General features: G+C 63.3%; 50 protein-coding genes, 1 tRNA gene and 1 pseudogene (1 of these 52 running past the window's edge). 23 read left to right on the top strand and 29 right to left on the bottom strand.

Going from position 1 to position 57,244, the window contains the following annotated elements; genetic code table 11:
• A protein-coding gene (locus LFL96_RS16140) for a M48 family metalloprotease (RefSeq protein WP_280996195.1) crosses the window boundary here: on the bottom strand, positions 1 to 1,483 show its 5' portion. Its footprint begins 350 nt before the window's first position; the window shows 1,483 of its 1,833 coding nt (coding positions 1–1,483); the start codon lies at positions 1,481 to 1,483; its stop codon lies off the left edge, out of view.
• Positions 1,484 to 1,671: 188 nt separating this feature from the next.
• Here LFL96_RS16140 and moaC point away from each other — a divergent pair, with 188 nt between their 5' ends.
• Positions 1,672 to 2,151: a cyclic pyranopterin monophosphate synthase MoaC gene (gene moaC, locus LFL96_RS16145; protein ID WP_280996196.1), complete on the top strand. Its 480-nt coding sequence runs from the start codon at positions 1,672 to 1,674 to the stop codon at positions 2,149 to 2,151.
• A gap of 108 nt (positions 2,152 to 2,259) precedes the next feature.
• Here moaC and LFL96_RS16150 read toward each other — a convergent pair whose 3' ends face one another.
• The 10 genes from LFL96_RS16150 to recA all read right to left on the bottom strand — a co-directional run bounded on the left by LFL96_RS16150 (position 2,260) and on the right by recA (position 12,406).
• The gene (locus tag LFL96_RS16150) at positions 2,260 to 2,868 is read right to left on the bottom strand and encodes an SHOCT domain-containing protein (protein WP_280996197.1); all 609 of its coding nucleotides are present in this window, start codon (positions 2,866 to 2,868) and stop codon (positions 2,260 to 2,262) included.
• Positions 2,869 to 3,211: 343 nt separating this feature from the next.
• A complete protein-coding gene (locus LFL96_RS16155) occupies positions 3,212 to 3,604 on the bottom strand; it encodes a lysozyme inhibitor LprI family protein (RefSeq protein WP_280996198.1) in 393 nt (130 codons plus the stop codon).
• Positions 3,605 to 3,752: 148 nt separating this feature from the next.
• Positions 3,753 to 5,537: a Wzy polymerase domain-containing protein gene (locus LFL96_RS16160; protein ID WP_280996199.1), complete on the bottom strand. Its 1,785-nt coding sequence runs from the start codon at positions 5,535 to 5,537 to the stop codon at positions 3,753 to 3,755.
• Positions 5,538 to 5,694: 157 nt separating this feature from the next.
• Positions 5,695 to 6,324, bottom strand: coding sequence for a pilin (locus LFL96_RS16165; protein WP_280996200.1), 630 nt, complete (start codon positions 6,322 to 6,324; stop codon positions 5,695 to 5,697).
• Positions 6,325 to 6,492: 168 nt separating this feature from the next.
• On the bottom strand, positions 6,493 to 7,197 hold the full coding sequence (locus tag LFL96_RS16170) for a TerC family protein (protein WP_280996201.1): 705 nt from the start codon (positions 7,195 to 7,197) through the stop codon (positions 6,493 to 6,495).
• Between the two features lie 144 nt (positions 7,198 to 7,341).
• Positions 7,342 to 8,223: a succinate--CoA ligase subunit alpha gene (gene sucD, locus LFL96_RS16175; RefSeq protein ID WP_042321144.1), complete on the bottom strand. Its 882-nt coding sequence runs from the start codon at positions 8,221 to 8,223 to the stop codon at positions 7,342 to 7,344.
• A 169-nt stretch (positions 8,224 to 8,392) separates the two neighbouring features.
• The gene (sucC, locus tag LFL96_RS16180; RefSeq protein ID WP_280996202.1) at positions 8,393 to 9,562 is read right to left on the bottom strand and encodes an ADP-forming succinate--CoA ligase subunit beta; all 1,170 of its coding nucleotides are present in this window, start codon (positions 9,560 to 9,562) and stop codon (positions 8,393 to 8,395) included.
• Positions 9,559 to 10,299, bottom strand: coding sequence for a DUF2889 domain-containing protein (locus tag LFL96_RS16185; protein ID WP_280996203.1), 741 nt, complete (start codon positions 10,297 to 10,299; stop codon positions 9,559 to 9,561). The genes sucC and LFL96_RS16185 overlap by 4 nt, the downstream gene beginning before the upstream one ends.
• 267 nt (positions 10,300 to 10,566) lie before the next feature.
• A complete protein-coding gene (gene recX / locus LFL96_RS16190) occupies positions 10,567 to 11,319 on the bottom strand; it encodes a recombination regulator RecX (protein WP_280996204.1) in 753 nt (250 codons plus the stop codon).
• A 7-nt stretch (positions 11,320 to 11,326) separates the two neighbouring features.
• Positions 11,327 to 12,406 (bottom strand): recombinase RecA, encoded by a 1,080-nt coding sequence (recA, locus tag LFL96_RS16195; RefSeq protein ID WP_280996205.1) that lies wholly within the window; start codon positions 12,404 to 12,406, stop codon positions 11,327 to 11,329.
• A gap of 229 nt (positions 12,407 to 12,635) precedes the next feature.
• Here recA and LFL96_RS16200 point away from each other — a divergent pair, with 229 nt between their 5' ends.
• The 6 genes and pseudogenes from LFL96_RS16200 (at position 12,636) to LFL96_RS16220 (ending at position 17,853) form a co-directional block, all read left to right on the top strand.
• Positions 12,636 to 13,436 carry a response regulator transcription factor gene (locus tag LFL96_RS16200; protein WP_280996206.1) on the top strand — a complete coding sequence of 267 codons (801 nt, stop codon included), beginning with the start codon at positions 12,636 to 12,638 and terminating at the stop codon, positions 13,434 to 13,436.
• Between the two features lie 9 nt (positions 13,437 to 13,445).
• Positions 13,446 to 14,984: a sensor histidine kinase gene (locus LFL96_RS16205; protein WP_280996207.1), complete on the top strand. Its 1,539-nt coding sequence runs from the start codon at positions 13,446 to 13,448 to the stop codon at positions 14,982 to 14,984.
• A 226-nt stretch (positions 14,985 to 15,210) separates the two neighbouring features.
• Positions 15,211 to 16,869, top strand: coding sequence for an MFS transporter (locus tag LFL96_RS16210; RefSeq protein ID WP_280996208.1), 1,659 nt, complete (start codon positions 15,211 to 15,213; stop codon positions 16,867 to 16,869).
• A gap of 104 nt (positions 16,870 to 16,973) precedes the next feature.
• Positions 16,974 to 17,050, top strand: a tRNA-Met gene (locus LFL96_RS16215).
• Positions 17,051 to 17,135: 85 nt separating this feature from the next.
• Positions 17,136 to 17,243, top strand: a pseudogene (locus LFL96_RS37075) (integrase); the annotation flags it as partial.
• A 172-nt stretch (positions 17,244 to 17,415) separates the two neighbouring features.
• On the top strand, positions 17,416 to 17,853 hold the full coding sequence (locus tag LFL96_RS16220) for a hypothetical protein (RefSeq protein WP_280996209.1): 438 nt from the start codon (positions 17,416 to 17,418) through the stop codon (positions 17,851 to 17,853).
• A gap of 286 nt (positions 17,854 to 18,139) precedes the next feature.
• Here LFL96_RS16220 and LFL96_RS16225 read toward each other — a convergent pair whose 3' ends face one another.
• The 3 genes from LFL96_RS16225 to LFL96_RS16235 are packed head-to-tail and all read right to left on the bottom strand — an operon-like array spanning position 18,140 to position 22,298.
• Entirely contained in the window at positions 18,140 to 20,356 is a 2,217-nt protein-coding gene (locus LFL96_RS16225; RefSeq protein ID WP_280996210.1) for an alpha-ketoglutarate-dependent dioxygenase AlkB, read from the bottom strand.
• 5 nt (positions 20,357 to 20,361) lie between these two features.
• On the bottom strand, positions 20,362 to 21,468 hold the full coding sequence (locus LFL96_RS16230) for an AAA family ATPase (protein WP_280996211.1): 1,107 nt from the start codon (positions 21,466 to 21,468) through the stop codon (positions 20,362 to 20,364).
• Complete coding sequence (locus LFL96_RS16235) at positions 21,465 to 22,298, bottom strand: hypothetical protein (RefSeq protein WP_280996212.1); 834 nt, start codon at positions 22,296 to 22,298, stop codon at positions 21,465 to 21,467. Before LFL96_RS16235 ends, LFL96_RS16230 begins: the two co-directional genes overlap by 4 nt.
• A 435-nt stretch (positions 22,299 to 22,733) precedes the next feature.
• Between LFL96_RS16235 and LFL96_RS16240 the strand changes: the two genes are divergently transcribed.
• From LFL96_RS16240 to LFL96_RS16255, 4 genes are all read left to right on the top strand, one after another.
• A complete protein-coding gene (locus LFL96_RS16240) occupies positions 22,734 to 23,282 on the top strand; it encodes a PAAR domain-containing protein (protein ID WP_280996213.1) in 549 nt (182 codons plus the stop codon).
• Between the two features lie 221 nt (positions 23,283 to 23,503).
• On the top strand, positions 23,504 to 24,013 hold the full coding sequence (locus LFL96_RS16245; protein ID WP_280996214.1) for a VRR-NUC domain-containing protein: 510 nt from the start codon (positions 23,504 to 23,506) through the stop codon (positions 24,011 to 24,013).
• Between the two features lie 44 nt (positions 24,014 to 24,057).
• On the top strand, positions 24,058 to 25,143 hold the full coding sequence (locus LFL96_RS16250) for a type VI immunity family protein (protein WP_281000796.1): 1,086 nt from the start codon (positions 24,058 to 24,060) through the stop codon (positions 25,141 to 25,143).
• 150 nt (positions 25,144 to 25,293) lie between these two features.
• Complete coding sequence (locus LFL96_RS16255) at positions 25,294 to 26,376, top strand: type VI immunity family protein (RefSeq protein ID WP_280996215.1); 1,083 nt, start codon at positions 25,294 to 25,296, stop codon at positions 26,374 to 26,376.
• Positions 26,377 to 26,484: 108 nt separating this feature from the next.
• On the opposite strand, the gene LFL96_RS16260 is transcribed toward LFL96_RS16255, so the two are convergent.
• Together LFL96_RS16260 and LFL96_RS16265 are read right to left on the bottom strand one after the other, a co-directional pair.
• Positions 26,485 to 27,567: a type VI immunity family protein gene (locus tag LFL96_RS16260; RefSeq protein ID WP_280996216.1), complete on the bottom strand. Its 1,083-nt coding sequence runs from the start codon at positions 27,565 to 27,567 to the stop codon at positions 26,485 to 26,487.
• Positions 27,568 to 27,582: 15 nt separating this feature from the next.
• The gene (locus LFL96_RS16265) at positions 27,583 to 28,323 is read right to left on the bottom strand and encodes a VRR-NUC domain-containing protein (protein WP_280996217.1); all 741 of its coding nucleotides are present in this window, start codon (positions 28,321 to 28,323) and stop codon (positions 27,583 to 27,585) included.
• 405 nt (positions 28,324 to 28,728) lie between these two features.
• Here LFL96_RS16265 and LFL96_RS16270 point away from each other — a divergent pair, with 405 nt between their 5' ends.
• Positions 28,729 to 29,100: a hypothetical protein gene (locus LFL96_RS16270; RefSeq protein WP_280996218.1), complete on the top strand. Its 372-nt coding sequence runs from the start codon at positions 28,729 to 28,731 to the stop codon at positions 29,098 to 29,100.
• A 14-nt stretch (positions 29,101 to 29,114) separates the two neighbouring features.
• Here the strand turns inward: LFL96_RS16270 and LFL96_RS16275 are convergent, their stop codons facing one another.
• From LFL96_RS16275 to LFL96_RS16300, 6 genes are all read right to left on the bottom strand, one after another.
• Positions 29,115 to 30,695, bottom strand: a complete 1,581-nt coding sequence (locus LFL96_RS16275; protein ID WP_280996219.1) for a methyl-accepting chemotaxis protein — start codon at positions 30,693 to 30,695, stop codon at positions 29,115 to 29,117.
• Between the two features lie 401 nt (positions 30,696 to 31,096).
• Positions 31,097 to 33,235: a phospholipase C, phosphocholine-specific gene (locus tag LFL96_RS16280; RefSeq protein WP_280996220.1), complete on the bottom strand. Its 2,139-nt coding sequence runs from the start codon at positions 33,233 to 33,235 to the stop codon at positions 31,097 to 31,099.
• Positions 33,236 to 33,278: 43 nt separating this feature from the next.
• Entirely contained in the window at positions 33,279 to 33,683 is a 405-nt protein-coding gene (locus LFL96_RS16285; RefSeq protein ID WP_280996221.1) for a hypothetical protein, read from the bottom strand.
• Positions 33,684 to 33,696: 13 nt separating this feature from the next.
• Positions 33,697 to 35,820 carry a LamG-like jellyroll fold domain-containing protein gene (locus tag LFL96_RS16290; protein ID WP_280996222.1) on the bottom strand — a complete coding sequence of 708 codons (2,124 nt, stop codon included), beginning with the start codon at positions 35,818 to 35,820 and terminating at the stop codon, positions 33,697 to 33,699.
• A 128-nt stretch (positions 35,821 to 35,948) separates the two neighbouring features.
• Entirely contained in the window at positions 35,949 to 36,830 is an 882-nt protein-coding gene (locus tag LFL96_RS16295; RefSeq protein WP_280996223.1) for a LysR substrate-binding domain-containing protein, read from the bottom strand.
• Positions 36,831 to 36,987: 157 nt separating this feature from the next.
• Positions 36,988 to 37,434 (bottom strand): MarR family transcriptional regulator, encoded by a 447-nt coding sequence (locus LFL96_RS16300; RefSeq protein WP_280996224.1) that lies wholly within the window; start codon positions 37,432 to 37,434, stop codon positions 36,988 to 36,990.
• Positions 37,435 to 37,569: 135 nt separating this feature from the next.
• Between LFL96_RS16300 and LFL96_RS16305 the strand changes: the two genes are divergently transcribed.
• Complete coding sequence (locus LFL96_RS16305; protein ID WP_280996225.1) at positions 37,570 to 39,108, top strand: MDR family MFS transporter; 1,539 nt, start codon at positions 37,570 to 37,572, stop codon at positions 39,106 to 39,108.
• Positions 39,109 to 39,255: 147 nt separating this feature from the next.
• Positions 39,256 to 40,479, top strand: a complete 1,224-nt coding sequence (locus LFL96_RS16310) for an NADH:flavin oxidoreductase (RefSeq protein ID WP_280996226.1) — start codon at positions 39,256 to 39,258, stop codon at positions 40,477 to 40,479.
• Positions 40,480 to 40,550: 71 nt separating this feature from the next.
• On the opposite strand, the gene LFL96_RS16315 is transcribed toward LFL96_RS16310, so the two are convergent.
• The gene (locus LFL96_RS16315; protein ID WP_281000798.1) at positions 40,551 to 41,228 is read right to left on the bottom strand and encodes a FadR/GntR family transcriptional regulator; all 678 of its coding nucleotides are present in this window, start codon (positions 41,226 to 41,228) and stop codon (positions 40,551 to 40,553) included.
• Positions 41,229 to 41,402: 174 nt separating this feature from the next.
• Here LFL96_RS16315 and dgoD point away from each other — a divergent pair, with 174 nt between their 5' ends.
• Together dgoD and LFL96_RS16325 are read left to right on the top strand one after the other, a co-directional pair.
• The gene (dgoD, locus tag LFL96_RS16320; protein WP_280996227.1) at positions 41,403 to 42,551 is read left to right on the top strand and encodes a galactonate dehydratase; all 1,149 of its coding nucleotides are present in this window, start codon (positions 41,403 to 41,405) and stop codon (positions 42,549 to 42,551) included.
• 246 nt (positions 42,552 to 42,797) lie between these two features.
• Positions 42,798 to 43,100, top strand: a complete 303-nt coding sequence (locus LFL96_RS16325) for a hypothetical protein (RefSeq protein ID WP_280996228.1) — start codon at positions 42,798 to 42,800, stop codon at positions 43,098 to 43,100.
• Between the two features lie 275 nt (positions 43,101 to 43,375).
• On the opposite strand, the gene LFL96_RS16330 is transcribed toward LFL96_RS16325, so the two are convergent.
• On the bottom strand, positions 43,376 to 44,305 hold the full coding sequence (locus tag LFL96_RS16330) for a CopD family protein (protein WP_280996229.1): 930 nt from the start codon (positions 44,303 to 44,305) through the stop codon (positions 43,376 to 43,378).
• Positions 44,302 to 44,718, bottom strand: a complete 417-nt coding sequence (gene copC / locus LFL96_RS16335) for a copper homeostasis periplasmic binding protein CopC (RefSeq protein ID WP_280996230.1) — start codon at positions 44,716 to 44,718, stop codon at positions 44,302 to 44,304. The genes LFL96_RS16330 and copC overlap by 4 nt, the downstream gene beginning before the upstream one ends.
• A gap of 433 nt (positions 44,719 to 45,151) precedes the next feature.
• On the opposite strand from copC, the gene LFL96_RS16340 reads away from it, so the two are divergent.
• From LFL96_RS16340 to LFL96_RS16355, 4 genes are all read left to right on the top strand, one after another.
• Positions 45,152 to 45,883, top strand: a complete 732-nt coding sequence (locus tag LFL96_RS16340; protein WP_280996231.1) for a c-type cytochrome — start codon at positions 45,152 to 45,154, stop codon at positions 45,881 to 45,883.
• Between the two features lie 20 nt (positions 45,884 to 45,903).
• On the top strand, positions 45,904 to 47,202 hold the full coding sequence (locus LFL96_RS16345; protein ID WP_280996232.1) for a cytochrome c: 1,299 nt from the start codon (positions 45,904 to 45,906) through the stop codon (positions 47,200 to 47,202).
• Positions 47,203 to 47,322: 120 nt separating this feature from the next.
• A complete protein-coding gene (locus LFL96_RS16350; protein WP_280996233.1) occupies positions 47,323 to 47,943 on the top strand; it encodes a hemolysin III family protein in 621 nt (206 codons plus the stop codon).
• A gap of 211 nt (positions 47,944 to 48,154) precedes the next feature.
• Positions 48,155 to 49,723, top strand: a complete 1,569-nt coding sequence (locus LFL96_RS16355; protein ID WP_280996234.1) for a DEAD/DEAH box helicase — start codon at positions 48,155 to 48,157, stop codon at positions 49,721 to 49,723.
• Positions 49,724 to 49,807: 84 nt separating this feature from the next.
• Here LFL96_RS16355 and LFL96_RS16360 read toward each other — a convergent pair whose 3' ends face one another.
• The 4 genes from LFL96_RS16360 to LFL96_RS16375 all read right to left on the bottom strand — a co-directional run bounded on the left by LFL96_RS16360 (position 49,808) and on the right by LFL96_RS16375 (position 54,763).
• The gene (locus LFL96_RS16360; protein WP_280996235.1) at positions 49,808 to 50,329 is read right to left on the bottom strand and encodes a hypothetical protein; all 522 of its coding nucleotides are present in this window, start codon (positions 50,327 to 50,329) and stop codon (positions 49,808 to 49,810) included.
• A 123-nt stretch (positions 50,330 to 50,452) separates the two neighbouring features.
• Positions 50,453 to 51,280: a ferritin-like domain-containing protein gene (locus LFL96_RS16365; protein ID WP_280996236.1), complete on the bottom strand. Its 828-nt coding sequence runs from the start codon at positions 51,278 to 51,280 to the stop codon at positions 50,453 to 50,455.
• A 327-nt stretch (positions 51,281 to 51,607) separates the two neighbouring features.
• Positions 51,608 to 53,020 (bottom strand): MFS transporter, encoded by a 1,413-nt coding sequence (locus LFL96_RS16370; protein ID WP_280996237.1) that lies wholly within the window; start codon positions 53,018 to 53,020, stop codon positions 51,608 to 51,610.
• A gap of 105 nt (positions 53,021 to 53,125) precedes the next feature.
• Positions 53,126 to 54,763 carry a gamma-glutamyltransferase family protein gene (locus LFL96_RS16375; protein WP_280996238.1) on the bottom strand — a complete coding sequence of 546 codons (1,638 nt, stop codon included), beginning with the start codon at positions 54,761 to 54,763 and terminating at the stop codon, positions 53,126 to 53,128.
• Positions 54,764 to 55,129: 366 nt separating this feature from the next.
• Between LFL96_RS16375 and LFL96_RS16380 the strand changes: the two genes are divergently transcribed.
• The 3 genes from LFL96_RS16380 to LFL96_RS16390 all read left to right on the top strand — a co-directional run bounded on the left by LFL96_RS16380 (position 55,130) and on the right by LFL96_RS16390 (position 57,235).
• Entirely contained in the window at positions 55,130 to 55,909 is a 780-nt protein-coding gene (locus LFL96_RS16380; protein ID WP_280996239.1) for a DeoR/GlpR family DNA-binding transcription regulator, read from the top strand.
• Positions 55,910 to 56,258: 349 nt separating this feature from the next.
• Positions 56,259 to 56,456, top strand: a complete 198-nt coding sequence (locus LFL96_RS16385; RefSeq protein ID WP_280996240.1) for a hypothetical protein — start codon at positions 56,259 to 56,261, stop codon at positions 56,454 to 56,456.
• A 143-nt stretch (positions 56,457 to 56,599) separates the two neighbouring features.
• Positions 56,600 to 57,235 (top strand): TetR/AcrR family transcriptional regulator, encoded by a 636-nt coding sequence (locus LFL96_RS16390; protein ID WP_280996241.1) that lies wholly within the window; start codon positions 56,600 to 56,602, stop codon positions 57,233 to 57,235.
• Positions 57,236 to 57,244 lie beyond the last annotated feature (9 nt).

The following is a 57,244-nucleotide window of genomic DNA, read 5'->3' on the forward strand; positions in this document are numbered from 1 at the left end:
AGCGCTGCTGCGCGAACGCCGCAAGCCGCAGCGCTTCGTCGTCGCGGCCGGCGCGACGGGCGATGTCGGCGGCCAGCACGTCGAGGCTCGGCGAACTGCGCGCCGCTTCACCCTCGCGCTGCTCGCCCGCGACGAAGGCTGCGAGACACTGCGCCAGCGAAGCCGACGCATCGTCATAGCGCTCCAGCAGCATCTGCCCGTAGGCGATGCCATACCAGTTCGCCGCGACGTTGACGGCGGTGCGGTCCTCGATTTCGGAACGCAGCCGCGACACTTCGTCGGTGTACTCGCTGCTCGAACGTTCCTGCAACAGACGCGCACGCGCGCGCACGAAGCCGTACTCGGGCGCTTGATGCGGCTGCCGGTACGGCGCGCGGCGCGCGCGGTCCTCCATGTCGGCGATCCGCTCGCCCGTCAGCGGGTGCGTGCGCGCGTACGCGGGAATGCCGGTGTCGCTCATCGACGCGCGGTCGAGCCGGCCGAAGAACGTGGTCATCGCATACGGGTCGTAGCCGGCGCCGGCCAGCAGCAGAAAGCCGACGCGGTCCGCTTCGTGTTCGGCGGAGCGCGAGAAGCGCAACTGGTTGTCGACCGCATACGCCTGGCCGCCGATCGCGATCGCGCTGCCGAGGTCGCCGCTATGCGCGAGCACGCCCGCCAGCACGCCGAACAGCACCCCGGCGAGCGCGGCGTAGCTGCTGTGCTCGCCGGTCGTGATCATCCGCGAGATGTGGCGTTGCAGGACGTGGCCCATCTCGTGGCCGAGCACCGACGCGAGTTCTGACTCGGTCTGCGTCGTCACGATCAGGCCAGTGTTCACGCCGATGAAACCACCGGGCAACGAGAACGCATTGATCTGCGGGTCACGCACCGCGAACAGATCGAAGTCGGGGCGATAGCCGCCGAGGTAGAGCGCGTTGGCCGCCGCGGCGAGCTTCGCAGCGACCGAATTGAGGTAGTCGCGTACCAGCCAGTCGTCGAGATAATCGGGATCGCGGCGCAGTTCGCGCATCACGCGCTCGCCGAGTTTGCGCTCGGCTTGCGGCGTCAACGAACTCGACCCGCCGTTGCCGAGATCGGGCAACTGCTGCGTGACGAGCGGCGCGCGCCACCCGGTGGCGACGCCGGACTGCCCGGAAAAGCGGCTCTGCGCGCCGCCATACACGCCGAATACGCCTTGCACGATGTCGGGCGGGATGATCGGGTCGGCGTAGATGTCGGTTGCGCCGCTGACGAGAGGCGGCTCGGCGGGCTGCGTGTTGAGCGCGGACAGATTGGCGGCGCCGGCGGACGTGCCGAGTGAAATGCCGGTAGATGCGTTGGAAGAAGCGTTGGAAGAAGCGCCGGATGAAACGGCAGACGGAGCGTTGGCTAGCATGTCGGCCGACGCGCCGGATGAACTGCCGCGCGATTGCGCGAACGCCCCCGGCTGCACGACCAGCGCGACGGATAACAACGCAGCAGGAAACCGTTTCGAACGCATCGCGAGATGGGCAGGAGAGCGGGCGAAAAACGAAGAACGAAACACGGGCGAAACACGGAGGCGGCACGCGCCGCACGGAATAAGATAGCGGGCAGCACAGGGCAATTGTAATCATTCGACGCGCACCGGCGGGCATTCTTGTGCATCCGCGCCGCTGCTATGATAGGCGCCCTCTGAAGGAGCCCAACATGCCAGAACTCACACATTTCGACGCAGCCGGTCAGGCGCATATGGTGGACGTCGGCGGCAAGCAGGAGACAAAGCGCATCGCGCTCGCGCGCGGTTCGATCCGCATGCTGCCGGACACATTCGCGCTGATCCGCGACGGCAACGCCAAAAAGGGCGACGTGATCGGCATCGCACGAATCGCCGCGATCCAGGGCGCGAAACGTACCGCCGATCTGATCCCGCTATGTCATCCGCTCGCACTGACCCGCGTGAAGGTGGATTTCGAACTCGACGAGGTGCTGCCCGGCGTGCATTGCTCGGTCCAGGTCGAAACGCTCGGACGCACGGGCGTGGAGATGGAAGCGCTGACCGCCGTGCAGGTGGGTCTGCTGACCGTGTACGACATGTGCAAGGCGGTGGATCGCGGCATGACCATCACCGATGTGAAGGTGATGGAGAAGCATGGCGGGAAGTCGGGGGATTGGGTGGCGCAGGGTTAAGTCGCTGCTTTGTAAAAGCGAATCTGGCGATTTGACGAGTTTCCTCGCGGCACCAGTTCGCAACTTAACCACTACAAAGCTGCACCTCACCGAATCACATGAAACGCATCAAAACTGGCTAATTACTCGGGCTTTGATCGTTTCGAATTCGGAGTCACTTATCAGTCCCGCGTCGAGCATCGACTTTGCTTTTTTCAGGCGCTCAGTCGGGTCTTCGTTCGCCGTTGAAGACGCCCCGTCCGCGCCAACCGAGCCCTGAAATCCGCCAGACTTTGCCCTTAGTTCTTCCAGTTCACGAAGGCGTCTTTTTTCGCGCCAAGCTTGTTCCTGCGTCTGGCAAATACGATAGACAGCTTGCGCTTCTGCTTTACGGAGACCGGTAAACTCGAAGGGACGAACCGAGCCATTAATGGCGAGGTCTGGCATCGTCAGAGCCGTTACCCGCAGTGTGCTACCAAAAATACCCGCCTTGATGTGCGCAGACTTGATGTCCTGCCACCGAAGATCAACCGGGGTAAATCCACCGATCAGACCACGGCTAACGCCAATCAACCGGCCCGTAGTGGCAGCGACAATTGAACGACGATGCAGCAATGCAAAGAGTCTGCGCTGCACAGCCGTTGTTTGGATTTTCTCACCCGCGACAAGCATTGAATCCAGCGGCTCGAATACTCTTTCAAGTCCCGCTTCACGCGGCACAACCTGCTCTTGATTCATCTGTGCTCCCCGTTAGTCTATGTATTGATTTGACAACCCGTACCGATGATCGGGCATGCGGATAGTTTATCTTGATCTCAGCGTTCGGGATCGGTCGCATTTCGGCATACACCGCGCCTGCAAGCTGGACACACCGTCATTTCAAAAGCTTTGAATCTAAAAGCGCCGCCGCAATCACCAGGATCAACCGTTTGCCGGTCCATGAATTCCCTGCCGAACGGGGTTATATCTTCCGCGAAAGTCTTCGCTTCTTATGCGCAGCTTCTATAAAAAAATGTCTGTCTGTGAGCGTATTGAGATCGCCGCCATCCTTCACCATTCCAATGACGTGCGAATCGCCGGACTATGCGCTGGCTTGAGTTGCAGGTGCTGCCGCTACTGAACTGATGTCAATCGATTGGACGCACTCCGCATGGACGCCTGACACGACAGGTGCGTCGCAAACATCATCCACGCGCTTGCGGTACAGATCGACCAGGCACTTGTCGTTCGTACACTTGTTGCGTTGCGCGATCCATGCACGTTGCTCCTTCTTCAACGACGCGCCGCCGTCGCCCAGGTCAGTCGCCAACATTGCGTTGTAGTTTCCTGTCAGGGCATCGTCCAGTTTTCCAAGCAGCGGATTGGCGCAAATTGCCTTCTCCACGAAGGTCGATGCCTTCTTGCAGTCGAAGGATGCAGCGTGCGCCAGCGGAGATACGATCAGCAAGGCAGCAATCAGGTGACGAAATTTCATGGACTTCCCCGGATTATCGATAGTCGAATCATAAAAACCGCGAATGAATGGCGGTTGCTTTAACGTTCTGGATCGCAGAACACATCGCCGACAGCGCCCGAATACGTGTTTCCGTGTCCGTACTCAGGCAGGTTGCATCGCTACACCCTCAATCGTCGTCGCTGTCGTCGTCCTGATTGATGTCGGCGGGCGGCAAGCCGTAGCGTTTCATCAATTCCGCCTTGAACGCGCCGAGCGTTTTCTGCTCGTCGCAAAGCTGGTACAGATAGCTCAGTTGCAGCGGCCAGTCATTGAGTTCCACCGCGAAAATCTTCAGGCGCTCGACCGTATCGAACGCCGCTGCCGTGTCGCCGCTCAGCGCCTGCAACACCGCGTAACGGCGCAGCACCGTTTCTCCCGGCAACAACGCCAGCGCCTGGCGATGCATCGCCAGCTTGTGCTGCAGGTCCATCGAATTCATCGGCAGCAGTGTCGCGAGACCATACTCGCCCCACGCCTGGAAGAGGAACGACGGGTCCGCACGATACTGCTCGGCAGGGCGCGAGCCGTAGTACAGCACTTCCGAGCGCGCATAGTCGCGATACACCGGATACAACGCGGCCAGTCCACCGAACACCACCACCGCGAACGCGCCGAACGATAGACGCGCCGGCACGAGCCGCAGCGAACGCGTGTCCAGCAAGCCGAACACGAACATGGCCGGCAGCAGGAAGAACATGTACTGCTGCGGGTATTCGACCAGAGCATGCATCGCCAGCACGCCGATCAACGCAACGCCGAATACGCGAGCCGCGCTCTGCGGCGCACGCACCACGCGGACCAGCCACGCGCCGAGGCCGAGCAGCACGATCGCGACGCCGATCAAGCCGGTTTTCGCCAGCAGGTCGATGAAGATGTCGTGCGAATTATTGGCGATCTCGACGCCGCCGAGGTTCTTCACGAACGCGAACTGATAGCTCGGAAACTCGCCCCAACCGACACCCAGCAGCGGATGGGTCTTGAACATCGTCCAGCCGTACTTCCACAGCGCGAGGCGCGGCGCGATCTGGCCGGCGTCCTTGAAGCGCTCCGCCGCCGACTGCCCAAGCTCCAGGTGATAGCGCACGTTGGCCCAGCGAATCAGCGCATTGACCACCACGAACAGCACGGCCAATGCGATCGGCACCAGCCATTGACGGTTGCTGCGGCGAAGCAGCGGCTCGCTGCGCGTCTGCGCGAACGCCATCCAGAAACCCGCCACCACGATCACGCCCATCTGCAGCCACGGCCCGCGCGACACGGTCAGCGCGAGGCCCACCGCGAAGAGGGTCGAGACAAGCAGCCAGATACTCACGGCGATACGCCGCGTCTGCACGAGGAACATCGCCGCGGCCATCGCGAACGCGATGTAGGTGGCGAGGTGGTTAGCCTGCGCCATATTGCCGAACGGCCGTCGCTCGACGGTGATGTTGTACGCCACCACGAACGGCGATACGCGCGTTTCGAGGTGGAACAACTGGATCACCTGGCAGAACACCGCGAACAACCCGCCGACGATCAACGCCTCCGCCGCCCAGCGCAGCGCCGTTTCATCGAGCTTGACGCGCGCGAAGCCGTACCCGGCATGCACCGCCATGAACGCCGCCAGCAGGTAACCGCCGCCGAGCCAGTTCATCGACGGTTGCGAGACCGGCAGCAGCACCGACTGCGACACCACCACGAGGCCGAACAGCAACGGCACCAGCGCAACCACCGGTGACGCGAACGCGACGCGCGGCTTGGCGCTCGCCACCATCAGCACGACGCCGGCGCCGGTCAACAGATAGAGCGACAGCGCCGTGAATTCGGCATAGAAGGTCGGAATCGGATACGTGTGGTTGACGACTGCATAAGGCAGCACCAACGCGAGAGCCAGCAGAATGAGAGAAAGGTAGCGCGCGAATGGGGTGGGCATCGAGTAACCGGTGGGCGTCAGCAACCGGCGCACTATACAAAAAAATCCTCCCGCTGTGCGCCGGCCCGGCCGAAATAGCTCGAAAATCAGCGTTTTACGCGCGTTCGGCCACCCGCGCGCTTATTCGCACGCGGGTCTCCCGCAGGTCAAGAGTGGATCATGAGCGGCATTCGGGTGGTGCGAGATTCGCCGCGAGCGTCGGTGCTTCGGCAGGTGCGGGGCCAGCGCCCGGTGCCGGCAGTGACGACGACGCCTTGCCCCCCGCAAAACATTCCCACGTGAGCGCGCCCGCCTGCACCGCGCTCCTGCTCAACGCGACGCGCGCGGTCGGCGCATCGGCGTTGTCCGGCACCGAAGGCACCAGCGTCAGCGTGTTCGCGCCGGCCGCCGCCACGCGCGCCGTGAAGGCGACAGTGATCTGTCCGGTGTCGTCGTCGACGTGAATGGACTCGACGTTGCGCGTGGCAGGCGGCGACGCGTAACCGCCGCCGAGCGCGCCGCCGCTCGCGGCGTTCTCCGCGACGGACAAACGGGCCGACGCCGCGAGCGCAAGCCCTTCGCCGACGCGGCTACGAGCGAGATAGTCCTGATACGCGGGAATCGCATAAGCGGCGATCACGCCGACGATCGCCAGCACGATCATCAGTTCGATCAGCGTGAAGCCGAGCGCAAGGTTCAGGCGGCGGCAAGCGCGCACGAGACGCGCGGACCAGCGCGCTCGCTCCAGCGAGAAACGCGGCGGCAGGGACGATTGGGTATAAGGCGAAAACGGCAAGGTAACGGTCATGAGCAGACTCCTGATACGAAAACGCCTGCCCCACGGATCGGGAACAGGCGTTGAAATCGTAGCGATTGAGGCTTGCCGCCGACAGTCAGCCGAATGGCTAATGTTTGGTGCGCGGTAATCTGTGCTAGGTGCTGACGCGCGTCGCCCAGACGCGCCTGCGCGAGCGGCTCAGGCGCTTGCGCGCGCGGCATTGCGCCGCTTCAGCAGGTACCCCAGGATCACGACGAACAGCGCGCCCGCCGCGCACATGCCGTACTCCGCAGCCGGCGTGTCGAGGATCGGCCACCGGTCGCCGGCCGGATCGTTGACGATCAAACCACCGGCGATCCAGCCGAGCAAGGCCGCGCCGAGCGTGACCACGACCGGAAAACGATCGAGTAGTTTCAGCACCAGCTGACTGCCCCACACGATCAGCGGAATGCTGACCACCAACCCGAAAATCACCAGTGCGAGGCGATGATCCGGATCGGCCGCTTCCGCCGCGCCCGCGATGGCGATCACGTTGTCGAGGCTCATCACCGCATCCGCGACGATGATCGTTCTGATCGCCGAGAGCAGCTTGTCGGCCGGCTTGATGTGCTCGTGCACGTCATGCGCGGGCGCCATCAGCCGCACGCCGATCCACAGCAGCAACAGCCCGCCCGCGAACTTCAGCAGCGGCACGTCGAGCAACGCGACGGCGAACGCGATCAGCGCGATGCGCAGCACGATCGCGCCGACCGTGCCCCACAGCACGCCCTGCGTGCGCTGCGACGGCGCGAGGTTGCGGCAGGCGAGCGCGATCACGACCGCGTTGTCGCCACCCAACAGAATGTCGATGACGATGATCTGAACGACAGCGCCCCAATGGAGCGTGGCAAGGAATTCGAGCATGGGCGGAAGGCCAGTCAGGTCTGGCGCACAGCCAATAAAAAAGCGGAGGAGTCTGCACTCCCCCGCTTTTTTCAAACCGTACGCTCACGAAAGGGTTCCGTAAGCGTATCAAAATTCGCGCCTCGATTGCGCGCGAATGTCGACTTACAGCATCGCCTTCAGAAGACGCGCCATTTCCGACGGGTTCTTCGTGACCTTGATGCCGCAGGCTTCCATGATTTCCAGCTTCGCTTCGGCCGTATCCGCACCGCCCGAGATCAGCGCGCCGGCGTGGCCCATGCGCTTGCCCGGAGGCGCCGTCACACCCGCGATGAAGCCAACCACCGGCTTCTTCATGTTGTCCTTGATCCACTCGGCCGCGTTGGCTTCGTCCGGACCGCCGATCTCGCCGATCATGATGACGGCGTCCGTATCCGGATCGTCGTTGAACATCTTCATCACGTCGATGTGCTTCAGACCGTTGATCGGGTCGCCGCCGATACCGACCGCCGACGACTGGCCGAGGCCGATCGCCGTCAATTGACCGACTGCTTCGTACGTCAGCGTGCCCGAACGCGACACGACGCCGATACGGCCCTTGCGGTGGATGTGACCCGGCATGATGCCGATCTTCAGTTCGTCCGGCGTGATCGTGCCCGGGCAGTTCGGTCCGAGCAGCAGCGTCTTGCTGTTCTTCGCGCGCATACGTGCCTTGAGCTCGATCATGTCACGCACAGGAATGCCTTCCGTGATGCAGATCGCCAGATCCAGGTCGGCTTCGACCGCTTCCCAGATCGCAGCGGCAGCGCCTGCCGGCGGAACGTAAATCACCGACACGGTCGCGCCCGTTTCAGCCTTGGCTTCGGCGACGCTCGCGTAGATAGGAATGCCTTCGAAATCTTCGCCGGCCTTCTTCGGGTTCACGCCTGCAACGTACGCTTCGCGGCCGTTTGCATATTCGCGGCAAGCACGCGTATGGAACTGACCGGTCTTGCCGGTAATGCCCTGCGTGATGACCTTGGTGTCTTTGTTAATCAGAATCGACATGTATTGACCTCTGTTCGTTTGGCGTCGACGTGTAGCGCGGAGTTTGCGTCGGCCGGCGGGATGTTCTCCACCGGCGCCGCTGATGCGTCACACGTGCGCCGCCATTCGTAATCCTGGTGAATGCGCGTGGCGAGCGCGTCTGTTCGAACAAACGCGCTCCGGGTCTGGCTTACGCCTTGCCCGATGCCGCCGCGACGACCTTCTGAGCCGCTTCTTCCATGCTGTCGGCCGCGATGATCGGCAGACCGGATTCGGCGAGCATCTTCTTGCCCAGGTCTTCGTTCGTGCCCTTCATGCGGACCACGAGCGGCACCTTCAGCGACACGGCCTTCGACGCCGCGATCACGCCTTCCGCGATCACGTCGCAGCGCATGATGCCGCCGAAGATGTTGACCAGGATCGCGGTCAGGTTCGGGTTCTTCAGCATGATCTTGAACGCTTCCGTGACCTTCTCGGTCGTGGCGCCACCGCCCACGTCCAGGAAGTTCGCCGGTTCGCCGCCGAACAGCTTGATGGTGTCCATGGTCGCCATGGCCAGGCCGGCGCCGTTCACCAGACAGCCGATGTTGCCGTCGAGCGAGATGTACGCGAGGTCGAACTTCGACGCTTCGACTTCAGCCGGATCTTCTTCGTCCAGATCGCGGTACGCGACGATTTCCGGATGACGGAACAGCGCGTTCGAATCGAAGTTGAACTTGGCGTCCAGCGCGATGACCTTGCCGTCGCCGGTCAGGATCAGCGGGTTGATTTCGGCCAGCGATGCGTCGGTTTCCCAGAATGCCTTGTACAGGCCTTGCAGGATCGCGCGAGCTTGCGGCAGCGAAGCGGCGGGCACGCCGATCTTCGTGGCCAGCTCGTCGGCTTCGGCGTCTTTCAGACCGGTTGCCGGGTCGACGGCGATCTTGTGGATCAGCTCGGGCGTCTTTTCCGCGACTTCCTCGACGTCCATGCCGCCTTCGCTCGATGCCATCACGACGATCTTCTGCGTAACGCGATCGATCACGAGGCCGACATACAGTTCCTTCTTGATGTCAGCGCCTTCTTCGATCAGCAGACGATTCACCTTCTGGCCTTCCGGACCGGTCTGGTGCGTGACGAGCTGCATGCCGAGGATCTGGTTCGAGTATTCACGAACCTGTTCCAGCGACTTGGCGACCTTCACGCCACCGCCCTTGCCACGGCCACCCGCGTGGATCTGAGCCTTCACGACCCAAACCGGGCCGCCGAGCTCTTCCGCGGCCTTGACCGCATCATCCACCGAAAAGACCGGCTTGCCGCGCGGTACCGCGACGCCGAATTTCCGCAGGATTTCCTTACCCTGGTACTCGTGAATCTTCATGCGTGATTCCCTTCAGTCTGAGAGTTGGATTGAACTTCGTTTCCGCTGCCGTCGTTCATGCCGGACACGTTGCCGCCCTTGCCTGTCTGGCGGACCGCTCCGTCGCCTGACGCTGCCACGCGCTCCGCGGAACGCGGTGCGTGGCCATACCAGCGCGGATAAAACTGTTGCACCGCCTCGCCGTCGAAACGCAGCGCGTGGCAGCGTCCCAGCTGGAATGGCGGTTTGTCGTTGGAATGCTCGCCTGTGCTGTTGGACGATTCGTCTCCAGAACGGGCTGCCGCGCCGCGCGCGCTGTCACCGGTGCGCCACACGTCGCCGGCGAATGCCTGAATCGCGGCGGTCGGCAAAATTGCACATAGCTCGGTGAGATGCGTGCAACCGGCCGTGCCGCCCAGCAAACGGGCAGACTCACGGCGGAAGTTATGGCGCAGATTGAGCCCGATGAGGGCACGGTAGGCGGGATTGCTGACTTCGCACTGCCCTGGATAGGGCACCCAGTCGGACGACGCTTCGGCGTCGACGACATTGAGCGAGCGATCGATGGTGATGCGAAGCCAGAGTTCATGGATCGGCTGACCATTGGGCCGGACGCCCGACGCAAGCACCACGTCGCGCGGTTTTTCGTCAGTCAAGCACGCTTCCACATCCCACAGGCCATCGGCTCGCTCATAGGCTTCCGCGCGGATTGCGCGGCGATGGCGCAACTGACGGGTTACGGGCGAGGAAAGCGGCATGCGGGAAGGAAAGGCCGGATTGGAAAACCCACGAATTTTAGCATACTGGGTATTTGGGACAGGCTGGATTGCGCAGGCCCAAGCGGCGCGCGGCTGAGCGGGTTAGGCGCTATCTCGAAGCGGTTTTTTTGACGACGATCGCGGCGGGATGCTTCGATGGCGCTCGCCGGACAGCGGCGGAACAACGCGCCGGTGACGGCCAGGCAGAGGCGCAGGGGAAAGACTTGAACGCGTTCTAACGGACGACCGTATGGCGGGTTGCCAGGATCACTCGTCGTCGAGACCCTTGAGGATTTTGCCTATCGTCGAACCCGAGAAACCTCGCGATGCCAGAAAGCGCGCCTGCTTCGCGCGTTCGGCAGGCGATTCGGGCAAGCGGCCGAATTTCTTTTCCCACACGGCCTGGGCGCGCGCGAATTCGGTCTCGCGTAATTGCGCACTGGCTTCCTCGACGAGCGTCGAATCGACCGCGTGCTGTTTCAGTTCACCGATGATGCGGCTCGCCCCCAATCGCGACGAACGACGATGAATCAGACTTTCGGCGAAACGCGAATTGGACAGCCAGTTTTCGGCTTCCAGTTGATCGAGCAGCGTATCGAGCGAATCGGTTTCCTCGACGTACGGTTTCAGCTTGCGTGCGAGTTCGGCACGGCTGTATTCACGACGGGATAAATAGCCGAGTGCTCGCCCGTTCAGGGAACGGACGGGGCGCTGGGATTTCCTGGCTTCGTCCTGATCCGGCCTTGCTTCGCCGGGTACGCGACGCGAACGGGTGTAGGTGGACTCGCCGGGTTGAGCGGCTTCGGAGGAACCGAAACCAGAAGCGGAACCGGCAGACTGGGACGGCTTGAACGACGCGCGCTGCGGGCCTCGGCCCTCGGCGCGGTCGTGCGCGTCGAACGATTCGGATGGGTCGAACGGGTCGTCGCTGCTAAAAGAATCGCTATCTGAATCACGATTAGCGCGTGGGCCGTCCGCACTGCGTCCAGCATGGGACAACGGCCGGCCCTTGCGTATCACTTGATGGTTACTCTTCTTCGTCCGCGACTTCTGCGCCGGCACCAGCGGTTACCGCTTCGGCCATGGCATTCACACCCAGCGATTCACGGATGCGGTTTTCGATCTCGCGAGCGATTTCCGGATTTTCGCGCAGGAATTCACGCGCATTGTCCTTGCCCTGACCGATACGTTCGCCGTTGTAGCTGTACCAGGCGCCGGCCTTGTCGACGATCTTGGCCGTGACGCCCAGATCGATAACTTCGCCCTGACGCGAGATACCCTCGCCGTAAAGAATGTCGAAGATCGCTTCTCGGAACGGTGGCGACACCTTGTTCTTGACGACCTTCACGCGCGTTTCGTTGCCGATCACTTCGTCGTTCTTCTTGATCGAACCGATACGGCGAATGTCCAGACGCACCGACGCGTAGAACTTCAGCGCGTTGCCGCCCGTGGTGGTTTCCGGGTTGCCGAACATCACGCCGATCTTCATGCGGATCTGGTTGATGAAGATCACCAGGCAGTTCGTGCGCTTGATCGTGCCGGTCAGCTTGCGCAGTGCTTGCGACATCAGACGCGCTTGCAGACCCGGCAGCGAGTCGCCCATTTCGCCTTCGATTTCAGCCTTCGGCACGAGTGCCGCGACCGAGTCGATCACGATCATGTCGATCGAGCCCGAACGCACCAGGGCGTCCGCGATTTCAAGCGCCTGTTCACCGGTGTCCGGCTGCGAAACCAGCAGCTCGTTCACGTTCACGCCGAGCTTGCCTGCGTACTGGATGTCCAGCGCATGTTCCGCGTCGATAAACGCTGCCGTGCCGCCGAGCTTCTGCATTTCAGCGACCACTTGCAGCGTCAGCGTGGTTTTACCCGACGATTCCGGACCATAAATTTCGACCACACGGCCACGCGGCAAACCGCCGACGCCCAGCGCGATGTCGAGGCCGAGCGATCCGGTTGAAACCACCTGGATGTCTTCGACTACCTCACCTGCGCCGAGCCGCATGACCGACCCTTTGCCGAACTGCTTTTCGATCTGCGCGAGTGCGGCAGCGAGTGCCTTGCTCTTTTCAGCAGTCAGTCCAGCCGAGCCTTTCTTGCTTTCTTCCATGAATCGTCCTTTGCTATGATGAACGGCGTCTGAGGCAGGTGTGCCGCCCGTTTTTGAAGGCAGCGCACGAAACCCAGACACTGTATAAAAAAACAGTAGTTTTGGCAAGCGCGATTCTCATGCGAACGCGCATTTTTACCGTCGCACTGCCCAACTACCCACAATAATTTTCGGAGACCGCTGTGCGCCGGGGATACCCGCGGTGCCGGCAAGGCCAGGCTGGCGCACCATGCGAATTCTGATTGCCGAAGACGACAGCATACTCGCGGACGGTCTGGTTCGATCACTCCGCCAATCGGCCTATGCCGTAGACCACGTAAAGAATGGTATAGAGGCCGACGCCGCGCTCTCCGTGCAAAGTTTCGACCTGCTGATTCTCGATCTGGGCCTGCCGCGCATGTCCGGTCTCGAAGTGCTGCGCCGCCTGCGCGCACGCAATTCCACCCTGCCCGTGCTGATCCTGACCGCCGCCGACAGCGTCGACGAACGCGTGAAGGGCCTCGACCTCGGCGCCGACGACTACATGGCCAAACCCTTCGCGCTGAACGAACTCGAAGCGCGCGTGCGCGCGCTGACCCGGCGCGGCGCGGGCGGCGGCCCGACGGTGGTGCGCCACGGCTCGCTGTCGTTCGATCAGGTCGGGCGGATCGCGTATGTCAACGAGCAGGTGATCGACCTGTCGGCGCGCGAACTCGGTCTGCTCGAGGTGCTGCTGCAACGGATCGGCCGGCTGGTTTCGAAGGAACAGCTGGTCGACCATCTGTGCGAATGGGGCGAGGAAGTCAGCAACAACGCAATCGAAGTCTACGTGCACCGGCTGCGCAAGAAGATCGAGCCGAGCGGCGTGCGCATCATCACCGTGCGCGGACTGGGCTACTGTCTGGAGAAGGCCGCGCCCGCGGCCGGCAGCCAGACACAGGCGGCATCCGAGGCCGAAGCCGGCGTCGCCGGGCCACCCGCTTCCGCCTCAGCTCCCGCCGCTCAATCCGAGCCGTCCGGCGCCATGCCGGCCAGCCACCACTTCAAGTAGAGCGCCACCATGTCCGCGCGCGAAGACCGCGCCACGGCGCACGCGGCGGATCTCGACGAGGCGCGCGACGAGCGCTACGCCAATCCGTTCGCCCCGCCGGACGAAACCGAGGCCGCCGCCGAAGCACGCCCGCGCTCGCTGTTCGGCGAAATTCTCGACTGGATGCTGGCGCCGCTGCTGCTGCTCTGGCCGATGAGCCTCGCCGTCACCTATCTGGTCGCCAAGTCGATCGCGAACGGTCCGTTCGACCGCGCGCTCGAAACGGACGCTTACGTGCTGGCGCGCCAGATTCATCCGGTGAACGGGGTGGCGGAGTTGTCGCTGCCCGATTCCACGCGCGATTTTCTGCGCACCGACAACGTGGACCGCGTGTTCTATCAGGTGCTCGGCACGCGCGGCGAACTGGTGGCCGGCGAGCGCGACATGCCGCTGCCGCACGAGGAAGACCGGCCGCAACCGGGTCTCGTCGAGTTTCGCGACGATATGTTGCGCGGCAACGACATCCGCGTGGCTTATACGACCGTGGAGTTTCCGCAGACGCCCGGCGCGCAGCCGGTGCTGGTGCAGGTCGCCGAAACGCTCGACAAACGCAGCCAGCTTGCCAACGACATCATCAAAGGTGTGATCCTGCCGCAGTTCGTGATCCTGCCGCTGGCGATCCTGCTGGTGTGGTTCGGGCTGTCGCGCGGCCTCGCGCCGCTGCATGCGCTGCAGGCGCATATCCGCGCGCGTCGGCCGGACGATCTGTCGCCGCTCGAGGCGCGACGCGCGCCGCCGGAAATCGAGCCGCTCGTCACCTCGTTCAACGATCTGTTGACGCGCCTCGAACAGAACATGGAATTGCAGAAGCGCTTTATCGCCGATGCCGCGCATCAGATGAAAACGCCGCTCGCCGGGCTGCGTACGCAGGCCGAGCTGGCGTTGCGGCAGGATGCGTCGGCGGAGGTGCATCGCTCGCTGGAGCAGATCGCCACCAGTTCCGAGCAAGCCGCGCGGCTCGTCACGCAATTGCTGGCCCTGGCGCGCGCGGAGAATCGCATGTCGGGGCAGATTTTCACGCCGGTCGAGGTGACCGAAGTGGCGCGCAGCGCGGTGCGCGACTGGGTCCAGCCCGCGCTCGCGAGGCAGATGGACCTCGGTTACGAGGCGCCCGACGACCCCGTCGACGTGAACGGCAATCCAGTGATGTTGCGCGAAATGCTGTCGAACCTGATCGACAACGCAATCCGCTATACGCCGCCGGGCGGCCGGATCACGGTACGGGTCCGGCACGACTCGACGGCGCGCCGTGTCCATCTCGAAGTCGAGGACACCGGGCTCGGGATTCCCGTTGCCGAGCGTTCGCGCGTGATCGAACGCTTTTACCGGATTCTCGGCCGCGAAGGCGACGGTAGCGGCCTGGGCCTCGCGATCGTCCGCGAGATTGCGACGATGCATGGCGGCGAGCTGACCATCGACGACAACGTCTATCAAACCTCGCCACGACTCGCCGGCACCCTCGTGCGCGTCAGTTTCGACGTGCTCGAGCGGGGACGGGACTTACCCTAAGGCCGCTGCGACGGGCAGCCGCCTCATTCGAATAATGAGATTTGGTTGCCAGATTTTTGGCGAACTTATCTGATATTTGACGACTTTTAACAGCAACCCAACCGCCCGCCACGCCCTCGAAATTCGCCCTTCCACGTCAGTACGCCGTAAGTTTCCACTCCAATAATCGGCCTCACGGGAACGCCTTACCGGCGAACCGCGTGCATATCAATATTGGAGACGACATATGGCTACCGTTGGCGGGCAAATCTCCCCCGTGCCGATGACGCGTGATGAGAAGCGGGTGATCTTCGCATCGTCGCTGGGCACGGTTTTCGAGTGGTACGACTTCTTCCTGGCCGGCTCGCTTGCGGCTTTCATCAGCAAGAGCTTCTTCTCCGGCGTCAATCCCACGGCGGCTTTCGTGTTCACGCTGCTCGGCTTCGCGGCGGGTTTCGCGGTGCGGCCGTTCGGCGCGATCGTGTTCGGCCGGCTCGGCGACATGGTCGGACGCAAGTACACGTTCCTGATCACGATTCTGATCATGGGCTTCTCGACGTTCCTGGTCGGCTTCCTGCCGGGATATGCGTCGATCGGTTTCGCTTCGCCGGTGATCTTCATCGCGATGCGGATGCTGCAGGGCCTCGCGCTCGGCGGCGAGTACGGCGGCGCGGCAACTTACGTCGCGGAACATGCGCCGGCGGGACGTCGCGGCTTCTACACCGCGTGGATTCAGGCGACCGCGACGCTCGGCCTGTTCCTGTCGCTGCTGGTGATCCTCGGCGTGCGCACGGCGATCGGCGAGGATGCGTTCAGTGCCTGGGGCTGGCGCGTGCCGTTCGTGGCATCGATCATCCTGCTGGCGGTGTCGGTATGGATCCGGATGCAACTGCATGAGTCGCCGGTGTTCGAGCGCATCAAGGCCGAGGGCAAGACCTCCAAGCAGCCGCTGACCGAAGCGTTCGCGCAGTGGAAGAACCTGAAGATCGTGATTCTCGCGCTGGTCGGGCTGACCGCCGGTCAGGCCGTGGTCTGGTACACGGGCCAGTTCTACTCGCTGTTCTTCCTGACGCAGACGGTCAAGGTGGACGGCAGCACCGCCAACATCATGATCGCCATCGCGCTGTTGATCGGCACGCCGTTCTTCCTGTTCTTCGGCTCGCTGTCGGATCGCATCGGGCGCAAGCCGATCATCATGGCCGGTTTGCTGCTCGCGGCATGCACGTACTTCCCGCTGTTCAAGGCGCTGACGCACTACACGAACCCGGCGCTGGAAGCGGCGAATGCGCGCGCACCGATCGTCGTGGTCGCCAATCCGGACGAATGCTCGTTCCAGTTCAACCCGGTGGGCACGTCGAAGTTCACGAGTTCGTGCGACATCGCGAAGAGCGCGCTGGCCAAGGCCGGTCTGAATTACGACAACGTCGCGGCGCCGGCGGGCACGCTGGCGGAGATCAAGGTCGGCGACACGGTGGTCAATACGTACGACGGCAAGGCCGCCGACGCCAAGGATCAAGGCAAGGCATTCGACAAGACCCTCGCGACGACGCTGAAGACCGCAGGCTACCCGCCGAAGGCCGATCCGTCGCAGATCAACTGGCCGATGAGCGTGGTGATCCTGACGATCCTGATGCTCTACGTGACGATGGTCTATGGGCCGATCGCGGCGATGCTGGTGGAAATGTTCCCGACGCGGATCCGCTATACGTCGATGTCGCTGCCGTATCACATCGGCAATGGCTGGTTCGGCGGCTTCCTGCCGGCGACCGCGTTCGCGATCGTCGCGGCGAAGGGCAACATCTACTCGGGGCTGTGGTACCCGATCGTGATCGCGGTGGTGACGTTCGTGATCGGCATGCTGTTCGTGCGGGAGACCAAGGACTCCGACATCTACGCGCAGGACTGACGCCGGCGATGTGTGCCGACAACTTTTCCGGATCGTTCGATTGAAAAAGTTGTGCGCCGGGGGTTGACAGCCTCCGGCGCGGTCAGCATAATCTCGCTTCTTTCGGCGAATTAGCTCAGTTGGTTAGAGCGACGGAATCATAATCCGCAGGTCCGGGGTTCGAGTCCCTGATTCGCCACCAGTTTCAACGCGAAGGCCCGCACTCTCACGAGTGTGGGCTTTTTCGTTTTGGCGCGCGGTGAGCCGCTTGGTGAGCCATATCGCGCATGCACAAGTTGCCCCATCTGATCAAAAATCGCTTCGGCGTTTATTACCTTCGGCTCGCTCGCAACGGCCAGGAGGTCAAACGGTCGCTGCGCACAAAGGACTTCCGGTATCGCGATCGAGCTGGCCAAAGGCGCCCGACGCTCGGAACTGAGCGCCGAACCTTTGCACCATGAACCTTCGACTGCGGGTTTCGTGGACTTTTTCGGCGCCCATTTTGACGACTTGGCGTCTGGCCTCGCAGACCTCCGCCAAGAAATGGCCGGGCTCCGAGCATTTCTCATGGCCGGCCAGCAGCAAGGAAACGAGTTGTCAGCAACGCGAGCGGACGACGAGACGCCCTCGCCGCCATTCGAAGCGCCAACGAGCCTGGCAGATTGGCTCATGCGAGAGACCGAGACGCGCGGCTTCCCCATGCCTGATTCGGCCGTCATCAAGGCGCGAGTGGTCGCGGCAAATCAATCCGATTTGGGTGAGATCGCGTTGGTTTTGGCGGCAGAGTTGGTCGCCGCTGATAAGTCGAAGGCGAAACCCGGCGCGGGACAAGCGTCCCGCGTGGCGTTAAGCGCAATGCCCGTTGAGGGCGGCGCGTCGGCCTTGGAGCCTAAAAGCCGCGTGTGCCTGTGGTGCCAAAACGCCGACGGGCGGTGGGATATCAAGATTCACCCGTTCGACCGCGAAGGGAAAGTCGGCAGGTTGATCGCAACAGCACGCGCATGAGACGGGCGCTATCGAGGTTTCTCGGGCGCCGAAAAGGCGTCCCGCGTATGCCCCGCGCAGCGGTGCGGCCGGTGTATAACCAATAAAAAACATCGAAACTACAGGCCAGTCAATAAAACCCGAAATACCGATTCGCTCACGGTCCGTGGCTGTCCGTTGTGTGGTGCGTCGCTGATCACGGACATTCTCAAATCTTCGTGCGTCGTTTGGTCATGCACGCGTCCATGTTCATTCGCCGAAAGACAAAACTGCCAAGGTTCGCAACTGCACAGTTAGATCGCATGAGTCAGATGGCGACCTTCCTGAAAGTGATGGACACACGGCGACCGCGAGGCACTCCGTGCTCCTTGAGGCGTGCAGGGATCTCGTGATGCCATGCGCTCCGTGCCTCACCATCGAGAACAACCGCACTGCAGCGCGCAAGCGATTGAACGAATTTCGCGGTCTCCCCTGCGATCTTCCGTGTGAAGATCATGTCCCAAGTTTCCAGCAAACTGATGGTGACGACCGGGCCGCGGAAGCAATCCTTGCAATCGATGTGCTTCGAGATGCCCTGCTTACCTTCGTAGTTGTTGACGATCACCTGGTCTGGCAACTCTGGAACGACACCCGACGCGAGCAGACGTTCCGCTAAGTCCCCAGCCCATTCCGGAAGCGGGCCGAGATAGTTGGCAGGCGCAACTTGCCGTGCTCTGTAATCATAGCGCCAGCCATAATGCTGGACCCGACGCTTCATCAACTGATCCCATTCAGCGGAGTCGATGGCAGCGATTAATTGGCCTTCTTCGTCGCCATCGATGAAGTTGGGCAGCACTTTCAGGCCAAGTGGCTCACCGGCGCTCTTCACGGCCGGCTTGGATACCGGTTTGATTGCAGGCTTCTTTGGCGTGATGGCAAATGAGGCCTGCGTGGAAGAGATGCTGGGCGAAAAGGGAGCCTTATCCTGTCGGGGCAAGGTGCTCGATGGACGCGCCAGCCGACGAGAGATGCTAGCAATCGCCAGCCATTCTTTGAAGCGAGACTGATTCAGCCTGCGATCGAATGTCACGCCTTGGCTCATCGCGAACTCAACCCGGCCAGTGACCGTCAAGGCGGATTGCCTCTCCAACTCAAGAACACCGCCTCCGACAAGCTGGATCGTTGTGTTTTCCAACACAACTAGCTGGTCGAGTGAGTAAGGGCATTCTTCGAATGCGAGGGTTCGGGCTTCCAGTTGAACCGCTTGGTCTTCGAAGTCTGCTCGATACCAACTACCACGGGTTCCTAGCTTGTACTCGCCCCATGTCTGCGCGCCCGCCGTCATCACGACTACGCCTTCGTCGACTCGCCATGCCACATTGTCTGGCGTCAGCGCATGCCAAGGCCCTGAACCGTTCGTGCCAGCCTGCTGCCAAGTCTTTAAAGCCAAAAGCTTTCTGCATTCCGTGAGTCCACGAAACTGCTTGGGCAAGGCGCTATAGCCCTGCAAATAGCCAGCGAGGGTCATGCCAGTCCACCAGACCACTGGGGGGATTGCTGGCCAATCCTCGCGCCAGCTGGAAAACTTATCAGGCGACGGCCGGAGTAGTAGCAATTGAAGCGTCAAGGCAAGGAAGTCGTCGTGAGCCCCAAGGTCTTGCACGGTTCCCCTATCGTCAAGGAGCGCCCTCGTACCCTCAAAAAGTTTCGCTAGCCGAGTCTCATCCTCGCCAAGATCTCGCGCATGCTCACAAATGTCGTTTAGGATGGCCCTCGCCCGCCATTCATCCAATATTCCTGGCTGCGAGAACTTCGCAACCATGGCTCGCCAGAGCTTGGGAAGCTGATCCTGCTCCGCACTATCGACCCAGAGCGCAGTTCGCCACCAGGGCGCATGCAGCCGTTCGACGGACTCAGCGCTTGCAACACCGGAGCAAAGCAGGTCGCAGAACAATTCAACCCATGGATCAATCACAGGGACAGCGAAAGCCGCCATCGCGGCAGCGCCTCGCAATGCGTTCCAGTTCGATGGAGGCTGCCAAGGACTCTTTTCCGGCGGCGTGCTCTTCGGCGGTGCCACTTGCGAGAACGCGCCAACTTTGAACGGCTGGGAGGGAACCTCCATGTCCGCGAAGTTGCGAGCCATCGCCAAGAGCTTAGCCTTTACAGCCGCCGAACTCACGCTGAAATGGTCAACCGCAAACGCCGGCAGCGGGCCAGCCCACGATACAACGGTGTCGCTGGCCCTCAAACCGCGCAAGGTGGATTCGGTCCATGCGCCATCCCTCCACACCTTGATGGTGTTGTCCGGAAGGCTCTGGGCATCGAACCAGATGCCGACGGATGACGAGTTGCTAGAATCACTGCCACAAGCCTGCTGCGTGCCGAGCAGCAAGTGCCCTGCCGGCGGAATTATCCATTCGCTGCTGAGAAATTGCAGAAAGGCTTCTTGGTCCAAAATCAGACCAAGAAGACGCACACCGCCAGCAGCTTGCTGCTCGGGTGCGGGCGCAGATGCAAGTAGCTCCAACTGGCCGCCGGACATAGAGGTCATCGTTCTAGGATGGGAGGAGGAGGAAGACAAGCCAATTGTGCCTCCAAAAGTAAGTTCGGCCCATTGACAAGAAGCAAGGCGTCCCTAGCGCGGGCACAGAGCATGTACAAGCGCCGTTGCTGGACCGGGAGAATCATTGGCAACGAGCGGTCCAGGTCTTGAAGGTACACGGTATCGAACTCAAGCCCTATGGCCGATTCGCCAGAGATGATGGTGATGCCGGCATCGCGCAAGCGAATAGCATCCTCCGCCCTAGCTTCGGCATTGCTAGTGTACATGTCGACGCGAGCATCGGGCAATCGGGCCCTGAGCAAAGCATGCAGAACATTGATGTCTTCCTGGCGATAAACGATAACCCCGATAGAGCCGCCGCGGTTTCCGAATCTGACGGCAACCTGTTGGGCCAACGCTTCCCAGGTAGTTACCGTGATCATCCTAGGTGGCTCGTTGGACCGCCCACGCTGCGCCGGCGCTGGCGGGACATAGCGGTCCTGGTGGAAACACTCAATCAGTTCAGCAATCTCAAACGTGTTGCGGTGATTGACCGTCAGAACGTGCATCTCTGTGAAACCGGCGGCCTGCAAATCCGCAACGTGGCAACCGCCATCTTCTGTCGATTGATTTTCATCCGCAAAGACTGAGACGGTTAAAGCCCCGAAGCGACAAGCCCAGATGAAGAACTCTCTCGGCAGATTTTGTCCTTCGTCGACGATGAGGTGGTCAATCGACGGCGCAACGTTGGCCTCAGCATAGTTTTGAAGAACTTGTTGCCAGTTGAATTGATACGGATAGAGCTGGGGAATGTTGTGCCCGAAGGTATTCCTATAGTGGTTCCAGACGAGCGTATGCATCGTGGTGCTGGTGACCGGTGCATTCCCCTGATCTTGAGAAATCTGCGTCGCCAGAGCGGCAAGCAGCCGGTTCTTGGTGACCACGGTCACCCGGCGCTGATAGTCAGGCCCGGCAAGAATATTAGCCTTCCAGAGAGCTACGGAGGTCTTCCCGGACCCAGGTGGCCCAACCACCAGAATCGACTGGTCGGGATCCGCCATGAACACCTGACGCTGCTCTTCGATCAGAGCACTAAAACTTGGCAATCTCATCGGTTAACCTCGCTTAGCGGAATCAGCATCGGCACGCGCGTGAATAGGGCGTAGTGGATATTGCGTGGCTTATCGCCGTCTGTCAGCAATTCGGTTTCGACCACCTCGCACTTGAAGCCAGCAGCTTCCATGCGGCTCTGAAACTCGGGGAATGCTAGGCGCCGCTCAGGCAGCGCCGAGTTCGTGTACAGCACTGCCACCGGACCCGGGCCGATACGGCCGCATGCGTCGACGATCTCACGCACGATCAGCTCAATATTGAGCGACGCGCTGGCCAGCAGGTAGGACAAGACCACAACGGTCCAGCCCAGCTTGGGCTGCCCGAAATCGATGCTGTTTATTGAGCCAGCGAAAGACACCCTCGTCTGAGGGCTTAACCCTCCAGCTCCCTGCGCGGCAAGCGCGAGTTCAAGTCCGAGGGCGCACATTTGCACCGAAGTGTCGACGCCAAAATATCGGAAGGCAACTTCGTTGCCAGCCACGTTGGCGAGTGCCAAACCGGCGGTAAACGGTCCGCACCCAATGTCGAGCATCGTGGCGTTGTTCAGGCGCTGTGGGCTGTCCACGAGTTTTTGGAACGCGTGGATCAATTCGGGAACGTGCCCCTTTTGGTTGAAGAGGGCGTAAAGCATGACCCGATCTCTTGGGGAGAGGTCTTCAATTGGCTCATCGAAGTTCGCCTGCCCGCCGCCGATAGCGTGGCTAAAGATCCAGCCGCTCGACTTGCCTAATCGCGTCCCCTGCTGGCCCGTCTCTCTGGGGTCGTTGTTGAGCGGGTCGACAATGCATGTGCGGCGCACATGCCCATACCAAGGCCTGACTGTGATCAAGCTGCCCCCTAGCTTCATTTGTTAGCAAATGTAAGAAGCTGATTGTCACCCACGCTGGTCACGGCAGCAACTGAATATATATGGAGGTGACCCTGTAATTCAGGACACGTGGACACCGTTAGGTTGATGACGCAGCAGCCCGCCTAAACTCGCGAGGCAAGCGGTATTTCAGGGCTTTGCGCGGGTGGCGCTCGTTGTAATGCTCAAAGAGCACGATGTGTATCTCGGCCATCCAAGACCCCCGCGACCGACTCCAATCCATTGCGACCGAACGTAGGCAGTCTTTGGAGTGTTCTTAATTTCGCCGCTTAGAACGCCCACAGCCATGCGGCTCGCATCGGAAATTTCGGATTTCGCGCTTGATGGTCCGCCAGCGCCGATTTTCGCGACTTGATTGCTTAGAGTACGCGCCATCGAAACTTCGGCAGCTTTGCGATGAGCGCGTTTATTCGAGAGGGCGACACCACCGATCACGGCGGCACCGTTCTTCAGTGTTCCCACGAACATAAGGTGGATGGCAAACCGATCGCCCGCTTCGGCGATATGGTTTCGTGCCCGAAATGCGACGGTGTTTATCCGATCGTCAAGATATCGCCGCGCGGCATGTCGATGGGCGGTAAGCACCCTGCGTTCGAAGGCGACAGGACCGCTTGCGGAGCAAGGCTGATTGCATCCCAGGCTGTCGCCACCGCGCAACCGGTCAGCGGGTTGGGCAATCCGGGCGCCTCACGGGCGCCGTCGGTCAGTCATGAAAAAGCGAGCGACGCGTCAGGACCTTATCGGGGCCGTTTCCAGGTGTTCGACGAGACCACCGGCCAGCCGATCGCGAATCACCCGTACACCATTCACGCTTCCGACGGGCATGTCATTGCCGGAAACACGGACGCGAATGGGTACACCGAATGGCATGAAGGGGACGCGCCGGCTTCGCTTCGATTCGCTTCGCCGTCGACGCAGGTAAAAGGCTGGGCGGGCGACAAATGACCGGTAGCGCTTATGGCACCGGTGCCCGTTCAGCATCGGCGGCGTCGGGCGGCACCCAAACGACGAGTATTCAACTGCGCGGAACCGGCCTCGACCCTAGGGACAAAAAGGTTGTGTGCAAGGTCGTCTGCGTCTGCTCACGCAGGCCCGACGTAGGAGTATCGAGGCAGAACCTCAAACAGCAATGCGTATCGCGCAATCTCCGCGACGTCGATCGCAGCATGAACTGGCAAAGCCCATACAAGTCCGAAGTCAATTACGACATGACCCAAGTGCCGCCGGTCCCAATCATGCGCTCTGTCAATCCGCTGGAAACCCACCCGTATCTGCCCGCGTGGATCGCCAGATACTGGCCCGGCGGCAAAAGCAATTACCCGGCCGGCACGGGTGCGATTCGCCGCCCGGATGTAGTCATCGTCAAGGACGGTTCCCTGCCGCCCACACAGAACAACATCAAGAACATCGTCGAAATCAAGTTTCCACCGCAGGCACCCTCCCTGGATCAAGCCGAAGACTACGTCTCAATCGCTGGCTCGGCAGAGAAAGTCGTGATTCTCGGACCGCAAAACTGCGACTGTCGGGAAGACGATAAAGGAGAAAATCCCGTCAAAGCTGCCGTCTCGGACGCGCTTTCCGAACTCGGAAAGTCGCTTACCGCGATCTTCAACCCGAAGCTGCCCACGACAGGCTTCGGCCTGCCACCGCCCTTTCCGCCGCTTCCGGTTCCCTGATAGCCTATGCCGCCTGACTTCTGCGGGTTTGCTCCATGACCGACATAACGCCAGACTTTCTGCAGTGGGCGAGAGCCAATCGATCCAGGGCACTCGTCGCCAATGCTCTCCTCGAACCGCGCTATCCGAATGAAGGAATCGGCGCCGCCTTTGTCATCAGGGCCTGCCTCTATTTCGAGAAAGCGTTCGATGCTGTCGTCCGTGAAGCGTTGGCCCAAACGTTCGACGAGTTCGTGGTGTCGATGGGCGACGAGAAGCTGACCTACATGTGGCACAACGGCAAAGCCGCCCGCCCCATGTCGAAAGTGAAGTCGTTGCAAGCCGTCGCTTCCGGACTCGGTCCCGAAGATCGATTCGACTTTGACTTCATGAGCGGCGAGCGCCCAGAGGACGCCGGCCTTTGGGAGTTCCATGTGGGAGGGATTCGTCGATGGCAGGAAAAGCTCGATAATCGCGGCTTCAACGCCCTGTCGTTTTCCTGGCCCGTCTTCGCCGTCCAGGAGCGCCCCAACTCCTTTGCCAGGTTGTTCTTCGATGCCGCGTCGCGTCTGAAAGCGGCTCACGGCCATGCGGGTGTCGCCGTCAACCTTTCGCCGACCGGTCGCGAGGAAAACGAAGCAACCGAATACTGGGCCAGTCAAAGGATGCCCGGCCTCGACGTCGGATTCCCTGGGGATCTGTCGGTTCGGCAACTCAAAGGGCAACTGAAAACGGTCGATTGGCTAACAGCGATCAGCAAGCCAATGCTGGACGCGGTGGGCGGTCTGGTTGGACTGCGCTCGCATCTACCGCCGGGTTGGTTCTCGATTGGCGACTATGGACACGGCGTCGTTATCCGCGCTGGCGCGTTGCCTGAGAGTGGAATTTCCAGCGATGAGAAAAAGCCACCGGTCAATCCACCCGCTTACGTCATTCTGGATGCGGCATTGCGATCAATTCGCGCAACCGAAATGGACATCCTGCAACGCGGCACCGTCAACGGCGACGCCCCGGTCTACAACACCAGATCATCAACCGCAGCATGGCTACGCCGCTTTGAAACCGACGAAAACGGTCTTCTTGCCACCAAAGCGGCCCTGCTCGACACGCCGCCGCTGCAACCGTCGAACGTGTTGCCAAATCCGCTTTGATTGCTTGTCGACAAGAGCCCGTTCGCGCAACCCAACGCTTTGACCTACTAACACCAACGAACTAAAACTGCTCAACAAACCGCCAATCCTTGGATTCGATGACCTGTCGTCGCCCACGCTATTACCGTGCCCTAAGCAACCAACCATCAAATGGACAACAATTTCTTGCAGTGGGCCAAAGAAAATCAATCAAAGGCCCTCATTCCGAATGCCCTATTGGAGCCTCGCTATCCGCACGAAGGCATCGGGGCCGCGCTCGTCATTCGGGCCGTTCTGTATTTCGAAGGAGCCTACGAGACGTCTGTTCGTCTCACATTGGCCGCTTGCCTCGATGAATATCTGGCGAGCTCCGGCGACGTCTTCAACTTTGTGTGGCACAACGGCAAAGCCTTCCAGACTTTCAAACGCGCCAAGCCAATGCGCAAGCTTGCGACGTCGCTCAAAGAAAACGATCGATTCGATTTCAACTTCACGAGCGGCGAACAGGCGAGCGACGCGGGGTTTTACGGTTTCCACACGTTCGGCATGCGGGCATGGCAGCAGAAGATGGGCACGCGAGGCATCGACGTTGTCGAATTTTCGTGGCCCATGCTCGCGGTCCAGGAGAACCCCGACGTGTTCGCACGGCTATTTTTCAACGCAGCACAACGGCTGAACGCGATCCACGGTCATGCCGGGCACGCCGTCAACCTGTCGCCCGTCGCGCGGCAGGAGAATGAAGCGACCGAGTACTGGATCAGCCAAATGATGCCTGGTTTCGACGTCGGACCGGCAATCGACAACGCCACGCGCGACCTCAAAGGGCAAATCAAAACCGTGAGCTGGCTGACGGCGATCGACAAGGCAATGTTCGACAAGGTGGGCGGCGCGCGAGGACTGCGCGCCGAATTGCCCCCCTCGTGGTTCAGCCTGCACGACTACGGAGCTGGCGTGATCATTCGCGCCGGAGTGGAACCAAGCTCGGGCGATGCGGGAAGCGACGCTGAGCGGCCATGGCTTCCGCCCGCCTATGTTGTGCTCGATCATGCGTTGCTCCCGATCCGCGCGACCAGCCTCGACGTCCTCCAACAAGGGACGATCAACGGCGACGCGCCGGTCTACGGCACGGTCGCGTCGACCAACGCATGGCTACGCCGCTTTGAAACAGATGAAAACGGTCTCCTTGCCGCCAAAGCAGCCCTGCTCGACACGCCGCCGCTGCAACCGTCGAACGTGTTGCCAAATCCGCTTTGACCACGCCTTGATAAGAGCCGACTCCCTTGCCCCACCAGTCTCAATTCACTCCGCCGCCGGAGAATCACACGCCTTACCTGAGCAAACGGGAATACGCACACCGGCGCATCACAACGGGTTCGGCAATGCGTTCGACAAGTCAAGGGGCGGTGTATCGAGCAAGGCCGCCTTCGCAGCAAGCAGGCCGTCGCCGCTGGTCTCGAAGCGGCTAAGCCACGCGTTCGTCGACGAGAACGTGTTATAGACCGGCGCATCGCCGTTGACCGTGCCTTGCTGGAGAACATCAAGACCATTCACGCGCACGAGCCGCAATGCACGATCGAGGACAACGTAGGCCGGCGGCGGAAACGATTTACCACCTTCCGTTACTGCCGCGCCGGATTCCGGCCAGACACCGGCCCGAATGACAACCCCAGCGCCGTAATCGTTCAGGCTGAACCATGAGGGCGGCAGTTCGCCGCGCAGCCCACGTACGCCGCCGGCCTTACCTAACATCGCCACGTCGATCGCCGTCAACCACCCAACCGTCTTGATCTGCCCTTTGAGATCACGCACGGCATTCGCGGTGGGAGGGCCCACGTCAGTCCCCGGCATCATCTGACTGATCCAGAACTCAGTCGATTCGTTTTGCTGACGCGCTACCGGCGAAAGGTTGATGGCGTGTCCTGCATGTCCATGGACGGCGTTGAGTCGCTGAGCCGCGTTGAAGAAAAGACGGGCGAATGCGTCGGGGTTGTCCTGCACCGCCACCATGGGCCACGAGAACGCGAGAACATCGATGCCTCGCGTGCCCATCTTCTCTTCCCATGCCGGCATACCGAAAACGCGGAATGACCATAGGCAAGCGTCGGAAGGTTGTTCCCCGCTCATGTATTGAAAATCGAAGCAGTCGTTTTCGCCGAGCGACGCGGCAAGGACACGCATCGGTTTGGCCTTGTCGGCGGTTTGCGCCGCCTTGCCGTTGTGCCAGACGAACTTGAAGACGTCACCTGTTGCGGCCCGAAACTCGTCAAAGCAGTCGGCTAGTGCGAGCCGGACCGATGTCTCGTAGGCTCTTTCAAAATACAGAACCGCCCGCACTACGAGCGCGGCACCGACGCCTTCGTGCGAATGACGAGGTTCCAGCAACGCATTCGGAATAAGGGCGTTCGACTGATTCTCTTTCGCCCACAGCAAATAGTCCTTGTCCATCGGAAAGTCGTCCAGTCAGGGAAGCGGAAGCGGCGCGATGGGAGGCGGAAGGCCGAGTCCTGGAAACTGTGGCCGGCTGATGGCGATCTGTCGCAACTTCTCGCCTAGCCCCGAAAGCATGCTCGAAACTGTAGACGTAGCGGGATGCTCGCCGCCATCGTCTTGAGCGCAATCACAATCATCCGGCGTCAGGACTGTGACCTTGGACGCCGAACCAGCAATGCGGGTGTAGGCCGCTATCTGACGATCGTCATCGCCTGCCATCTGTGGCGGAAATTTTATCTCGACGATCTTTTCTATGTTGTCCTGCGTCGGCGGCAAGCTGCCGTCGTTGACGATCACCACGTCTGGACGACGTACTGCGCCTGAACCGGCCGGATATCGGTCGAGTCCGCCAGGCCAGTATTTCTGAATCCAACCGGGCAAGTACGAATGAGGCTCCAATGCATTCGACGAGCGTGTGATCGGCGCGGGCGGCTCACAACTCATGTCGTAATTGACTTCCGCCTTGTAGGGGCTCTGCCAGTCCATTGATCTATCGACATCGCGCAGGTTCCGGGAGACACATTGTTGTTTCAGGGCTTGTCCGGAGGCACCCGCATCCGGTCGACGATTGCAAACGCAGAGCGCCTTGCAGATGACCTTTTTGTCGATGGGTGAAAGTGGAGACAGGTCGAGCCGAACCGTGGTCGCTTGCCCCAAGCCGTTGGACGTGCCGCCGGAGCTAGAACCGGTGTTATAGGCTTTGCCGCTCATTTTTCGCCGATCCCACTTGTGGCCTGCATCAACGGCGACTCGAACCGACTTGCTCCGCGCGCGCCCTCATTAGCTCCTTGAAAAACCGCGTCCATCGCAAGTCCCAGCAAGTTTCGATGGCGCGTACTCTAAGCAATTAATGTGAGCAAAACGGCCGCGACGAGCCGTAGCGTGCGAAATCCGAAATTTCCGATGTGAACCGCATGGATACGGACAGTTTGAACAGGGAAACAAAGAAAATTCCGAAGCTTGCCTAAACAGTTTGGCTTCTCGCGACACGATCAAAAGCATCTTCCGTGAACTTCTCCAAACCACCCGCTGTCTCGACACTACAACCCACCACATCAAGCGCCGGCCGACAACCTTCCGGCCCGCCCTAAATTACCCCCTCAAGGAGGTTCCCCGATGTCATTCCGCACCACCACGCTGACCGCGGCCACCGCCTCGCTCGCCTCACTTATCGCGCTCGCCACGTTTGCCGCCGCCACCTCATCGAGCGCACAAGCGCAAACACCCGCCCCCGACAACCAGTGGCGCACCACACAAACCACGCTCTCCACGCTGCTTCAGGACGGCTACAAAATCGTCGCGGTCGTCAACGACACCCGCAGCGGCGCAAGCTCCGCCGACACGATCTTCGTACAGCGCGATCAAAGCGCGTTCAAATGCATCGATCCGCAGCAGCCCGAAGCCAAAACGAAAACGGCGGCCATGCCGCCGGTCTGCTACGAACTGGTGCCACCAATCGGTGCGCCGGCCACCTCCGAATCGAAGTAGCCGCAAACTGACGCTTACCCCCGTTCAGCTTCCAGCCTGAAAAAAGCCACCGCCTGATTCAGTTGCTGCCCCTGGTTCTCGAGCGACTGCGAAGCCGCGGCCGCTTCTTCGACCAGCGCGGCGTTCTGCTGCGTGACCGCATCCATCTGCGTGATCGCGCGATTCACCTGCTCGATGCCGCGACTCTGTTCGCCGGTGGCCGCCGCGATCTCGCCCATGATGTCGGTCACGCGCGCCACCGCGTGCGTGACTTCCGCCATCGTGCTGCCGGCTTCCTGCGCGAACGACGAGCCGTCGCGAATCTTCTCCACCGATGCGCCGATCAGTTCCTTGATCTCCTTGGCCGCCACCGACGAGCGCTGCGCGAGACTGCGCACCTCGCTCGCCACCACCGCGAAGCCGCGTCCCTGCTCGCCCGCGCGCGCCGCCTCGACGGCCGCGTTCAACGCGAGGATGTTGGTCTGAAACGCGATCCCTTCGATGATCCCGGTGATGTCGGCGATCTTCGCGGAACTGTCGCTGATGTCGCCCATCGTTCCCACCACGCGGCCGACCACTTCGTTGCCCTTCTGCGCGATCTGCGACGCGTTGGTCGACAGCATGCTGGCCTGCTGCGCGCTGTCGGCGTTGTGACGCACGGTGGCGGTCAGTTGCTCCATGCTCGACGCGGTCTGCTGCAACGACGACGCCTGCTGTTCCGTCCGCGAGGACAGATCGACGTTGCCCGCGGCAATCTGGCTCGACCCGGTCGCGATGCTGTCCGCCGCGTGGCGCACCTGGCCGATCAGCGTGACGAGGCTCTGCTGCATCGCGCCCATCGACGCGAGCACGCTACCGGCAGGCGCTTCGCGCGCACCGTCGACGGGGCTCAGATCGCCCTTCGCGACACGCTGGCTCACTTCGCTCAACGCGCCGGGCTCGGCGCCGAGCGCACGCATCAGCGCACGCGTGATCACCACACCGGCGATCACCGCCGCGATGGTCGCCAGCAGACAGATTCCGATCAGCAGATTGCGCTGCTGTGCATTGCGCTCGCTGGCGGCCTGCTCGCTCTGCGCGGCTTCGTCGCGGGTATAGGCGACGTACGCTTCGGTCGCCTTGACGAGCGCGGCCAGCAGCGGACGGCAGTCGTCGTTGATCTTCGCCACCGCTTCGTCGCGCTTGCCGTCCGTTGCAAGTGCGACGATGTTCTGCGCGACCGGCGTATAGAGCGCCTCGACGCGGCTCATTTCGGCGATCAACGCCTGCCCCTTGCCCGACGGATCGGCGGCGGCGCCGGACAGTTGCTTCAGTTTGGCGAGCCGCGTCTGCACGTCTTCCTGAGCCTGCGCCTCGGCGGCCTTCTCGAGTTCGAAATCCTGCGGACGGGTGACGAGCGCCATGTTGCGCGCCGCGATCGCACGCCGGTCGACGGCCGTGCGCACCCGCGACGCCAGTTCGGCGCGCGCGCTGATTCCGGTGATGTAGTCGGCGAACCGCTGGTCCGCGTCGTTGAGCGACTTGATCGCCAGGCCCGAGACGAGCAGGACGATGGCCGTGAGTACCCCGAATGCCGTCGCGAGCCGCGCTCTGACGGTGAGCTGTTGGTTGTTCATTATCTGGTCTGGTCTTCGATGGACGGCTTGGAATGCGAAAAGAGAGGCCGTCCGCTCGCTCCTTCCGTCTACGGGTAACCGTGAATGGCGCATTGCACGCCTACTGTGCTGACCCGTTGTGCAGGCGGCATTATCCACGGGTCCGCTTCACATGGAAAATGTTTTTAAATCAGCGACAAAGTGTGGATATCGAGCACTTCGCGAGCATCTTTTTCACGCGTCACAGGCCGGTAAAAAATGCGCAAAAAAAAGGAGCCGGCTCACGCCGACTCCTCCAAGTGCCGCTTGTCGCGTCGTTCACGCGATGCCGCTGTTGCTTGATGCTCTCGCTACCGACGTTCGCTTCTTACCTTCACCTTCTTCACCTTCTTCACCACCCGGCGTCGCCATGCGACGCCATCTCAACTCGCTACACCCATCGCCGGATCGCTGACGCTGTCCTTGCCGGTTTCCACGCGACCCGCGAAGCGCCGCGAGAAGCCGCCCGTCATCGTCAGCGTGAAGTCGTACCAGCCGCCGGAGGCGCTCACCGACCAGTACGGCTCGACCTGCATGCCGGCGGGCACCGCGTAGGTCCACGGCCCATCCGTGCGATACGCGTTCGATGTCACCGTCACGTTGGCCGTCGCATTGCCGACGTTCATGATCGTCAGATAGACCGCGTTGTTGACGACGTCGTAGCAGACCCGCACCTCCGGGTCCGGCCCGCTCGCGACGCTCGCCACATTGCCCTGGAACGCGCGATGAAACCCGTTCGGCCCGAGCACCCACAGACTGTAGTTGCCCTGATCGTCGGCGAGCGCGCTCCACGAATCCGACAGTTCCTTGCCCGCCTCGACGGTATAGCGGCGCGGCACCCGATCGAGATGCAACTGGTCGTACACATGGAACACCGCGCCCGCCGTGCCGGTATTGCTGAAGATCAGCCAGATCAAGCCGTCCTGCACGTCGGCGTTCGCGCTGACGTGCAGCAGATACGGCAACGCGCGCGAGGGCCGCGACATCAGCGTCTGATGCGGCATCTGCTGGCTCGCCGCCGACGGCACCGGCACCGCGCCGAGCGCGCTTTGCTGCGCGTTCTGCGCATCCGCCTGGGCCTTGGTCGGCGCGGGCAGCGCCGCGACCGGCGCGTCGTTCGGATTGCGGAAGTTGAAGGCCGACGTCAGATCGCCGCACACCGCGCGCCGCCACGGGCTGATGTTGGTTTCGATCACGCCGAAACGCTGTTCGAGAAAGCGCAGCACCGACGTATGGTCGAACACCTGCGAATTGACCCAGCCGCCCGTGCTCCACGGCGACACCACGAACATCGGTACGCGCGGGCCAGGGCCGAAGCAATTGCCGTCCGGCGTCAGCGGCGACGAATCGCCCGGCGGGTTCGGCGTGGTGAAGTACTCGTACTGCGCGTTGACCGTCGATTTGCCGGCGAAGGTGCCGTCCGCGTTCTTGCTCGGCGCGTCGGGCGGCGGCATGTGATCGAAGAAGCAGTCGTTCTCGTCGTAATTGACGAACAGCACGGTCTTGCTCCACACATCCGGATTCGCGGTCAGCGTGTCGAGCAGCAGTTGCAGGTAGTAGCCGCCCTGCCCCGGCGTCGACGCACCCGGATGCTCGCAGTACGCCTGCGGCGACACGATCCAGCTCACCTGCGGCATCTGGCCCGCCGCGATGTCGTCCTTCAACGCCTGCAGGAAGCCGCCGTCCGGCATCGTGTTGCCGATGCCCTTGTACAGCGGCGCCACCGCTTCGAGCGACTGCGTGTACGGCAGCAGCGGCGAACCGGGCAGCGTCTCGTTGACCTTGCGGAAGGTCGCGAAGCCGGCCAGCGAGTTGTCCGTGTAGTTGTCCGGCATGTTCTGGTAGACCTTCCAGCTCACCCCCGCCGCCTGCAGACGCTCGGGATAGGTGGTCCACTTGAGACCGGTCGCGGACGCGCCCAGGCCGTCCCAGCCGTCGTTGTTGACCACCGGATTCGAGCCCGCGCTCTCGCCGTTGGTGCCGGTCCACAGAAAGATCCGGTTCGAGTTGGTGCCGCCGTGCAGCGAGCAGTGATACGCGTCGCAGATCGTGAACGCGTTGGCGAGCGCGACGTGGAACGGCAGGTCGGACTGGTTCAGATAACCCATCGACACATCGCCCTTCGCTTTCGGCCATTGCGTCATGCGTCCGTTGTCCCACGCCTGATGCGCGTCGGTCCACGAGTGCGGGCCGCCCGCGAGCAGCGCGTTGCCCTTGGTGCTGTCGAGGTAGAACGGCAGCACGGTGCGCGTGCCGTCGTTCTGCTGGAACACGGTCGTGCCGCCGGGCTGCGGAATCGTGAAGCGGTCGCTAAAGCCACGCACGCCAGGCAGCGTGCCGAAGTAGTGATCGAACGAACGGTTTTCCTGCATGAAGATCACGACGTGCTGCACGTCGTTGATGGTGCCGGTCGTGTTGTTCGCGGGAATCGCGAGCGCCCGGCGGATCGCGGGCGGAAACAGGCTGAGCGCGGCGGCGCCCGCGGCGCTGCGCAGGAAGGTGCGGCGGTCCAGTGAGGTCATGTGAGGCCTTGAGTGATCGTCGTCGGAAACGGTGCGGCGGCGCTCAGGGCGCGCACACCAGTTGCGTGTTCTGCAGCGGCTGCGTGGCGCTCGCGCCCAGCGCCGCGCAGCCGCCCGAAGCGGGCGCGGCGACGATCGCCACCGGCGCGCTCGCGCCGCCCGCGCCGGCTGCCGCGTTGTTCGCGGCGGTGGCGCCGCCGGAGCTGGCGCCGCCCGAGCTGCTTGAACTGCCGTCGCAGCCGGCGAGCGAAACGCAGCACAGCACGCTCAAGGCTGTCGCCGTCAGCAGGCCGCGCCGGCGTGCCGGCCTGCGCCGCGAGTCACCCGCGCCGGTGCCCACGCCCACGCCCGCGCCTCGTGCCGGGCCCTCTTCGTGAAGAACCGCATACGGCTCGTGCGTCGAACACACCGGCCGCGTCGCCGGGAAAAAACCTGTCGTCGAATTCATCGCGAGGCTCCGCTTAGTGAGTGAGCGTGGACAACGGCTGGCCCGAGCCGAACACCGTCTGCAACTCGGCTTCGGTAACGATGCGGGTCCACAGGGCGAGATCGCTGAACGCCTGCACATCCGGCGGCGTCGCCGCGCACTTGCCGACGGTGTACGGCGGCGTGTCGTTACACGCATTCATGTAGTAGCGGCCGGTGCCGTCCTCGTTCAGGCCGAACACGCCGAGACCGGGCAGCTTCGCGATGTTCACGCTCAGCGTCTGGGCCTGCACCTTCTGCTCACCCAGCACCGGATCGAACACGTACGCGTTGATCTGCCTGGCCGACGTATCGATGGCGAGCGCGAGATAGGTCCACTTGTTCGCGCTGACGTTCAGGCTGTTGATGTCGTTGCGCGTGCTGCCGTCGCCGAGATTGAAGCGGATGTTGCAGCTCGTCCCCGAGCCCGGGAACAGGCCGATCGCGATACCCGCGTTGCCGCCCGAGTAGTAGTTCTTGTTCGAGAAGATCGGCGTGCCGTTGCCGGTCAGATTCGCGCACGACGTGTAGAACCAGAAGCCGATCGTGAACTGCGCATGCGCCGTCACGTCGTTGGTCTGGGTCAGCTTGTAGCCGTCGTAGCCGTTGCTGTCGACGGTATGCGTGTCGATCTGCAAGCCCTTGCCGCCGAACGGGTCGGCGAACAGCGAGCCGCCGTCGGCATCCGCGGCCCACGGGCCCATCGTGCTGGCGTTCAGGCGGTCGACGGGCGGCAATGCGCCGAACGGGTAGTAGCTGCTCAGGCCGTTGGTCAGCGTGGTCGCGAGCGGCGGCGGGGGCGGCGGAGGCGGCGGCGGTTGCACGTAGACCACCTGCGTGATCGTCGCGAGCGGCGCATTGCCGGCCACCACGGTGTAGTTGAACGGATAGACGCCGGTGGCCGACAAGCCCAGCTGGCTGTCGGTGTAGGTCGCGGTGCCGGCGGGCAGGCTGGCGACCACCGTGCCGTTGCGCAGCACGCTGATCGCACCCGTTGCCGGCGCGGTCCACTTGAGCACGAGGCTGGCGTTGTCGCTGCCCGTCGTGCCGAGCAGTTGCGAAACCGGCGTCGCGCCGATCAGCTGGCCGCCGTCGAGCGCATAGTTCGCCGGGGCCGGCAGCGCGTTCTGATACGCGAGCAGCGTCGGCGTGATGTCGGCGATGCTCGCGCGCGTGTAGAGCGCGGCCATCGTCGTGGGCGCGGTGGTGTTGCCCAGACGCGCGTTCGGCGCCTGGTTCAGGCCGATGAAGCTGGTCGATTCGAGCGGCAGCGGCAAACCGTCGGTGCCGCCCGCCGCGTTCAGGCCGTGGCTGGTGGTCACCACGACGAGCCAGTTCTCGTTGCTGCGTTTGGCGGTTTCGGCCACCAGCGTCCCGAGCGCGCCGTCGAGCTGCGTCAGCGTGCTCGCATAGTTCGACGACGACAGGCCGGCGTTGAGCGCCGCGTCCTGCGCTGAATGATATTGCGCGACGACCAGCGCGTAGCCGTTGTCGATCATGCTCACACCGTTCTGCGTGACGCATGCATCGACGGACGCGCAGTTCACCAGCGTGTTCAGGTTGCCGGCGTTCTGGTCCGGCGTCAGCAATGCGGCGAGACCGGTCGAATCGACGGCCGCGCCCATCGTGCCGAAGCCCGCCGTCTTCAGCATCTGGAAGACGGTGGGACTGTGCGATGCCTGATTCGGCGCGTCCGAGTTGATCTGGTGACGGTCGGCCCACGTGCCGGTGAGGATGCTGGCCCAGCCCGGCGTGTCGAGATTCGGCTGCTGCGCGAGCGTGCCGTTGACGCCGCCGCTGTACGCGGGCGCAACGGTGAGCTTCGCCAGATTCGGCAAGGTGCCGGCCGCGATGCCCGCGTTCAGCGCGCTGTACGTCACGCCGTCCAGTTCGACCAGCAGCATCTTCTTCGCGGCGGGGCCGGTGGGCGTGCCGGTCGACGTGTCGGCCGCGCCGTTGCCCGGCGTGCTGCCCGAGGTGTTGCCCGCGCTGGTGCCGGTGCCCGTGCTGCCGTCAGCCGATTGCGATACGCCGCCGCAACCGCTCAAGCTCGCCGTGGCGCCGAGCGCGCCGACGAGCGCCAATGCGCATGCCATTTGCACGACGGTATGCCGTCTCATGTTGTCCCCTTCGATGCCGATACGCGCCGGACCATCCGGCGAATCGATGCAACGATAGGGAGTGCGGGCGACGCGGGTATGTCGTTCTGCGCAAGCTGGCCGATACCGGCATCAGCGGATTTTTGGGGTCAAAGGGAAGGCTCGGGCGAGGCCGGCACCTCGACGTTAGCCATGAACGACGTGATCAGCCGCGAACCGGCGCGCGCCTGCAGGTGATACAGATATTCCTGCAGGATCGGCGCGTCGGACTCCAGGGGCAGTTGCCGCAGATCCGGATGCGCGGGCGCTTCGCCCACCGGCATCAGCGTGCAGCCCATGTTGTGACGGATCGCTTCGTAGATCGCCTCGCGGCTGCCGATCTCGATCAGCGACGCCGGCTCCACGCCGATGCGCTTGAGCGCGGTCTCGGTGGCCTCGCGCGTGCGCGAACCGGTTTCGCGCAGCAGCAGCGTGTGCGCGGCGACATCGGCGAGTCGCACCACCTTCTGCGCGGCCAGCGGATGCCGGCAATGCGCGACGACCACCAGCGGATCGTCGGCGATCGTCACGCGTGCGAAGCGCGGATCGTCGACCCGTTGCGACGACACCGCGAGGTCGACGCGGAAATCGAGCAATGCGTCGAGTATCTGCTGCGAGTTGCCGATCTCCAGGTGAATCTTCACGGCCGGGTACTGCCGATGAAACGCGGCGATGGCCGGCAGGATGTAATACGGTCCCGTCGCGCCGACCCGCAGATTCCCCGCCGCGAGTTCGCGTTCGTTGCGCAGCGTGAAGTCGATATCGCTTTCGGTCTGCTGCATGCGGTCGATCAGCGGCATCAGCGCGGCGCCCGCATCGGTCAGGTCGAAGCGGCTGCCGCGCCGGTGGAACAGTTCGACGCCATACTGTTTTTCGAGTTGCTGGATGCGCGCGGTGATGGTCGGCTGGCTGACTTCGAGGCGCTTCGCGGCGGCGGTGACGCTGCCTTGCCGGACGGTTTCGTAAAAGGCGACCAGGAGCGGTGCGAGCATGGAAGTCCGGAAGGAAAACTTCCAATTTATTACCGCTGCGTGGCAGTTTCGTTACAGGACGCTTTTGTTTCCGTTGTTTAGACCGGAGACAACGCTGGCATGCCGCGTAGGGGCGACGCCCGCCAGGCGCTCTCGCCACCGCCGCGCGCGTCGCGCATCAACGGTCCACCAGCCGGCTCAGATTGCCGCGCACCCGTTGCAGCAACGCGATCAACTGCTTTGCCTCGGCGTCGCTGAAACCCTCCAGCGCTTCGAGCGCAACTTCGTCGCCGACCTTGCGGGCCTTGCCGAGCGTGCGCTCGGCCTTCGGTGTCATGCCGACCTGGCGCTCGCGGCGGTCCTGCGGATTGGCGGTGCGTTCGATCCAGCCGCCCTCCTCCATGCGGTCGAGCAAACGGCCCGCCGAAATCGGCGCGACTTCCAGCAGGTCCGCGAGCCGCGCCTGGTTGATGTCGCCGTAGTGCGCGAGATAGGCAAGCACACGGCACTGCGCGCGCGTCAGATCCACCGAGGACTTCGCGAGGTCGTCGAAGCGTTTGCCGGTCAGACGGCCGACGTCGGAAATCAGAAAGCCGAAGCGCTCATCGAGTTGGGTTTTCTTCATGCGCGGATTATACGAAGCCGCCGTGCGTTCGGGGATCGCGGCGGCTTATTCAGGCTCCGCATAATTCCCGATGGCGGTCCGTCGTTCAGCCGATATACTAAGCATGCTTATTATTTCGGCCAACCCCACGCACTCATGTCTTCCGACTCTTCGCCCGCGAGCGGCGCCGCGCCGCTCAACCGGCCGATGATCACACTCTCGATCATGCTGGCGACGCTGATCCAGACGCTCGACAGCACCATCGCCAACGTCGCGCTGCCGCATATGCAAGGCACGCTGTCGGCCTCGCAGGACGAGATCACCTGGGTGCTGACCTCGTACATCGTCGCCGCCGCGATCGCCACGCCGCTCACCGGCTGGCTGTCCGACCGGCTGAGCGTGAAGCGGCTGCTGATCGTCGCGATCGGCGGTTTCACGGTGTCGTCGGCGCTGTGCGGGCTGTCGGAGACGCTTACGCAGATCGTCGCATCGCGGCTGTTGCAGGGGATTTTCGGGGCGTCGCTGGTGCCGCTGTCGCAGTCCATCCTGCTCGACATCAACCCGCGCGAGAAGCAGGGCCAGGCGATGGCCGTGTGGGGCATGGGCGTGATGGTCGGGCCGATTCTCGGACCGACGCTCGGCGGCTGGCTCACCGACAGCTACAACTGGCGCTGGGTGTTCTTCATCAACGTGCCGATCGGCGCGTTCGCGCTGTTCGGCGTGGCGACCTTTCTGCCCACCCGCGAGCCTAAGCACGACGCGAAATTCGACGCGTTCGGCTTCGCCACGCTCGGTCTCGCGATCGGCGCGTTGCAGGCCATGCTCGATCGCGGCGAACAGCTCGACTGGTTCGGCTCGCACGAGATCGTCGCCGAGGCGTTGATCGCGGCGATCGCATTCGCGTTCTTTCTCGTGCACACGGCGACGGTCGGCAAGACGTCGTTCTTCAAATACGAGTTGCTGAAGGATCCGAACTTCGCCACCGGCACGTTCTTCATCTTCGTGATCGGCGCGGTGATGTACGCGACCCGCGCGCTGCTCCCACCGATGCTGCAGAACCTGATGAACTATCCGGTCGCCACCACCGGCCTCGTCACCGCGCCGAGCGGCGCGGGCACGATGGTCGCGATGCTGTTCGCCGGCCGCCTGCTGAAGCGGATCGACGCGCGGCTATTGCTGCTGGCCGGCTTCCTGATCTCGGCGTTCGCGCTGTGGCAGATGATGCATTACACGATCGTGCTGTCGGCCTCGGACATCGTCTGGCCGGGTGTGATTCAGGGCTTCGGGCTCGGTCTCGTGTTCGTGCCGCTGAGCGCGCTGACCTTCTCGACGCTCACGCCCGCGTTGCGCGCGGACGGCACCGCCACGTACAGCCTGATGCGCAATATCGGCAGCAGTATCGGCATTTCGATCGTGCAGACGCTGATGACGCGTAATACCCAGGTCTCGCACGCCGACCTCGCGGCCAACATCACGCCGTTCAATCCGGCGCTGCAGCCGATGCTGGCGAACGGTTCGATCGCCGACATGGCGGCGCTGAACGTGTCGATCACGCAGCAGGCGTCGATGATCGCGTATCTGAACGACTTCAAGCTGATGTTCATGGCGACGCTGCTGGTGATTCCGTTGCTGTTGCTGATCCGTCCCGCGCACAAGGCGCCGGACGCGTCGGTCGCGCATGCGGCGATGGACTGAGGCGATGGACTGATGCAGCCGGCCCAATGACCCCGGACCGGCATGCCCGAATAACTACGTAGTCTGGACAGACGATGTGCGGCGCGGCAGCGACTCCAAGAATGAGACGGTCGCGTTTCATCCACGTCATCGCCATCGTCACCGTCCATGAGCGCCGCCTCGAGTCCGTTCAGCCCGCTTCGTGTCGGGCCCATCACGCTTCGCAACCGCCTGATCAAGTCGGCCACCAACGAAGGCATGACGCCCGGCGGCGTGCCGTCGCGGCTGCTCGTCGATCTGCACGCGCGCGTCGCGGCGGGCGGCGCGGCGATGACCACGGTCGCGTATTGCGCGGTCAGCGCCGACGGCCGCACCTTCGTCGATCAGGCGCAGCTTCGGCCCGCGACGCTCGCGCCGTTCCGGGCCTTGACCGACGCCGTGCATCGGCACGGCGCGGCGGCTTGCGCACAGATCACGCACGGCGGCTGCTTCACCTTCCTGCCGGAGCTGTCGACACGCCGGCCGCTCAGCGCGTCGGGCGGCTTCAACAAGGTCGGCATGATGAGCGGCCGCTTCCTCAAGCAGGCGATGAGCGAACGCGAGATGGACGCATACGCCCGCCAGTTCGCGCAGGCGGCCCGCGTCGCGCGCGAGGCGGGCTTCGACGCCGTCGAGATTCACATGGGCCACGGCTATCTGCTGAGCCAGTTCCTGTCGCCGCTCTATAACCATCGACGTGACGCGTACGGCGGGTCGGCCGAGGACCGCGCGCGGTTTCCACGCCAGGTCTTGCGGGCCGTGCTCGACGCGGTCGGCCGCCACATGGCGGTGCTATGCAAGATCGGGGTGACCGAAGGCGTCAAGGGCGGCAGCACCGCCGACGACGCCGCGACGATCGCGCGTCTGCTCGAAGCGGACGGCGCGCACATGCTGGTACTGAGCGGCGGAATGAACGTCGAGTCGGTCTGGCAACTGTTCGGCGGTCCGATGCCGGCCGAGGCGCGCGCCAACGTGTCCAACCCGATCGTGCGATGCGCGATGTCGTTGCAGAAATTGACCGAGCCGAAGTTCGACGGCTTCAGGGAGATGTATTTGCTGGAGCATTCGCGCAAGGTGCGCGAGGCGGTGCGGATGCCGCTGGCCTACCTTGGCGGCGTGCGCTCGCTGGCCAACATCGAACACGCTTTGCGCGAAGGATTCGAGGCCGTCGCGATGGCGCGCGCGCTGGTGTTCGATCCGGGTTTCGTCGACCAGTTGCGCTCGCAACCGTCGCGCGCGTCCGGTTGTACGTCGTGCAATCGGTGCGTGGTGATGATGTACACGCCCGGCGGGACATCGTGCGCGTTGCAGCCACCGAACGACGCGGCGCTGAACCGGATCGCGGCGGCTTGAGTGCGTTGGGGCGGGACTTGCGGGTTCGGGACCGAACGGTTGAACGATTGAACGATTGATCGCCTGGGCAACTAGCCCTCGATCCGCCCGCGCGTCACCCCAAGCAGACTTGCCATCGCCGCGCGCGCCGCATCCGCATCCCGCTCGCGGATCGCTTCGAACACGGCGGTATGTTCGTCGAGCGACGCGTTATACACGTCAGCGCGCTTCGCATTCAACCGTAGCTGCGCTTCCAGCGTCCGTTCGATCAACGTGCCCAGCGGTATCAGCAGTTCGTTGCTGCACGCGCTCAGCACGCTCAGATGGAACGCCAGATCGGCGCGCACCCATTCGTCGACATTGCGCGCCGCCACCATCGCGGCATGCGCTTGCGTCAGCGCGTCAAACGCGACGTCGGTATGCGACGCCGCCGCGAGACCCGCCGCGTACGGCTCGATCATCTCGCGCATTTCCTGAAGCTTGAGCGCGAACGTCATCGGCTCGGCGACGCGCGAATACCAGTCGAGCACGTCGACATCCAGCAGGTTCCACGCTTGCCGCGGCCGTACCCGTGTGCCGACCCGCGGACGCGACTCGATCAGCCCTTTCGAGGTCAGCGTGCGCAAGGCCTCGCGCAACACCGTGCGACTCACGCCGAAGGTTTCCATCAACTCCGCCTCGCGCGGCAGGATCGATTCGGGCGCGTAGTCGCCGCGCAGAATCGCGGTCGCCAGCAGGTGGGCGACGCGCCCGTGCAGATCGTGCTGAATAACTTTCTCCTGGCGCCCTCGCGGCGCGCTTGATGTCGGATGCCGGCACCGGCCGTCCCCCGACCACTATCTGGCCAATAGTACTATTAATAGTACTTTAAAGGGATTCTGTTGTAGCATGTGAGTCCCCGAAATCGCTCGCAGGCGCCCCAGCCTTTCAAGGAGACTCGCACCATGAAAATCACCAAGCTCGAAACCTTCATTGTCCCGCCGCGCTGGTGCTTCCTGAAGATCGAGACGGACGAAGGCATCGTCGGCTGGGGCGAACCGGTGGTCGAGGGGCGCGCGCATACGGTCGCGGCCGCGGTGGAAGAGCTGTCGGACTATCTGATCGGCAAAGACCCGCTGCTGATCGAAGACCACTGGCAGGTCATGTACCGCGCCGGATTCTATCGTGGCGGCCCGATCACCATGAGCGCGATCGCCGGCGTCGACCAGGCGCTGTGGGATATCAAGGGCAAGCATCACGGCGTGCCGATTCACGCGCTGCTCGGCGGCCAGGTGCGCGACCGGATCAAGGTGTATTCGTGGATCGGCGGCGACCGTCCGAGCGACGTCGCCAATAACGCGCGCGCGGTGGTCGAACGCGGCTTCAAGGCGGTCAAGATGAACGGCTCGGAAGAGCTGCAGATCATCGACACCTTCGACAAGGTGCAGGGCGTCATCAACAACGTCGCGGCGGTGCGCGAGGCGGTCGGACCGGACATCGGCATCGGCGTGGACTTCCACGGCCGCGTGCACAAGCCGATGGCCAAGGTGCTCGCGAAGGAACTCGACCCGTATAAGCTGCTGTTCATCGAGGAGCCGGTGCTGTCGGAGAACGCCGAGGCATTGCGCGATATCGTCAACCAGACCAATACGCCGATCGCGCTGGGCGAGCGTCTGTATTCGCGCTGGGACTTCAAGCACATTCTGTCGGGCGGCTACGTCGACATCATCCAGCCGGACGCATCGCACGCGGGCGGGATCACCGAGTGCCGCAAGATCGCGTCGATGGCCGAGGCCTACGATGTCGCGCTCGCGCTGCACTGCCCGCTCGGTCCGATCGCGCTGGCCACCTGTCTGCAGATCGACGCGGTGAGCTACAACGCGTTCATCCAGGAACAGAGCCTCGGGATTCACTACAACCAGGGCAACGACCTGCTCGACTACATCAAGAACCCGGAAGTCTTCAAGTACGAAGACGGCTTCGTGTCGATTCCGCAAGGCCCCGGCCTCGGCATCGAGGTCAACGAGGAGAAGGTGCGCGAGATGGCCAAGGTCGGTCATCGCTGGCGCAATCCGGTGTGGCGCCATGCGGACGGTAGCGTCGCCGAGTGGTGAGCGTCAGCACAAGGCAGACAGCCGGCCGCGCGTTACGGTGACGTCACGCGCGGGCCGTCGCAGTAACGTAACACTCAGGACCAAACGGGCTCGAACAGGCGTTTCGAGCCCTTCGCATCGCCACTCTCGCCTACCCGCAAAGCCTTGCCCGGCAAGGCTCTCCGGCCGACTGTTCGGTATCGGACATACACATGGCCCGGTCCTTGCTCAAATGCATGCAAAACATCACATGCATCGGGGGCAATCATGGGCGAATTCCTTCCTGACTATCTGATCCGCGAACAGGCCGCCGTCGGCGCGCTGGTCATGTTCGGCGTGCTACGCATTCTCGGCGCGGTGCTTGCATTCGAACGCGGCTGGCGCATCTCGGTGATCGAGAAATGTTTCTTGAGCGCGGCGGTGATTTATTGCCTGCCGCAGCTGTTCGATCTGCTGACGCATCTTTACGGCTCGCGCACCGCGGGCGCGGAGCTGGAAGGCAAGGCTGCCGGCTGCGCGATCGCGCTGTTCTGCGCGCCGATTCTCGGGCATCGGCTGGGCCTGGAATAAGCCGCTCACGGGGTTTGCGGGGAGACCATCGAGCGGGCGACATCGACGTCCGCCGTTCAACGGGTAGTAACGGATGTGCTGGCCACCGCCAGGCGACCGTGTGTATTGCGCCGCACGCATTTGCCGTGCGGCGCTTTTTTATGCGGCCGATGTGGCGGTTCGGCTCGCGCGTGTGAAGCGGCCAGCCGGATTGCGCCGATTGTGTCGATTTCGTCGACCAGTGGATGTTGCACGGATGCCGCATCGCGGACGCGTGAAGCGGTCCGCCGCCCGGCTCAACCCAACGCGGCAAACGCCGGCACGCTATGCGACAACGCGGCCGCCGCGACAAACACGCCGATCATCGCAAGCGCTTCGAGATACAGCACGTTGACGAACGTATGCGCGTCCATCGTCGATGCCGTGCGGCGCAGGCGCGGCAATGCCAGCACCCGGTTCAGCCCGCCGAGCACGAGCGCCATCGCGACCAGCGTGAGCTTCAGCGTCAGCACATGGCCCCACGTGCTCTGCTCGATCGCCTCGAACGAGCCGCCCGACCCGCGCACCGCGTTGAAAATACCCGACAGCAGCACCAGCCCGACCGCGACCAGCGACACGTTCGACACCTGTGTCGCCGTGCGGATCAGCATGCCGCGCGCGGTCGACGTGCCGAGCACCGGCAGCACCGAGAGCCCGGCGGCCATCGCAAGGCCGCCCCACACGCTGGTCACCAGCACGTGCAGCGTCTGCATGCCGATCGCCGCCGACGCCACGCCCGCATCGGCCGCGTGACCGAGCGAGGCCTTGCCGGCCGCGACCGCGATCACCGCGAGCCACAGCAGCGCGTTGCGCAGCATGCCGGTCTGGCTGGTCATGGCCGTGCCGAGCAACACCAGCGCGCCCGCGAAGGCCACGCTCCAGCCGTAGCCGACATGCGTCTGCGTCAGCACGGTCGGCACTACGCCGATCGCCGCCGGCAACGCCACACCGCTCATCGACGCCGCCTGATACAGCAGCCAGCCGAGATCGGCGAGCACCAGCACGACGGTCGCGGTCAGCATCGACCGTTGCGCGCGCAACCAGGCCGGACGTGCCGGCGACACCTTGGTTTGCGCGTCCTTCGCGAGCCACGCGCCGAGTAGCGCCGACCCCACGGCGAACGCGAACGCGACATTCATGAGCGCGGCCATGGCGACCTGCCCGATCCACAATCCGTCGATGCTCATTTGACGTTGAACGAAAAGTCGCCCTGGGTCCGATGGCCGTCCGTGGCCACCGCCGTCCAATGCACCGCGTAGCGGCCCGCGCCCAACGGCGGCAGCGGCAGATGCATGACCTTGGCGTCGCCCTTATCGACCGACGCCGACGGCGCATCGGCCGGCAGGGCGGGCTTGCCGCTTGCGTCGGCCAGTTCGATGCGGCTGAACGCCGGTTCGAGCGGCTCGGTGAAATGCATGGTCAGTTCGGCCGGCGCGGCCACCGCGGCATTCGCCGCCGGCTCGCTCGACACCAGATGCGCGTGCGCGAACGCCGAGGACGCGGCCACCAGCGCGGCGACGCCGAGGGCCGACGCCGTCGTGCGCGGCGCCATGCGGAACAGCGCGCGACGCGCCATACGGGAAAGATTGAATAGCTTCATGTAAGGCCGATAGCGGATGATCAGGAAAACGGTGAAACGGAGGACGTCGAACCGGAGCGGGTCCAGGCCGGAGCCGGGTTGGTGGCAGACCGGCGCCGGGCCGGCGAGCCCGGAAGTGTACGCTTCGATGGCGCCGGCGCGCGTCGGTTCAACCTGGATTGCCGGCGAAGCGCGGCGCGCGATGCCGGCGAGCCGTTGCGCACGGCGTTTTGCGTGGAATTCGGCTCGGCCGGGATCGGGCGAGTCCCATGCCCGCAAGCACCGCATGCAACATTGCGCGCGTCAAACTGTCGCATTGCGGTGACACCCGGAGCCTTTCTCATAATGTGTCAAATAGTCAGCATCACCCTTCGATGATAGAATGCTGCGTCGCCGCAGCGCCGGCGGCCCTTCACACCGAGCCGCTCGAAGTTCGGTCAGGTCCCCGATATTGATGGAGTTACGCGTGTCTTCTAGACGCCTTTTCCGCCCGTTGCTCGCCCTTCTGCTGATCGGCTCCGCGGGTGTCTACAGCGCTGCGAAAGCGCAGACTCAACCGAAGGCCCCCGACACGATGGAAGCGCGCGTGCAAGGGTGCACGGCATGTCATGGCAGCCACGGCCAGGGTACGGACAACGACTACTTCCCGCGCCTCGCGGGCAAGCCGGCCGACTATCTGTACAACCAGCTGCAGAATTTCCGCGAAGGGCGCCGCAAGTACCCGCCCATGAACTACCTCGTCACGTATCTCTCGGACGACTACCTCCACCAGATCGCCACTTACTTCTCGCAGCAGCGTCCGCCGTATCCGCCGCCGGCCAAGCCGACGGTGTCGCAAAGCACGCTCGCGCGCGGCCAGCAGATCGTGCTGAATGGCGACGCATCGAAGCAGATTCCCGCGTGCGCGGCCTGCCACGGCAAGGCGCTGACCGGCATGGAGCCGGCCATCCCGGGTCTGGTCGGTCTGCACTCCGACTACATCAGCGCGCAGCTCGGCGCGTGGCGTTCGGGTTCGCGTCATGCGATCGCGCCGGATTGCATGCACACCATCGCCACCCGCCTGACGGACGATGACGTGAACGCCGTCGCTTCGTGGCTCGCCACGCAGAAGGCCCCACAAAACCCCGTGCCGGCTCCGGCCCGCTCGATGAAGACTCCGCTTGCCTGCGGCAGCGAACCGCAATAAGGCACCGGGAGAGACACTAAATGAAACGCAAGTCTTTGTTCGCCCTCTCGGCAGTCATCGTCGTTGCAGCTGCCGCGCTCGTCCCCGTCCTGTGGTCGGGCGGCGACAACCTGCACAACGGCTCCGCGATGGCCGCCACGCCCGCCGATCAGGCCGCGTTGATCAAGAAGGGCGAGTATCTCGCCCGCGCCGGCGACTGTATCGCCTGCCACACGGTGCGCGGCGGCAAGCAATTCGCCGGCGGCCTGCCCATGGCCACGCCGTTCGGCACCATGTTCACGCCGAACATCACGCCGGACGATCAATACGGCATCGGCAAGTGGACCCAGGACGACTTCTATCGCGCCATGCACACCGGCCGCTCGAAGGACGGCAGCCTGCTGTACCCGGGCTTCCCGTTCACGAGCTACACGAAGGTCACGCGCGCCGACTCGGACGCGATCTACGCGTATCTGCGTTCGGTCGCGCCGGTCAACGTGCCGAGCCGTCCGCACGAACTGAAATTCCCGTTCAACCAGCGCAACATGCTGATCGGCTGGCGCACGCTGTTCTTCCGTGAAGGCGAGTACAAGCCGGATCCGACCAAGTCGGTGGAATGGAATCGCGGTGCGTACCTGATCGAAGGCCTCGGTCACTGCGGCATGTGCCACACGTCGATCAACGCGATGGGCGGCCCGGTCAGCTCGGCGGCGTTCGCCGGCGGCCTGATCCCGCTGCAGAACTGGTACGCGCCGTCGCTGACGTCGAACAAGGAAGCAGGCCTCGGCGACTGGGAAACCAAAGACATCGCCGATCTGCTGAAGAACGGCGTGTCGGCCCGCGGCGCGGTGTTCGGTCCGATGGCCGAAGTGGTCCACAACAGCCTGCAGTACATGTCTGACGCGGACATCAACGCGATGGCCACGTATCTGAAGACGATTCCGCAGAAGAGCGAAGCACCGGAAACGATGCAGCTCGAAACGTCGGAAAAGTTCGGCGGCGAACTGTTGAAGCAAGGTCAGAAGATCTACGCTGACAATTGCGCGAAGTGCCACGCGGAAAACGGCCTCGGCATGCCGCCGTCGTTCCCGCCGCTCGCGAATAACCAGTCCATCCAGATGCCGTCGGCGGTCAACCCGATCCGTATGGTGCTGAATGGCGGTTACCCGCCGAGCACGGAAGGCAACCCGCATCCGTACGGCATGCCGCCGTTCGCGCAGGCTCTGTCGAACACGGAAGTGGCGGCTGTCGTGACCTACATCCGTATGTCGTGGGGCAACCACGGCACGGCCGTGTCGCCGCAGCAAGTGTCGGATCTGCGTTCGGCGCCGCTCGACTAAGCAGCGTTCGTCGCACCCTGGGCGCGGCCTGCGGAAAACGCGGCCGCGCCCTTCGTTTTTTCAGGACCGGTATCATGTGGGCTCTTCGGGTCCGATGAAACCGCGCAGGAGGAAAGAGCCGTGCATGTCGGAGAGCGTTTCAACAGCATCACCCACCTCGTCGGCGCCGTGCTGTCGGTGGCGGGGCTGGCAACGCTCGTGACGATGGGCGCGCTCGACGGCGACGCGTACAAGGTGGTCAGTTTCAGCGTGTACGGGGCGATGCTGATCGTGCTGTACGCGATCTCGACGCTGTATCACAGCGTGCGCAACCCGCGTGTCAAAGCGGTTCTGCAGAAATGCGACCATTCGGCGATCTACCTGCTGATCGCCGGCAGCTACACCCCGTTCACGCTCGTGACATTGCGCGGCCCGTGGGGCTGGTCGTTATTCGGCGTCAGCTGGGGGCTCGCCGCCCTCGGCATCGTGCAGGAACTCACGCTCGGGCGACGCACCCGCAGCGTGTCGATGGTGTTGTACGTGTTGATGGGATGGCTCGCGCTCGTGGCCGTCCGCCCGCTGGTTCAAGCTTTACCGGCAGCGGGTACCGCCTGGCTCGTGGCCGGGGGCGTCATCTACAGCGCCGGGATCTACTTCTTCATCAACGACGAGCGCATCCGGCACGGACATGGTATCTGGCACCTGTTCGTTCTGGCGGGCAGTCTGTGTCAATTCGTCAGTGTCGCGCGCTACGTCGCGTGACACGCCACGGCGGCGAAATGCAACTTAAGGCCAGTCAACGTGTCTTGATAGCGCGTTGAAGCATTCGGCACGCATTTGAGCGTGCCGCCGATTTCTCAGCGAACGGATCTGAGCCGCAGCCTCGGTCGCGCCATGCCGGCGTGTCGAAGCTGCGTCGAGGCCTGTCAGGGCCCCAGCCGCCGTTCGCGAAACTGCATTGCAAAGAGCATTTATGTCTTTTGATTCCCTCGGCTTGTCCGAACCGTTGGTCCGCGCTGTAAACGAACTCGGCTACACCACCCCGACTCCGATCCAGACCCAGGCGATTCCGGCCGTGCTCAACGGCGGCGACCTGCTGGCCGGCGCGCAGACCGGCACCGGCAAGACCGCCGGCTTCACGCTGCCCATCCTGCAACGCCTGAACAGCATGCCTGCGGTCGCGACAGGTTCGGGCAAGCGCGCGGTGCGCGCGTTGATCCTCACGCCGACGCGCGAGCTCGCCGCCCAGGTCGAGGAAAGCGTGCGCGCCTACGGCAAGTATCTGAAGCTGAAGTCGACCGTGATGTTCGGCGGCGTCGGCATCAATCCGCAGATCGGCGCGCTGCGCAGCGGCGTGGACATCGTCGTCGCGACGCCGGGCCGTCTGCTCGATCACATGCAGCAGAAGACCATCGACCTGTCGCATCTCGAGATTCTCGTGCTCGACGAAGCGGACCGCATGCTCGACATGGGCTTCATTCACGACATCAAGCGCGTGCTCGCGAAGCTGCCGCCGAAGCGCCAGAACCTGCTGTTCTCGGCGACCTTCTCCGACGAGATCAAGACGCTCGCCGACAATCTGCTCGACTCGCCGGCGCTCATCGAAGTCGCACGCCGCAATACGACCGCGGAAACGGTCGCGCAGAAGATCCACCCGGTGGACCGCGACAAGAAGCGCGAACTGCTCACGCATCTGATCAAGCAACACAACTGGTTCCAGGTGCTGGTGTTCACGCGCACCAAGCACGGCGCGAACCGTCTGGCCGAGCAACTGACGAAGGACGACATCAGCGCGCTGGCGATTCACGGCAACAAGAGCCAGTCCGCACGCACGCGCGCGCTCGCCGAGTTCAAGGACGGCACGCTGCAGGTGCTGGTCGCGACGGACATCGCGGCACGCGGTATCGATATCGATCAACTGCCGCACGTGGTCAACTTCGATCTGCCGAACGTGCCGGAAGACTACGTGCACCGCATCGGCCGCACGGGCCGCGCGGGTGCGACGGGCGAGGCGGTGTCGCTGGTGTGCGTCGACGAGTTGCAACTGCTGAAGGACATCGAGAAGCTGATCAAGCGTCCGGTGCCGCAGGAAGTGATCGCCGGTTTCGAGCCGGATCCGACCGCGAAGCCCGAACCGATTCTGCGTCGCAGCCAGGGCGGCGGTGGCGGTGGACGTTCGCCGCGCCAGGGGCAAGGCCAAGGTCAGGGTCAACGCCAGGGTCAGGCAGCGCCGAAGCGTGACGGCGCCGGCGCAGCCAAGCCGGCGCAACGGTCGGGACAGCGTCCGGCCGCGGGTCAGCAACAGCCGAAGCCGCAAGGTGCGAAGCCGGCAGGCAACGGCGGTCAGGCACGCCGCGACGGTCATCGTCATGACGAGCGGCCGCGTGCCGTGTCGCACGAAGGCGGCGGCGCGCAGCACGCGCCGCGCAAGCCGCAAGGCCAGGGCGGCAATCCGGGCGCGTTGCTCGGCGGCGGCGCGAAGCCGCGTAACGATGCACCGCGCGGTGGTCAGCCGACGCGCAGCGGTCAGCGCGGCCGTTGAGCATGCCGGACTGGCGATCGTTTGTCGTTGCGCGTTGCGTGCACGGCAGCGGCGATCGCCGGTCTTGACGCTGCACCACCGCCCCTACCGGCGTGCCGCCGCAGCCTGCTTCAGGTGCTCGATCTGCCGTTCCCAACGATCGAGCACCCTCTCCCGCTCTCCCACCAGTTCGAATGTGATACCGCTCGTCAGACGCGCGTATCGCACGCTCTGCGCTTCCGCCGTATCGATCGAGCCGCTTAGATAGACCAGGCCGCTGTCGTCGCCAGACACGGCGGCCAGCGTCACGACGCGCAACTGCACCTGATAGAACGCCTCGTCGCACACGAAGCTCAGCGCCGCGCGGCCGTTGCGCTCAATCGCGCGCGTTGCCCTCGCCTGCGGCCACAACGCGATGCATAGCGAGCGCGAGTCCGGCGCATACAGTTCGCCGATGCCCAGCAGCGACGTGCGCAGATGCCCATTCGCATCGACGCTCAATAACGACGCGGTGAACCCCGTCTTGCTCGCCAGCGACGAGCCGTCGAACAATGCGCGCACCGCGTCGGGCCATTCGTCGAACGCCGACTGATCCAGCGGACGTTCGGGTTGCAAGGAATCGCTCATGGTCGTCTCGAAGCCGATCGGCTGAAAGGAAAGATGGACAAGTCCGCATCATGCCTCGAAAAGCAAATGGCCCGCCGTTCGACACTGGCGGGCCATGTTGATGCAACCGGTGCTGCTTGCCGGTCAGCGGAAAAACACGTGCTGCGTGATCTTCGCCAACGGATAGTGCACGCCCGGCTGAATGCGCGCCGGGATATCGAGCGGCTTGAGCAGCATCTTCACGCACATGTCCGCCGACAGATTGCGCCGCACCAGCGCATTGATGCGCGCCGCCCGATCGCGGTTGTACGCCGAGTCGTGCACGCGCTCCGGATAACGCACCGCGAACACATGGCGCAACGCGATCTCCGAATCCTCGTTCTTGATCTCCATCACACGACGCATCAGCGCGCCGAGCACCGCCAGACGGCCATTGCCTTCGATCTTGTTGTACTTCTTGAAGAACTTGAAAAAGTGCTTGTAGTGACGGACTTCGTCGGTGCGGATGTTGTCGGTGATCTCCTTGAGCACCGGCTCGTCCGAGCACTCGCCGATCGCGCGATACAGCGTGGCCGTGCCGGTTTCCACCACGCAGCGCGCGACCATTTCGAGCGCGCGGGTCTTTTCGAAATCTTCCACCGAACAGGTCAGCGAATACTCTTCCATGAACTGGCGAAACGCGGTGTCCCAGTCGAACTCGGGCCACACGTAAGCGATATAGGTTTTGAGCGCCCGGCCGTGCTGCATTTCCTCCGGCTCCCACTCGTTATTGAGCCAGGCGGAAACTTCCGGATCACCGTCAAAAAAAGTACTCAAATTGCTTGTATAAAGATCAGTGCCGCTTTCGATAAACGAGGCGGCGCACAGCAGCAACAACAGATCTTCATTGGCGACGGCTTTCTGCCGGTCGACGCGGGTGAGGTCGATGTCCTCGATCCGCCAGGGCATGACATGTTTCAGCTCTGCGTGCATCGTGTTGCTCCGAAAGCTGTATCGACTCGTGGAGCGAGCCCGAACCGTCTGCTCTCGCCAGAACGGTTCGCCGTGTCGGATACAGCGTCTAGATTAGAGTTAACCCCTTGTATCTTGCATCTTAGCCGGTGTTGACCAACTCTGCAGATAACCCAGCACAGACCATGCCGGATCGGCACAGTTCCAGGCACGGGGTAGTCGAACCCTTCGGTCAGACAAAAACCTGGCGCGCATGATGAAAAAAAGCCAGCTCGTCGAGCTGGCTTTTGTCTGTCCGGCAGACCGGCCGGGTGCAACCGGCGCCGTCACCGCATCGACACTGCGCAATCAAGCGGGCTGCACCCCGCTCACCGCGCGCACGCGCCGCATGCGCAGCGCGACGATCACCAGCGATACGCCCGACAGCACCGCCGCGATCAGCACGTAATAACTCGGCGCGAGTTTGTCGCCGGTCAAGTGAATGAACGTCTCGACGATGGTCGGCGCGAAACCGCCGAAGATCGTCACGCCGATGCTGTAGCCGATCGACAGTCCCGTCGAGCGGACCTGCGTCGGAAAGATCTCGGACATCAGCGCGGGCATCGGGCCGGAATAAGCGGCCTTGAAGATGCCGGCGGTGCCTTGCAGCAGCAACAGCCAGCCGATGGTCGGATGCGATTGCAGTAGCGCGAACATCGGATAGATCAGCGCGCCCATCAGTACCGACGTCGTCAGCATGATGCGAATTCGCCCGATGCGATCGGACAGCGCGCCCATCACCGGCGACAGCAGGAACTGCAGGCCGCCGTTGAGCACCACCACCCCGAACGACGCTGCCGCCGGCATGTGCAATTGCTTGACCGCGTACATCGGCATGTAGAGCTGCAGCACGTACACGCCGACGGTGGATTGCGCGACGATGCCCACGGCGAGCAGCAGGTTGACCCATTGGTTCGCGAATGAAGCGCCATGAGCCGCTGCTTTGTCATCTGCGCCTGGAGCAATCGGAGAGGCGGCCGCACGCGCGTCGTGCCGCTCACGCTCCTCACGCTCCTCGCGTGCCTGACGCATCGCCAGAAACTCCGGCGTTTCGTCGAGGTGCGAGCGGATGTAATACCCCACCGGCCCGACCAGCAAACCGAACACGAACGGCAGACGCCAGCCCCAGCTATCGAGCTGCTCGGGCGGCATCCATGCGGTCAGCAGCGAACCGAATGCCGCGGCGGTGATCGCCGCGAGCCCCTGACTCGCGAACTGCCAGCTCGCGTAATACCCGCGACGCGACGCGCTGTGCTCGACCATGAACGCCGTCGCGCTGCCGAACTCGCCGCCTACCGCGAAACCTTGCACGAGCCGCGCGAGCAGGATCAGCAGCGGCGCCGCGATGCCGATCGATGCATACGGCGGCATCACCGCCATCGTGAAGGTGCCGACCATCATCAGCGCGATGGCGAGCGTCAGCGCCGCCTTGCGGCCTTTGCGATCGCCGTAGATGCCGAGCACCACCGCGCCGAGCGGCCGCATCAGGAACGAGATGCCGAAGGTGGCGATGGCGAGCAGCGTCGACAGCCATTCGTCGCGCAGCGGGAAAAACTGTCTGGCGATGATCGTCGCGAAGTAGCCGTAGACCAGGAAGTCGAACCATTCGAGCGCATTGCCGACCGACGACGAAAACACGATCCGTCGCACCGTCGCCCTGGACAGCGGCGCGGGCGCGGCATGAGGAAAAGGATTCGCCGACGGCGATGAGGGGGATTGCATGGCGTCTCCTGCCTGCCGCGAAATGAAGCGTAGCGGCACATCGGTGCGCGCCGCTTCATGCGTGTCGTTATCGATTGACCGCGCTTGCCCGGGCCTGCCGCGAACTCAGAACCCCGCGGCCAGCCCATCGCGGCGGCTGTCGCTCGCCGCCACATAACCGCGCTCCGGCTCGTCGCGATCCAGCTTCCAGATGTACTGGCCGGAGCCGAAGTCCATGTACGGATCGTCGACCGACTTGATCGTGTGGCCCCGCTTCTGCAATGCGGCGGCGGTGTCCGGATCGAGCGTCGCTTCGATGTCGATGGTGAAGTCGCGGTTGACCTTCCAGCGCGGCGCGTCGCAGGCGGCCTGCGGCTGCTGGCCGTAGTCGAGCATCCGCACGATCGATTGCAGATGCCCCTGCGGCTGCATGTCGCCACCCATCACGCCGAAGCTCATCACCGCTTCCTGGCGGCCGTCCACCTGCTGCGTGAGGAACGACGGAATGATCGTGTGGAACGGCCGCTTGCCGCCTTCCACGACGTTCGGCGACTTCGGGTCCATCGAGAAACCGCAGCCGCGGTTCTGCATCGCGATGCCGCTGTCCGGCACCACGATGCCCGAGCCGAAGCCCATGTAGTTCGACTGGATGAAGCTGACCATCATGCCGCGCTCGTCCGCCACGGACATATAGATCGTGCCGCCCGCCTTCGGCATGCCGAAGTCGAACTGCGTGGCGCGCTTGTGATCGATCAGCTTCGCGCGCGACGTGAGGTACGCGTCGTCGAGCATCTGTTCGGGCGTGACGTCCATGGAACGTGGGTCGGCCACGTAGCGGTAGACGTCGGCGAATGCGAGCTTCATCGCTTCGATCTGCAGATGCTGCGATTCGACGTTATCGACCGCCAGTTCCTTCACGTCGAATTTTTCGAGGATGCCCAGCGCGATCAACGCCGCGATCCCCTGCCCGTTCGGCGGAATCTCGTGCACCGTGTAGCCGCGATAATCCTTGCCGATCGGCTCGACCCAATCCGCGCGGTAGTTGCGCAGGTCGTCCAGCGTCATCGCGCCGCCGCCTTCGCGGGCGAATGCCGCGATCTGCTCGGCGATCTCGCCTTCGTAATACGCGCGCGGGCCCTGTTCGGCGAGCTTGCGCAGCGTCTTCGCGTGGCCGGGGAAGCGCACCAGCTCGCTGACCTCCGGCGCGCGGCCGCGCGGCATGAAGGTTGGCGCGAAGCCTGGCAGGTCTTTCAGTTCGGGCACGGCGGCCGCCCATTTGTAGGCGACGATGCTCGCCACCGCATGGCCGCGCTCGGCGATTTCGATCGCGGGCTCCATCAGATCGGCGAACGGCAGCGAGCCGAATTTCTGGTGCAGCGCCTCCCAACCGGCGATCACGCCCGGCACCGTCACCGAGTCCCAGCCGCGCTTGGGCTGGATCGCGAGACCGTTGTCCTCGCCGTATTTGCGCTTGAAGTAGTCGACGTTCCACGCCGCCGGCGACACGCCCGACGCGTTCAGGCCGTGCAGCTTCCGGCCGTCCCACACCAGCGCGAACGCGTCACCGCCGAGACCGCACGACACCGGCTCGACCACCGTGATGGCCGCGGCGGCCGCGATGGCCGCATCGACGGCATTGCCGCCTTTCCACAGCATGCGCAGGCCGGCCTGGGCGGCGAGCGGATGCGAAGTCGAAACGATGTTGCGCGCGAATACGGGCAGGCGCGGCGTCGGATACGGGTTTTGCCAGTTGAAGCCAGTCATGTCGAACACTCTCTAAGGCGAATTACATCAAGCCAACACAGGACCTCGAATTGCAGCGTGATCCGGCCCAAAAAACAAATTCATTTATCAAATGAATAAATGCACAAATGGCCTGAATGAATGTTTTAACGAATGACCCGACGCGATGCAGTCCGACTCGCGACATCGCTTCGCGCCAGGTCGCCCCTTATCTTATGGATGTCGCGCGAGTTCGCGGACAACCCGGGCGATGGTCTTACAATAACCCCAACCCGGCCCCAACTCGGCCTCACCCCGGCCCCACCCCGTTCACCCCGAATCCGCCTTTCCAGCTTAGCGCGTCACCGCGAAAGCCGGCGGCGACGGCAAAAAACAGAACCGAGACACATGACCCGAGACCCCCGCCTGACTCTCAACGCCCGGCAACAGGAACTGCTGGAGTGGGTGCAACGCGACGGCTTCGTGACCGTGGACGACCTCGCGGCACACTTCGACGTGACGCCGCAGACGATCCGCCGCGACGTCAACTGGCTCGCCGATATGAACCTGCTGCGCCGCTATCACGGCGGCGCGAGTCTGCCGACCAGTTCCGAGAACGTCTCGTACACCGCGCGCCAGCGCATGTTCCACGAAGAGAAACGGCGCATCGCGACGTTAGTCGCCACGCACATTCCCGATCAGGCTTCGCTGTTCATCAACCTCGGCACCACCACCGAGGAAGTCGCCCGCGCGCTCAACCGGCATCGCGGCCTGCGCGTGATCACCAATAATCTGAACGTCGCCAGCATGATGAGCGGCTATCCGGATTGCGAGGTGCTGGTGACGGGCGGCATCGTACGGCCGTGGGACAAGGGCATCGTCGGCGAACTGGCGATCGATTTCATTCGCCAGTTCAAGGTGGACTTCGCGATCATCGGCACATCGGCGATCGAAACGGACGGCACGCTGCGCGACTTCGACACGCGCGAGGTGCGCGTGGCCGAGGCGATCATCCAGCACGCGCGCACCGTGTTCCTCGCCGCCGACAACTCGAAGTTCGGCCGCCCGGCGCTGGTCCGTCAAGGGCACCTCGATCAGATCGACGCCCTCTTCACCGACGCCCCGCCGCCGGCCGAGATGACGGAGACGCTGGCCGCGGCCAATTGTCAGGTGTACGTCGCCGGGTAGGGCGGGCTCGACGGCGAGAAGCGCATGCGCGCGGCCTATTGCTCCAGGCCTTTTCCGCCATGCTGCAACGCACGCAAAACTTCGAGTGAAATCAAGCTTCTAGCCGCGGCTCCAAACCGCCTCTCTAACGGCTAATTGTCAAAGGGAAAATTTACTGGGGCCGAGTTGGTGTTTAACGTGCGGTTGACTACACTCCAGTTCCCCGGCGTCCGTTCCGCTTTTCGCGTAGCGCCGGTTGCGTGAATCTGTCGTGTGAGCCGTACTTCCCGCCTGATCCTCTAGCGGACCTCACTGGCTTCGGGCCAGTCGCCGGCAAGGCCGTCCGCGTTAGCTTGACATGGAGAGAACGATGCTGAGTCCGCATGAATTCGCCACGCTGTTGCTCGTCAAGGACGCTCCCAATCAGGTCGACATGGAGCGGGAAGAACTCGACGCCCTGCTGGAACGCCAGCTGGTGCAGCTCGAACGGCTCGCGTCGGGCAGCGAACAATGGCGCGTGACGGAAACCGGCGACAGCGCGTTACGAGCCATCAAACGTCTTTCCTAGCCTTGGCGGGCGCTGGCCGGCGCCGCCACTCGACGCATCAGATTTGATCCCGGATAAGGGGAGGCTCGCTCGAGCCTCCCCTTTTTATTGTGCGGAACACATTTACACAGTAAATTGCCGCGACGGACTTCCTACCTTCGCGCATGCCCAAAACGCTTTCCCCCGACGACATCCGGCAATTCCGCGAAGCCATGCGACGCGTGGCCGAGGACGCGTTCGCGACGCGCGGCGCGCAGGGCGTGACCATGCGTGAACTGGCGAAGGAATTGGGATGCAGCGCGATGACGCCCTACCGCTACTTCCGCGACAAGGACGAGATCCTCGCGATGGTCCGCGCGGCGGCGTTCAATCGCTTCGCGGCGCGCATCGAAGCTGCCGCGCAGCACCCGGCGGACCACACCCGGCTCGCGGTCAGCGATGCCTACGTCGAATTCGCGCTCGACGAACCGCATGCGTATCGTCTGATGTTCGATTTCGCGCAACCGGCGGGCGGCTATGCGGAACTCGACGCCGCGTCGCAGCGCGCGTGGCAAATGCTGAGCGAGCATTTCCGGCAACTGGTCGAGGCGCGGTTGCTGGAAGGCGATCCGCATCTGATCGGCTACGCGTACTGGGCAAGCCTGCACGGATTCACGATGCTGGCGCTCGCCAACCAGTTGCCATTGCCCGAGGCGCAGCAGCCGGCCGGTCATGGCGGGCCGACGAGGGAAGCGATCCTCGCGCAGATCCGCATGATGCTGTGGCGCGGCGCGCAACCGCGGCGCGCCGAAGAGTCATGAGCGCCTGAC

It is taken from the genome of Paraburkholderia sp. D15 (assembly GCF_029910215.1).
Lineage (GTDB): Bacteria > Pseudomonadota > Gammaproteobacteria > Burkholderiales > Burkholderiaceae > Paraburkholderia.

Excerpts from the sequence above, each read along its gene's own strand:
- moaC (WP_280996196.1), top strand. The coding sequence starts at position 1,672 with ATGCCAGAACTCACACATTTCGACGCAGCCGGTCAGGCGCATATGGTG.
- LFL96_RS16150 (WP_280996197.1), bottom strand. The coding sequence starts at position 2,868 with ATGAATCAAGAGCAGGTTGTGCCGCGTGAAGCGGGACTTGAAAGAGTA.
- LFL96_RS16155 (WP_280996198.1), bottom strand. The coding sequence starts at position 3,604 with ATGAAATTTCGTCACCTGATTGCTGCCTTGCTGATCGTATCTCCGCTG.
- LFL96_RS16160 (WP_280996199.1), bottom strand. The coding sequence starts at position 5,537 with ATGCCCACCCCATTCGCGCGCTACCTTTCTCTCATTCTGCTGGCTCTC.
- LFL96_RS16165 (WP_280996200.1), bottom strand. The coding sequence starts at position 6,324 with ATGACCGTTACCTTGCCGTTTTCGCCTTATACCCAATCGTCCCTGCCG.
- LFL96_RS16170 (WP_280996201.1), bottom strand. The coding sequence starts at position 7,197 with ATGCTCGAATTCCTTGCCACGCTCCATTGGGGCGCTGTCGTTCAGATC.
- sucD (WP_042321144.1), bottom strand. The coding sequence starts at position 8,223 with ATGTCGATTCTGATTAACAAAGACACCAAGGTCATCACGCAGGGCATT.
- sucC (WP_280996202.1), bottom strand. The coding sequence starts at position 9,562 with ATGAAGATTCACGAGTACCAGGGTAAGGAAATCCTGCGGAAATTCGGC.
- LFL96_RS16185 (WP_280996203.1), bottom strand. The coding sequence starts at position 10,299 with ATGCCGCTTTCCTCGCCCGTAACCCGTCAGTTGCGCCATCGCCGCGCA.
- recA (WP_280996205.1), bottom strand. The coding sequence starts at position 12,406 with ATGGAAGAAAGCAAGAAAGGCTCGGCTGGACTGACTGCTGAAAAGAGC.
- LFL96_RS16200 (WP_280996206.1), top strand. The coding sequence starts at position 12,636 with ATGCGAATTCTGATTGCCGAAGACGACAGCATACTCGCGGACGGTCTG.
- LFL96_RS16205 (WP_280996207.1), top strand. The coding sequence starts at position 13,446 with ATGTCCGCGCGCGAAGACCGCGCCACGGCGCACGCGGCGGATCTCGAC.
- LFL96_RS16210 (WP_280996208.1), top strand. The coding sequence starts at position 15,211 with ATGGCTACCGTTGGCGGGCAAATCTCCCCCGTGCCGATGACGCGTGAT.
- LFL96_RS16220 (WP_280996209.1), top strand. The coding sequence starts at position 17,416 with ATGGCCGGCCAGCAGCAAGGAAACGAGTTGTCAGCAACGCGAGCGGAC.
- LFL96_RS16225 (WP_280996210.1), bottom strand. The coding sequence starts at position 20,356 with ATGTCCGGCGGCCAGTTGGAGCTACTTGCATCTGCGCCCGCACCCGAG.
- LFL96_RS16230 (WP_280996211.1), bottom strand. The coding sequence starts at position 21,468 with ATGAGATTGCCAAGTTTTAGTGCTCTGATCGAAGAGCAGCGTCAGGTG.
- LFL96_RS16240 (WP_280996213.1), top strand. The coding sequence starts at position 22,734 with ATGAGCGCGTTTATTCGAGAGGGCGACACCACCGATCACGGCGGCACC.
- LFL96_RS16245 (WP_280996214.1), top strand. The coding sequence starts at position 23,504 with ATGAACTGGCAAAGCCCATACAAGTCCGAAGTCAATTACGACATGACC.
- LFL96_RS16255 (WP_280996215.1), top strand. The coding sequence starts at position 25,294 with ATGGACAACAATTTCTTGCAGTGGGCCAAAGAAAATCAATCAAAGGCC.
- LFL96_RS16260 (WP_280996216.1), bottom strand. The coding sequence starts at position 27,567 with ATGGACAAGGACTATTTGCTGTGGGCGAAAGAGAATCAGTCGAACGCC.
- LFL96_RS16265 (WP_280996217.1), bottom strand. The coding sequence starts at position 28,323 with ATGAGCGGCAAAGCCTATAACACCGGTTCTAGCTCCGGCGGCACGTCC.
- LFL96_RS16270 (WP_280996218.1), top strand. The coding sequence starts at position 28,729 with ATGTCATTCCGCACCACCACGCTGACCGCGGCCACCGCCTCGCTCGCC.
- LFL96_RS16275 (WP_280996219.1), bottom strand. The coding sequence starts at position 30,695 with ATGAACAACCAACAGCTCACCGTCAGAGCGCGGCTCGCGACGGCATTC.
- LFL96_RS16280 (WP_280996220.1), bottom strand. The coding sequence starts at position 33,235 with ATGACCTCACTGGACCGCCGCACCTTCCTGCGCAGCGCCGCGGGCGCC.
- LFL96_RS16285 (WP_280996221.1), bottom strand. The coding sequence starts at position 33,683 with ATGAATTCGACGACAGGTTTTTTCCCGGCGACGCGGCCGGTGTGTTCG.
- LFL96_RS16290 (WP_280996222.1), bottom strand. The coding sequence starts at position 35,820 with ATGAGACGGCATACCGTCGTGCAAATGGCATGCGCATTGGCGCTCGTC.
- LFL96_RS16295 (WP_280996223.1), bottom strand. The coding sequence starts at position 36,830 with ATGCTCGCACCGCTCCTGGTCGCCTTTTACGAAACCGTCCGGCAAGGC.
- LFL96_RS16300 (WP_280996224.1), bottom strand. The coding sequence starts at position 37,434 with ATGAAGAAAACCCAACTCGATGAGCGCTTCGGCTTTCTGATTTCCGAC.
- LFL96_RS16305 (WP_280996225.1), top strand. The coding sequence starts at position 37,570 with ATGTCTTCCGACTCTTCGCCCGCGAGCGGCGCCGCGCCGCTCAACCGG.
- LFL96_RS16310 (WP_280996226.1), top strand. The coding sequence starts at position 39,256 with ATGAGCGCCGCCTCGAGTCCGTTCAGCCCGCTTCGTGTCGGGCCCATC.
- dgoD (WP_280996227.1), top strand. The coding sequence starts at position 41,403 with ATGAAAATCACCAAGCTCGAAACCTTCATTGTCCCGCCGCGCTGGTGC.
- LFL96_RS16325 (WP_280996228.1), top strand. The coding sequence starts at position 42,798 with ATGGGCGAATTCCTTCCTGACTATCTGATCCGCGAACAGGCCGCCGTC.
- LFL96_RS16330 (WP_280996229.1), bottom strand. The coding sequence starts at position 44,305 with ATGAGCATCGACGGATTGTGGATCGGGCAGGTCGCCATGGCCGCGCTC.
- copC (WP_280996230.1), bottom strand. The coding sequence starts at position 44,718 with ATGAAGCTATTCAATCTTTCCCGTATGGCGCGTCGCGCGCTGTTCCGC.
- LFL96_RS16340 (WP_280996231.1), top strand. The coding sequence starts at position 45,152 with ATGGAGTTACGCGTGTCTTCTAGACGCCTTTTCCGCCCGTTGCTCGCC.
- LFL96_RS16345 (WP_280996232.1), top strand. The coding sequence starts at position 45,904 with ATGAAACGCAAGTCTTTGTTCGCCCTCTCGGCAGTCATCGTCGTTGCA.
- LFL96_RS16355 (WP_280996234.1), top strand. The coding sequence starts at position 48,155 with ATGTCTTTTGATTCCCTCGGCTTGTCCGAACCGTTGGTCCGCGCTGTA.
- LFL96_RS16360 (WP_280996235.1), bottom strand. The coding sequence starts at position 50,329 with ATGAGCGATTCCTTGCAACCCGAACGTCCGCTGGATCAGTCGGCGTTC.
- LFL96_RS16365 (WP_280996236.1), bottom strand. The coding sequence starts at position 51,280 with ATGCACGCAGAGCTGAAACATGTCATGCCCTGGCGGATCGAGGACATC.
- LFL96_RS16370 (WP_280996237.1), bottom strand. The coding sequence starts at position 53,020 with ATGCAATCCCCCTCATCGCCGTCGGCGAATCCTTTTCCTCATGCCGCG.
- LFL96_RS16375 (WP_280996238.1), bottom strand. The coding sequence starts at position 54,763 with ATGACTGGCTTCAACTGGCAAAACCCGTATCCGACGCCGCGCCTGCCC.
- LFL96_RS16380 (WP_280996239.1), top strand. The coding sequence starts at position 55,130 with ATGACCCGAGACCCCCGCCTGACTCTCAACGCCCGGCAACAGGAACTG.
- LFL96_RS16385 (WP_280996240.1), top strand. The coding sequence starts at position 56,259 with ATGCTGAGTCCGCATGAATTCGCCACGCTGTTGCTCGTCAAGGACGCT.
- LFL96_RS16390 (WP_280996241.1), top strand. The coding sequence starts at position 56,600 with ATGCCCAAAACGCTTTCCCCCGACGACATCCGGCAATTCCGCGAAGCC.